The sequence below is a fragment of the Polyangium jinanense genome (assembly GCF_028435365.1).
On sequence record NZ_JAGTJJ010000067.1, the window covers coordinates 1 to 53,426 of the forward strand.

Below are 53,426 nucleotides of genomic sequence, written 5' to 3' on the forward strand. Positions count from 1 at the left end.
ACCATCAGCCGCGGGCTCGAACGACTGGCACCCGCAGCAGAGATGCTACGGGTGCTCAGGGAGAATGGGCTCGCGAGATGAGACCAATGCTCAGGGCACGGCCTGGACCGAGGGCCGAGAAACCGCGCATCGCGCGGTTTCTCGGACGGGCCCGTGGCAAGACCACGAGCGGCGTTGCCAGCGGAGACAGCAGCGCTGCCCTGCTTGCCAGGAGCGTTTTCCCTGTCGACAGCGCGCATCGCGCGCTGTCGCCCCGGGTCCAGCGCTTGCGCTGGTCCGGGTCCAGGGGTGGACAACCCCTGGTCGGGGTCCGGGGTGAAACCCCGGCGCAACGCTGCGGAACACCCTCTCACCGCCCCGCGATCCACCCGTCGAACATCCCCTCCCCGCCCGCGCTCCCGGCCTCGACCTTGATCCACAAATTGAGGAATGCCGTCCCGGCCGTCCGCTCGGGGTATTTCCGGTACGTCGCCGGCACCCGCGCCCCGAGCCCGTGGAACGTCACGATCCGCGTGCCCACGGGGGCCGCGTCGAGCGCCGCCTCCACCCGCGCCGTGTCCTCGCGAAAGCGATCCTCGGTCAGCGGAATGGCGTCGTCGAGCCGCCTGGCCTCGGGGAAGATGTTTTCCTCGAAAGGATTGCAGAAGTAATAGGCCCGATACGCATCCCAATCGATGTCGTCGAGCGTGCCTTGACGCACCTCGGCCCGGCCCACGAGCCCGAGCGCGTCGATGACCTCGTTCGCGGTCTCGACGAGGGCCGCGCGGTGCTCGATGCCATGGAACACCGCGTCGGTCGTGAGGGCGCCCGTGATACAGAGCTTGCCCACGCCGGCGCCGACGTCGAGCACGGGGCCGCCTTCCTCGGCGAGGAGGTGGCTCACCTTGCGGGCGACGACGAGGGGGGTCCAGAAGCGCGACGAGACGCGCCGGATGGGCTCGGGGAAGAGCTTATCGAACGTGCGATCGGAGACGGGTCGCCCCGCGCGGAGGTCGCCTATCGCCTTGCGGAGATCGGCGTCGAGTTGGGGGCGCGTCATGCGGGGATCAGTAGCCGGTGTAACGCAGGAACGTGTCCGGCTTCTTGCCGCCGTACGAGCCGTTCCAGTAGCCCTTCTTGTAGTTCGCCTCGGCCACACCCGTCGAGGTCTGCGAGCCGATGAACGTGCCCTGATCCGGATCGAGGACGATTCCGATGTGCCCGGGCCAGTGGACGAGGTCGCCGGCCTGGGGCTCGCTCACCTTTTGGAAGTAGGGTGAGCTCGAGAAGTCATTTGCCAGCATGTTCGGGAACTTCGGGTTCACCGCGGCCCGCAGCACGGCGACGACGAACTGGTTGCACTTCATCTCGGCGTAGGAAATCTCCCGGCCTTGCATCCGCTCGTAGTTCCGGGCCACCTGTGCGATTTCGTATCCCATGGAAGAGGCCTCCCGCTTTGCGAAGAATGACGAGAGTTTACACGCACATGGCGCCGATGAAAACCCCCTTTTGGTACGTCCTCAGGGCAAACGGGCGCGGAGCGCTGCGGCAAGCGCCGGCGCCGCGTCGGGCAAAGGGCCGCAACAATCACGACGCGCAGCGTCGAACAGGGCTTCGGGTCGCGATAACGCGGCGCGCGCTTCCGTCTCGTCGGTGAGCCGGACACCGAGGCCAAGCGTCTCGACGTCGTGGGCAAGGCGCACCGACTCGGGGCTCCCGAGCAGCGGGAAGACGGCGAGCGGCACGCCGGCAATGGCGGCCTCGGCGAGCGTCGAATAACCAGCCTTGGCGAGGACGAGGTCGCAGGCGCCGAAATAACTCTGCGGGTCGGGCGTGATGGCAGGGAAATGGACGAGCGGGCCGCTGCGCTGCGAATCCGGGGCGTGGGAGGGCGCGAGGAGCCGAACGCCGGAGGCAGGCGCGGAGGCGGAGAGGACGTCGTACAGGACGGCGTCGAGGCTGCCGCCGAGGCCAAGGCCGAGGAGAAGGTCGCCCTCGGAAACGCCGAGCTCACGGCGGATGTCCGCACGATCGCGGCGCGGGCGACGGGCAAGGACACCGCCCGTGTCTTCAATGGCGGAGAGGCCCGCGAGAGGCATGGCTCCGAGGCGGAGGCGATACCCAAGGCGCGCACGGGCATACGCATCGGCGAGGGTTTCGTCGACCTCGCTGCCGAATCGGCCGGCGTACATGTCGAGCCACGTGAAGTTCGAGCAAACGACGGCGGGAATGCCCGCGCGGTCGGCGGCGAGGATCGCAGCGGCGGGGGCGTCGGCGACGACGAGCGCGGCGCCGAGGGACACGAGGCGTTCGGCCTCGGTCGCGACGAGGCGAGGGAGATCGGCGCGCCACGCGGCGAGGGCCTCGCGGGAGCGGTCGAGGTCGAAGTCGAGGGCACCCGCGCGCGGGGCAAGGCCGGGGTCCAGCGAGGCCGCGGCGACGTCGACGTGCGCCGCGAGGAAGGGCAAGGCGGCGCGGATCATGGGCGCGGCAGCGCCGGCGCAGAGCGTGACGGGGACGCCGTCGTCAGCGAGGCGCGCCGCGAGCGCGAGCATGCGGGCGGCGTGGCCGAAGCCGTGATCGGAGGCGTAGACGACGATACGCGCAGGGTGCGCCGCGGGCATGGCCCCTCTGGTAGCGCAAAAGGGTCGGGCGTGGGCGGGCTTTGTGATAAGAGCAGAGCTCATGCGCCTCTTCGACGTGCTCCCCGTGCTGGAATCGATCGCCCCCCTCCGGCTCGCCGAGGGCTGGGACAACGTGGGCCTGCTCGTGGGCGATCCGGCAGCCGAGATTCGCGCGGCGCTGCTCTGCATCGATTACACGCCCGGCGTGGCCGCCGAGGCGCGCGAGAAGGGCGTGGACCTCGTGTATTCGTACCACCCGCCGATCTTCGAGGCGATGAAGCGGGTCGTTTCGCCGGGGTCGATCTTCGAGGCAATCCGGGACGGGATCGCCATTTATTCACCGCACACGGCGCTCGACGTGGCCGAGGGCGGGACGAACGATTTCCTGGCCGACATCCTCGGCCTCGGCCGCGGCCTGCCCGCGCGCCGTCCGATGCGCGCGCCAGGCGCAAAATTCGGTCCGGCGCCAGAGGGAGAATCACTCGGGCTCGGGCGTATCGGCGCACTGGAAGCGGAGGCGCCGCGAGAGGAGCTGCTCGAGCGAATCAAGCGAGGTCTCGGGATCGAGGCGCTGCTCGTGGCAGGTCCGACGACGGGAATGGTGCGAACGGTGGCGGCAAGCGCGGGGGCCGCGGGGGCGATGGTGGAGGATGCGCTCGGTCAGGGGGCAGAGCTCTACCTGACCGGCGAGATGAGGCACCACGACGCGCTGCGTGCGGCGAAGCTCGGCATGACGGTGGTGTGCGCGCTGCATTCGAACAGCGAGCGGGCGGTGCTGCCGCGCATCCGGGAGCGAATCGCCGGGGCGCTGCCAGGTCTCTCGGTGTTCGTGAGCGGGGCGGACCGGGATCCGTTCGTGGTGAGGTGACCCTGAGAAACGCAGCGCTCGGGTTCTCGTACTGAAGGCGGAAAGCGCCTTCCCCTCGTCGCCGAGGTGTGTTGTCCATAAACGGAACCACTCCTCTCCGCCCAGGCTTGCCCGTGCCTCCTACCTCGTCGCCGAACTTCGCCTTCCTCGCGCATCACGATCCGCTTCTGGCCATCCTCGGCACCCAGGCCGAGCGGTACTTCGCCGACGATCCCAACACCTGCCTTCTCAAGCTCCGGCAGTTCGGCGAGCGCCTCGCGAAGCACGCGGCCGCGCGCCTCGGGCTCTACACGTCGCCGCTCGAGGACAACCAGGCCGTCCTCATCAACCGGCTCCACGATCGCGGCGCGCTCGACGTCCGCACGAAGCAGATCTTCCACGACCTCCGCCTCACGGGGAACAAGGCCGCGCACGACGCGCATGGCACGCATCACGAGGCCCTGCACCAGCTCAAGATGGCACGCGAGCTCGGCATCTGGTTCCAGCGCTCGTTCGGCAACCATCGCAAGTTCGATCCTGGCCCGTTCGTCCCCCCACCCGGGCCGAAGGACGACGAGGAGCTCGCGAAGGAGCTCGCGGCGCTGCGCGCGGAGCTCGCGAAGAGCAAGGTCGACGTCGAGGCCATGCGCGCCGCGGCCGAGGAGGAAGCCAAGAAGCGGCTCACGGCGGAGCAGCTCGCGCAGAAGGAGGCCGACGAGCGGGCCCTCTGGGAGGCGCTCGCCACCGAGGAGGCCGAGCGGCGCGCGAAGGACATCGAGGCCGTCGCGAAGCAGAAGGCCGCGATCGAGGCCGAGCTCGCCGTGCTCCAGGCCAAGGCCGCCGCCGCTCCCGCCGAGACCCAGCAGTTCGTTGCTCGTGCCGCCGAGGCGTCACGCGACGTCTACCTCGACGAGGCCGCGACGCGCCGGCTCATCGACGAGCAGCTCCGCGCGGCGGGGTGGGAGGTCGATTCCGAGCGTCTCTCCTACAAGCGCGGCGCGCGCCCCGAGAAGGGGAAGAATCGCGCCATCGCCGAGTGGCCCACGAAGAATGGCCGGGCCGATTACGTGCTGTTCGTCGGCACCGTGGCCCTCGGCGTCGTCGAGGCCAAGCGGTTCCACAAGGACGTCGCCGGCAAGCTGGATCAATCGGCGCGGTACAGCGCCGGCCTCCTCGCGAAGGACGGCGTGGAGCTCGCCGGGGGGCCGTGGGGGAAGGTGAAGCACCGGGTGCCGTTCCTCTTCGCCACGAACGGCCGGCCCTACCTCGAACAGCTCCGGGAAAAGAGCGGCATCTGGTTCCGCGATGCGCGCCGGGACGAAAACGCGGGCAAGCCGCTCCAGGGCTGGTATTCGCCGGAGGGCCTCGAAGCCCTGATGAAGCAGGACATCGACGCGGCGCACGACAAGCTCCGCAGCGAGCCGACGGGCTACCTCGGCCTGCGCGAGTATCAGATCCGCGCCATCCAGGCCGTCGAGGCCGCGATCGAGACAGGAAAACCGAGCTGCCTCGTCGCCATGGCGACGGGGACGGGCAAGACGCGGACGGCGATCGGGCTCGTGTACCGGCTCCTCAAGGCGAAGCGCTTCCGCCGCGTGCTTTTCCTCGTCGATCGCAGCGCGCTCGGCGAGCAGGCCGGCAACGCGTTCAAGGAGACGCGGCTCGAGAACCTGCAGACGTTCGCGCAGATCTTCGACATGAAGGAGCTCGGGGACATCAAGCCCGAGGGCGATACGAAGCTCCACATCGCCACGGTGCAAAGCCTCGTGAAGCGGGTCCTCAACGCCGCGGATCCCGCGGACGTCCCGCCGGTCGATCAATACGATTGCCTCGTCGTCGACGAATGCCACCGCGGCTACACGCTCGATCGGGAGCTCTCCGAGACGGAACTCGGCTTCCGCGATTTCGACGACTACATTTCCAAGTATCGTCGCGTCCTCGACCACTTCGACGCGGTGAAGATCGGCCTCACGGCTACGCCCGCGCTGCATACGACCCAGATCTTCGGCGCTCCCGCGTTCCGCTACTCGTACCGCGATGCCGTGATCGACGGCATGCTCATCGATCACGAGCCGCCCATTCGTATCGTGACGGAGCTCGCGCAGAAGGGGATCCAATGGGCCAAGGGCGAGGACGTCAAGGTCTACGATCCGGGCAAGGCGCAGATCGATCTGATCCACCTCGAAGACGAGGTCACGATCGAGATCGACGGCTTCAACCGCGCCGTCATCACGGAGAACTTCAACCGCGCCGTTTGCGAGGCGCTCGCGAACCACATCGACCCGATGGGCGACGCGAAGACGCTGATCTTCGCGGTGAACGACGACCACGCCCAGCTCGTCGAGCGTCTGCTTCGGGAGGTCTTCACCGCGAAGTACGGCGCGATCGACAACGACGCGGTCAAGAAGATCACGGGCAGCAGCGACAAGCCTCTCCAGCGGATCCGCGAGTTCAAGAACGAGCGCCTGCCGAACGTGGCGATCACGGTCGATCTGCTCACGACGGGGATCGACGTACCGCGCATCGCGAACCTCGTCTTTCTCCGCCGCGTCAAGAGCCGCATTCTCTACGAGCAGATGCTCGGCCGCGCGACGCGGCTCTGCCCCGAGATTGGCAAGACGGTCTTCCGGATCTTCGACGCCGTGGAGCTTTACGACGCGCTCGAGCAATACACGGACATGAAGCCCGTCGCGCCCTCGCCGACGATCACGTTCGCGCAGCTCGTCGCGGAGCTCGGGCACGGGGATCCCGAGGCGCGCAAGCTCGCGCTCGATCAGCTCGTCGCCAAGCTCCGGCGCAAGGCGCCGTCTTTGAAGGGCGACGACCTCGTGCGCTTCGAGGGCATCGCCTCGATGCCCCCGCCGTCCCTCGCGGCGATGCTTCGCCGGCAGAGCCCCGAGGAGGCTGTCGCGTGGTTCGGGCAGCACGAATATCTCGTGCCGCTGCTCGACGGGCGGTTCGGCGAATCGCGGCCACTGCTCGTCTCCGACCACGTCGATCGGGTCGTGGCCGTCGAGGTCGGTTATGGCAAGGGGACGCGCCCCGAGGACTACCTCGACAGTTTTTCCGCGTTCCTGCGGGAGAACATGAACAAGATCCCGGCGCTCGTGGTCGTCACGCAGCGCCCGCGGGACCTCACGCGCGCGGCGCTGCGCGAGCTGCTCCTCGCGCTCGACGCGAAGGGGTACACGGAGGCGGCTTTGCAGACGGCGTGGCGCCAGGCCTCGAACGCCGATTTCGCGGCGTCGATCATCGGCTACATCCGCAAGGCCGCGCTCGGGGATCCGCTCGTCCCGTACGAGGAGCGCGTCGCGCGGGCGACGGCGAAGATCCTCGCGCGGCCGGGCTGGACGTCGATCCAGCGGCAATGGCTCCAGCGCATCGGCAAGCAGCTCGAACGCGAGCGGGTCGTGGATCGCGCCACCATCGACGAGAGCGAGGCCTTCAAGTCGAACGGCGGGTTCAAGCACCTCGACAAGGTGTTTTCCGGCAAGCTCGACGAGATCCTCGGGGATCTGCGCGAGGAGGTCTGGAAGGACGCGGGGTGAGCCTTTACCTCGGCGCCGGACTCGCGTAGTTCTTCCGCCGGAACCTCCCGCCCATGTCCACGACCGACATCGTCCAGAAGCTCTGGAACCTCTGCCACGTTCTCCGGGACGACGGCATCACCTACCACCAGTACGTCACCGAGCTGACCTACCTTCTCTTTCTCAAGATGATGAAAGAGACGGACCAGGAGAAGCACCTGCCGAAGGGGTATCGGTGGGGCGATCTCGAAACGAAGGACGGGGTCGAGCAGCTCAACTTTTATCGCGCGCTGCTTTTGCACCTCGGCACCGAGGGCTCGGGGCGTGTGCAGGCGATCTTCGCGAATGCGACGACGTCGCTCAAGGTGCCGCGGAACCTGAAGAAGCTCGTGGATGCGATCGACGAGCTCGACTGGTATTCGGCGCGGACCGAGGGTCTCGGGGATCTGTACGAGGGGCTGCTCGAAAAGAACGCGTCGGAGAAGAAGTCGGGAGCGGGGCAATACTTCACGCCGCGGCCGCTGATCGATTCGATGGTGAGCCTCGTGCAGCCGCAGCCGGGGGAGAAGGTGCAGGACCCGGCGGCGGGGACGGCTGGCTTTTTGATCGCGGCCGACCGGTACATCAAGGGCAAGACGGACCAGCTCTTCACGCTCGACGCGAAGGCGCAGGCGTTCCAGAAGAAGAAGGCGTTTTACGGCGTCGAGCTCGTGCCGGACGCGCATCGGCTCGCGCTGATGAACCTGATGCTCCACGACATCGAGGGCGAGCTTTTGCTCGGGGATACGCTCTCGTCGCAGGGGACTGAGCTCGACAAGGCGGACGTGATCCTGACGAACCCGCCGTTCGGCACGAAGAAGGGCGGCGGGCTGCCGACGCGGGACGATTTTACCTTCCCGACGTCGAACAAGCAGCTCGCGTTCTTGCAGCACATTTACCGGGGCCTCCGGCCGGGCGGTCGGGCGGCGGTGGTGCTGCCGGACAACGTGCTGTTCGAGGAGAACACGGGGACGGAGATCCGGCGGGACCTGATGGAGAAGTGCGACCTGCACACGATCCTGCGGCTGCCGACGGGGATCTTTTATGCGCAGGGGGTGAAGACGAACGTCTTGTTTTTCACGCGCGGGACGACGGACAAGGGCCACACGAAGGCGGTGTGGGTGTTCGACATGCGGGCGAACATGCCTTCGTTCGGGAAGCGGACGCCGCTCGGGCGGGATCATTTTGCGGAGTTCGAGGCGGCGTTCGGGAAGGATCCGCTCGGGAAGAGCAAACGGAAGGATCAGGGGGAGACGGGGCGGTTCCGGAAGTTCACCCGGGAGGAGATTCGGGGGCGGGGGGATAATCTCGATATTGCGTGGCTCAAGGATGAGAGTGTCCGCGGGGCGGATGATTTGCCGGAGCCCGAGGAGATTGCGGACGAGATTTTGGAGAAGTTGCGGATCGCGGTGATGGAGATTGAGGGGCTCAGGGCGGAGTTGGAGGTTCAATGATGCAGGAGCGGGACCTACCTCCGTCTTGGGCCTGGGCACGCTTCGGCGATGTCGCCAAGATCGAATCGAATCTGGTCGACCCTAGCGATCACCAGGACGCGCCTCATGTCGCGCCGAACCATATCGAGTCGGGAACGGGTGTACTGCTACCCTATACCACGATACGAAGCGACAAAGTCACAAGCCCCAAGCATACATTCAGACCTGGTCAAATTGTATACTCCAAGATCCGCCCCTACCTTGCGAAGGCAGTACTCGTGGATTTCGCCGGGCTATGCAGCGCCGACATGTACCCCGTATCGAGTCGAATTGATGCGTCATACCTTCACCGGTGGCTCATCAGCCCCGAGTTTACGGAGCTCGTGTCGGAGAACCAGGGTCGCACGCTGCTCCCAAAGGTGAACCAAGACGCGCTTGTTCAGTTACCGGTACCTGTCCCACCGCTGCGGGAACAACACCGAATCACAGCGAAACTCGAATCCCTCACCACCAGGAGCCGCCGCGCCAAGGAAGCCCTCGACGCCGTCCCCGATCTCCTCGAACAGTTCCGCCAATCCGTGCTCGCCGCCGCGTTCCGCGGGGATCTCACCGTCGCCTGGCGTGAGAAAACCCCCGACGTGGAGCCGGCCGAGGTGCTCCTCCAGCGCATCCGCGCCGAGCGGCGGCGGCGGTGGGAGGAAGCGGAGCTCGCGAAGATGCGGGCGAAGGGGAAGGTGCCGGGGGATCGGTGGAAGGCGAAGTACGAGGAGCCGGAGCCGGTCGACGTGAGTGAGCTGCCGGAGTTGCCGGAGGGGTGGGCGTGGGCAACGAGCGCGGAGTTGCTCAGCTTCGTAACCAGTGGGTCGCGTGGTTGGGCGGAGTTCTACAGCGACGCCGGGCCGCTGTTTATTCGGATTGGGAACCTTGAACATCATACCATCGAACTCGACCTCAGCGACAGGCAGTGCGTTACTCCGCCGCCTGGAGCTGAAGGCAGCCGTACCCGCGTTGAACCAGGCGATGTGCTCATATCAATTACGGCGGACGTTGGCATGGTGGGGATCGTCAGGGATGGCATTGGCGAAGCCTATGTCAACCAGCACATCGCTTTGGCTCGCCCCGTGTCGAGGGAGCTCTCCGAGTATCTGGCGCTGTTTTTGAGCACGCCGACCGGGGGCAAGCACCAGCTCGTCGGCGCCAATCGGGGAGTGACGAAAGCCGGGCTTGGTCTCCAGGATATAACCAGTGTCAAGGTGGCGGTTGCGCCGCTTCGCGAGCAGGCGGAGATCGTCGCGCAGCTTCAACGGTTCAGCGAGCGAATAAGGTTTCTATCAGAGGCGCGGTCCAAGGTTGAGAGTCAGCTCGGAGACCTTGACCGCTCCGTCCTCTCCAAAGCCTTCCGCGGCGAGCTCGTCCCCCAAGACCCCACCGACGAACCCGCCTCCCTCCTCCTCGACCGCCTCCGCGCCGAGGCCACCGATCCCACCGGCAAGAAGCCCAAACGCGGCAAGCGGCACGCCGCCGCTACAGCACACACTTCCGATTGACGCCCGCACGTCCCTGGACAGACCAGCGGACGTAGGACCTCCTCGCGCCCCGTCGATCCCTCCCCTCCCCGCGGTGACCGCGTGGCTGCACACGCAGGGTCCTACGGACATCGAGGCGTCCGTGCAGACCGAGTGGAAGACGCTGGACGGGCTCCTGAAAATGCTAGCGGAAGAAGAGGCGAGGGCCCAGCGCGCGCGGGATCCGAGGCACAACCCGTTCTTGCGTGCCTGGGGGCTGGTGAAGGACGAGGACGAGGGGTAGCGAGCGCGGCGGACCTATTCGTCGACGACCTGGATAGGGATCCAGTCGAATCCGGTGACGCCTGCGTCGCGGAAGATGCGCCAGACCTTGGGGGTGACGAGGAACAAGGGGGACGGGAAGAGGGCGTCGCTCACGTCGCCTTCAAAGTGGAAATCGCCGAACCATTCCCAGGTCACGTTGACGTCGCGAATGTCCACCAGGTCCGAGGCGCGGTAGACGAGGCGGAGAGGAACTTCCGCCTGTCCGAGGAAACCGCTCCGTCCGCAGGAGCAGAGTTCGTCACGCTCGATTCCTGTCGAACGTGGTGATAGCGGCGGCATCGTGTGCGTAGCGCAGATCTGCCGCCATGGGAGCTGAATGTGGCCTCTCTTTTCGAAGGCTGCGAAGACACCTCGGAACGAGATCCCGATCAGGCCGCTTTCCGCGAGCGTGCCGGCCAGCTTCTCGTCGACGAGCATGTCGTCGTAGCAAGTTGCTGCGGCGCGCCGGCCTTCGAGTCTATGAAGATACTCCCCGTCGATGATCATGGCGGACGTCTGCCGGGCCCCGGCGCCGCAACGATTGCACGCCTCGGACACGTCGTAGGTCGTGCCCACCCGCGGCCCTGCGAAGACCTCGGCATTGACGTCGTACCACATGACGAGCAGCCGCGTGGATTCGAGCTCCTCGTCGGTGAAGCAGTCGTAGCGCCGTTCGAGCCAGCTGATCCCGTGTGTCTTGAGGAGGTCCAAGAGCACCGACAGGCGTTTGTCGGTCTCGTCGAGCGTCAGGTTTACCCGGATCTGCCGTTTGCGTTGCAGCGTGAAGTCTTGCACTTCCGCGACATCCATCGGTATTCCCGCCGGTCCGAACACGGCCTCCAGTCCACCAGGGATGTGTTGCGCTGCGAAAAGAACCTTGACCTCGGTTTTCATATCCTCGTCTCGCGATATCTCATTTCCTGAAATAGGGCTTGATGGCCGCGAGCCAGTGCGGAACATCCTTATACACGTCCTCGTATGCCTGCCAGAGGCCTTTCTTGGTCTTCGGGAACCTCTCCCTGGCCTCGTCGAGCAACTTTGTGATCCTCTTGTGTTCTGCGCTCGTCAAGATCACCGATGGTATCTCGTCAAGCTCCTTCGTGAGTCCCCACCTGCTGGCCATCGCCTTCTCCAGGATGTGATGCGCCTGGTAGTCCCCCTCCAGGCCCCGCGTGAACTCGCGCATCACCTTGTATGGCCCGAGCGCGCCGTTCTGCTCCAGGGCATCCGCGATCGTCCTCCCGTACTGCGTCGCCAAGAGCTCAGCCGTCTCCTTGGACACCTTCTCGGCCCCCTCCAGGATGATCGGCGCCTTCTTCGCGCAAGCCTCCTCCAGCTTCTTCGCGAACTTCTCAGCCTGCCCGACGAGCACTGCCGACGCGACCTGCGTGATCGCCGCCGCGGCCTGGACGATGGCGTTGTCGACGCCGTCCTCGTTATCGCCGCCGATGATGCCGAACCGCTTGCCATCCTTGCGGGCGAGGTCGTGATTGAACTCGCCGTTCAGCATCGCGGAAGCGATCGTCAGCTCGCGGACCATCCGTTCGAGCGGCGTCAGGGGCTTCGCCTTGCCCTTCCCGTTCCCGTTGCACCCCTCCTTCGTCTGCTCACACGGGACCGCGCTCACGAGGGGACGCCCTTGCCGATGCTGAAGCTCCGGCAGCGCGCCGCCCCGATCCACCAGCGTGCAATGCTCGTCCACGCACTTGGGCGGGTGCACCTCGTCCTTCTTCGGCAAGGTCGACTCTGACGGCAAGAGCGGCTCGTTCGACAGCACGCCCTCGGGCGGAGGCGGCGAGGGCCGAGGCTCCTCCGGCGGGCGCTCCGGCATCATCTTCACGCCGGGCGGCACGACGTCGACTTGTTCGTCCTTCGCCGGCGGCGGCTTCGGCGTCTCCGAGGCCTCGGCAGACGTGGAAGCCCCCGCCTTGTCCTCCTCGGCCGAGGCCTTCGGCGCGTCCTTTGCCGGGGCCGGCATCGGGCGCGGCGGCGGCGTGGGGCAGGTCAGCTTGTTGTGCGGGATCGGTAGGAGTTTCGCGCTCGCGGGCGGCGCGTAGGGGTCGAATACGTAGGTTGTGAGCCCCTGGCTCTTCAGCGTGAACTTCGCGCGTCTCGTGGTCCACATAGCCTTCGCCCCCGGCGAATAGGCCCATTCGTTCACGTTCGGCGCGACGTCCGGCGGCCTGACGCAGACGCGGATCTCCGCGCGGGCGAGTGACGGCACGCACAGGACGAGAAGGACCGTGAGCAGGAAGAGGGCCGCATGGCGACGCATGCGAGTCAGGACACCGAAAACGTGTGCGCGGGGCAACTTTCCACCAAAACCACACCCCGACCCGTTTCGCGCCGATCTCGGAAGGTCGAACCGCCCGCCGACCCTTCCTCGCCGAAACAACGGTTCCGTTTTTTGTCGCCCGACCCTTCCTTTACAAAAAACGGAAGGCTCAGCGGCGCCGCGACCCTTCCTTTCCGGACCGCGCCTCTCCTCGACGCGCCGCGGACGGGTCAGAAGGAGATTTGGAAGACCATCGTTTCGCAGGCGACCCTTCCGCGGCAAATTTGGGAGAGGCCTTCCGCACAAAAGACGCGTCGCGAGGCGATTCAGGGAACCGTTTTTTCGTCGAGGAAGGGTCGAACGCCGGATCGGGAAACCGATATCGCGCGAAGACGGGTCGAAACGCTTGTTTTTAGCTGGTTGCGCCGCGCCGGGGCGCTGCCCCGGGCCCCGCGGGGGCTATCCGCCCCTCGACCCGGACCAGGGCAAGCCCTGGACTCGGGTTGGAAGAACCGCGCGATGCGCGGTTCTTCCACAGGCCGGTGGCAAGACCAGGGACGGTGTTGCCGGTCACAGCGGTCTTGGTTGGCAGGGTCTTGCCTCGATCTGTTCGATGAACTGCGCGATGCGCAGTTCATCGAACCCGGGTCCAGCGCTTGCGCTGGTCCGGGTCCAGGGGTGGACAACCCCTGGTCGGGTCCGGGGTGAAACCCCGGCGCAACGGCTGCCCGATGGGCTTCAGGGCTGCTTGGGCCAGGCGCGGACGAAGGTCGAGAAGAATGGCAAGCCATGCGCGGAGGGGTGGGGGTCGACCTGGGTGTCGACGCCGCTCCGCGTGCTGGAGAATTCTCCTTCCCACACGATGGCGCCTGAGGTCGTATCGACGATCGACACCTTCCCTGAAAGCGTGGATTCGACGGCGTTGCCGCCCATGCTCCCGGCGCCATGGACGACCTGCTCGTAATGCAGGCGTGCCAGGACGAAGTATCGCGCGTTGAGGGAGGTCTTGAGCTCGGCGAGCCGGCTCGGGTCGGTGCCTCCCTCCTCGTAGACACGCAGGTACTTGGCTTCTTCTTGGAGCGCCCCCTGAAGGGCCTGATCATGCTCGGCGTTGCTGACGATCGGGATGTCCTGCCGATTCTGCCGGGTCGCACGAATGAATTGCGCGACCACCAGCGAGCGCTCCCTGGGGCCCACGTGGGTGGTGTCGAACTTCACGGGCATGATCGCGATCCTGCCGGTGACGAGCTCCTTGGAGGTGAATGCGGGATCCACGCGGAGGTTCGTGGGCGTCCAGGCGCAGCCTGCAACGACGCCGAGCCCGAGCACGGGCATCGCGGCGATGAGCAACGTGGAGGCCGCGCGCTTGAGGCGGCCAAGGTATTTTGATGACTGCGAGGAGTGCATATCGTTCACGGAAACCCCCGCTCTGTGTGAGTCGAGACGTCCGAATCGTGTGTGTTCGTGCCAAACGACACTAACAGAAATGACAGAAGGGTGTCAAGCGGAGGTCGGAGAGGGAGGGGGCGGGCTGCGCACCAACCATTCATTTCGTCACGAACGAAAGCGTGGCGACAACCGGACGGTGATCGCTGCCGCCGTCGCCTGGGCCGATCCGCGCGTCGATCGTTTCGAGTGCGTTCGAGTGAAAGATGTAATCGATTCGCACGAGCCAGGTCGGCACGGGCACGCCGAGGAGGACCGGGCGTGAGCCGCCGCGCGCGGGCGTGGGTTCGCCCGGGAACGTGTGCCCGAAGCCCCACCCCGCCTCGCGCCAGGCATCACGCATCGCGCGGGTGACGATCGCATGTGCCGCGTTCTGATCGGTCGCGTTCAGATCACCCGCGAAGATCAAGGGGCCCGCGTGCGCGTCCGCGAAGTCGGCGAGGGCCCGCGCTTGCTCGTCGCGTACGCGCGCATTCGCAGGCCCGGCGACGGTGTGGAAATTGACGAAGGTCACGCGTTCTGTCCCGATATCGAGCTCCACGACCATCGGTGTACCTATCCACGCGATACGATCGAGGGGGCTCGCATCGACTTTGCGGAGCGGATGGCGGCTGAGAATGCCGCTGCCCGTCACGCCGGGTCTCGCATCGAGCAGGCGGTAGGGATACCTTTCGGAGAGCGCTTGCTCCAGTGCATCTGCATGCTCGGGCGTCATCTCCTGCAGCGCCACGATGTCGGCATTCACTTCGCGGATCACGCGTATCGTCGCGGCCGTGTTCGGATTGAAACCGAGCGTGTTGTAACTCATGATGCGGAGCTGGTTCTCGGTTGCCTGCGGGGTTTTACCGCACGGCACGAAAAGACCGCCCCAGAGCCACACGAAGAGGAGCGCCGAAAGGACGACGATGACAACCCCCTCACGCCGGCGACGAAGCGCTACCACGGCCAGAATCAAGGGCGCCGGCAAGAACGCGTAAAGAAGCAATGCGTTCGCCGCGAAGGACCACCATGTCCGATCCCCGAGCCCATAACGCGTGACCAGGACGGCGACGAGGACCAGGCCGTAGGACCAGACGAGGCCGTCGAGGAGCCGGTCGCGAAAGGACCGACGGTCGCTCGAACGAGGAGCTTCCTGGGTCGGTGCGTCGGCCGGGGTCATATCGAGAGGTCTAGCACTCGGAGACGCGAGGAACGAGCCGTTCGGCCGAGCGTGCGGAACCCATTGTGACGCTCTTGAGACACTTCAACGCGTGCCGCCGGTGCGGCGTGCTCGCTTTTCGGTCATCCTGACGCGCGTCATGCCCCGGAGACCACAAGACCCGGTTCCCCCGTTTCCCTACGACGAGCGCGACGTCTCCTACGAGGGAGCGTCTCCCGAAATCACACTCGCCGGCACCCTGACGCTGCCGCGGGCTGTGCCAAAGGCGCCAGCCGCGCTCTTCGTAACGGGTTCGGGACCGCAAGATCGGAATGAAGAAGTCGCGGGCCATCGCCCTTTCCTCGTCCTCGCGGATCACCTGACCCGGCGCGGATTCGCCACGCTGCGCGCGGACGATCGGGGCGTGGGCGGCTCCACGGGAGACGATACCCAGGCGACCCAGGAGGATCTCGCGCGGGACGTGGCCCGGGGCCTTGCATTCCTGCGGCAATACGAAGCGGTCGATCCGAGCCGGATCGGGCTCATCGGACACAGCGAGGGCGCCCTCGTGGCGGCGATGGCGGCGGCGCAGGACCCGGAGCTCGCGTTCCTCGTCATGCTGGCCGGCCCCGGTTTGCCCGGGATCGATGCAATCCACATGCAAAGCGCTCTCCTCGCCCGGAGCCGCGGCGCCGACGAGGCCGCCATCCTGCGCGAACGCCGCATGAACGAGCGAGTCTTCGCGGCCGTGCTCGCCGCGCCGAACACGGGCGCGGCTTTCGAGATGGGAAAACGTGTCCTCCTCGAAGAGCTCGCGGCGCTGCCCGAGGACGAGCGTCCGGCGGACGACGAAATCGAGCGAACCGCCGAAACCATGGTCACCATCGTGAGCGCTCCCTCGTTCACGAGTTTCCTGCGCGGAGGTCCGGCGCCCTTCCTGCGTGCCGTTCGCTGCCCCGTGCTCGCCCTCGGGGGCTCTTTGGATCTCCAGGCGCCAGCACGTGAGCACCTCGCGGGCATCACGGCCGCGCTCGAGGCCGGCGGCAATCCACGCGCGGAGGTGATCGAGCTGCCGGGGCTCAATCATCTGTTTCAGACCGCGGTCACCGGGGCCCTCGAGGAATACGAGCAGATCGAGGAGACGTTCGCCCCGGCGGCCATGCAACGGATCGCCGCGTGGCTCTCGGCATGGGAATGAAATGTCCCGCCTCCAGGCTCGGGAGGGTCACCTCGGTCGCGCAATCCCATACCGTTCAAGCCGGCGATAAAAGGTCGCGCGTGGAATGGCGAGCGATCGCGCCGCCTGCGCCGCATTCCAGCCATTCTCGGCGAGCGCACGGAGGATGGCCTCGCGCTCGGCATCCCCGCGAGGCCGCTCGACATGCCGCGACGGCAAAGGCCGCGCGTCCCGGAGGCCGAGGTCGCCGGGTCGGATCACGTCGCCCTCGGCGAGCACGATCGCCTTCATGAGCACGTTTTCGAGCTCGCGCACGTTGCCGGGCCAGGAATGGGAGAGCAGCACGCGCATGGCCGAGGGCGTGATCCGCGGCGCTGGCCTGGAAAGCTCACGGGCCGCGCGCGAGACGAGGTGCGCCGCGAGCTCTGGCAAGTCTTCGAGCCGGTCGCGGAGCGGGGGAAGCGTGACCTCCACGACGCCGACGCGGTAATAGAGATCCTCGCGAAAACGGCCGAAACGGACCTCGGTCCGGAGGGTCCGGTTCGTCGCGCAGACGAGCCGAAAATCGACGGGGACCGTGGTGTCGCTCCCGAGCGGGCGCACCACGCGCTCCTGCAGGACGCGGAGCAATTTGGCCTGAACTTCGAGCGGCATTTCGCCGAGCTCGTCGAGGAACAGCGTGCCGCCCGACGCCGCCACCATGAGGCCCCCGCGATCACGATCCGCGCCGGTGAAGGCGCCTCGCTTGTGGCCGAAAAGTTCCGCTTCGAGGAGGCTCGCGGGCAATGCGGCGCAATTGATCCCGACGAAGGGGCCCGCCCGGCGCGGGCTCCCGTCGTGCACGGCGCGCGCGACGAGCTCCTTGCCCGTGCCGCTCTCGCCGAGGACGAGCACCGGCAGCGGCGACGTGACGACGCGGTCGAGCGTCGCGAACACGCGGCGGAGGGCGGGGCTCCGGCCGATGATGCCCCGATCGTCGTGGCGATGGTCGAGCGCCTCTTGCTTCGCGCGCACCTCGTCGCCGAGGCGTACGATTTCGGCGGCCTGGAGCCGCGCGAGCTCCTCCACTTTGCTGCGCTCGGCTTCGAGCTCCTCGGTGCGGCGCCGGAGGTCCTCGATGAGGCGCGCGCGCCGGAGGACCAGCGCGACGTGATCGGCGAACCCGAGGACCAGGTCGATGTCGGCCTCACGAAATCGCGCCTCGGTGAATCGATTGTCGAGGTAAAGCGCGCCGATCACGCCGTCGGGGGACCGGATCGGGACGGCAATGACGGACCGGAGGCGCATGGCGTGCACGGAGGCATTTTCACGGAAACGTTCGTCCTCGCGCGCGTCGGCGGTGCAGACGGGCTGGGCCGTGCGCATCGCTTGCTCGGCGATCGAGCGGCTGAATTTGAGGTGACTTTTGCCGATCTGCTCGCGATCGACGTTCCGTGCGGCCGGCACGTGCAGCGCCCCCGAGCGCGGGTCCTCGAGCACAAGGAAGCCTCGTTCGGCGCCCGTGAGCTCGATCGCGGCGTCGAGCGCCATGACGAGGATGCCATTCGCCTCGTCGGTGCCATTGAGCTTCCGGTAGAGGTCGAGCAAGCGCGAGAGTTTTTCCATGCGTCCCTGGGGCGCGCCTCCGAGGTGGAGAGGGACAGGCGTCCGCAGGCGCCGTCGTGGATGGGCGAAAAACGCGCTCCGGAGCTCGGGCGCGAGGCCCGAAACGGCTTCCTCCCAGAGCGCGTCCGCGCGGGCGCGCAGCGGAATGGCGCGCGCCCGTTCGCCTGATGGGTCGAGCGCCGCGGCGAGCCGGCTCGCGCAAACTGCAATGAGGTCGGGCTGCCCTGCGCGTTCGGCAAAGGAGAGCGCTTCTTCGAGTCGCGAAAGCCCGCTGGCGGGCGCACCCCGCAATCGGTCGAGCTCCGCCCGCCCGAGCGCTTCCCGCGCCGCGACGTCGGGCGCCTCGCGCGCCTCGCCGGCCACTGCATCGAGTGCTCGCGCGGCGGCCGAGAGGTCCCCGGCCGCGAGGTCGATGTCGGCCCGTTCGAGCGCGACTTCGGCCGCCTCGCGCGCCATTCCGAGCCGATCGAAGGCCCCGCGGGCCCGCTCGGCGGCGTCGCGGGCAACGGCGAGGTCGCCGAGGCCAAACGCATTTTCACCGACCGCCGACGCCGCCGCCGCGGCAATGGCCACGAGCCCAGCGGCCGTGGCATCCGCCTCGGTGCGTGTCGCGGTGCGCAGGCCTCGCTCGAAGGCGCCGACATCGGCCCATAACTTCGCGAGGTTCGAGGCGAACAGGAGGCCGACGTCTTGTTGCCCGAGCGCGCGGCTGACCCGCGCGCCGCGCTCGTACGCCTCGAGTGCCTCGGCAAACTTGCCGAGCTGGTGGCATGCGGTGCCGAGGTTCAAGCACGTCCGCGCGATGGCGTCGCTCAAGCCGTGCTCCTCCGCGACCCAGAGCGCCTCGCGATGGCCCGCGAGCGCCGCGCGGACGTCGCCCGCGCGGTAATCGTGAATGGCGCGGTAGCTCCGCGCGCGGAGCAGGCGCCGCGGCGAGCGCGCGGTCGCGGCGGCCGAAAGCGAAAGGAACTTCCGCGCCGTGCGGAGATCGCCGAGGTGGGTCGCGGCGACGACGAGATCCTCGATGAGGTCGGCGCGCACGTCGTCGTCCGGCAACGCGGGCGCGGCCTCGAGCGCGGCCTCGGCGACCACGCGCGCCTCCGCGTGACGCCCGAGCCGCGTGAGTGCGCGTGCTTCGAGATCCGCGCGTCGCGCCCGGCCCACCTCGTCGAGAGGCTCGCGCGCGGCCTCCGCGAGGACCGTGAGCGCCCGCTGCGCCTCTCCCTGCTGGGCGAGGCAACTCGCGAGCGTGAGGAGCGCGCCGCCACGCGGAGCCCCGCTCGTGAGGCGTGGGAGCCTTCGTTCGATCGCCTCGCGCGCGCGCGCTGGATGGCCGCCGAGCTCGATGACACGCACGGCGAGCAGCCACACCTCGTCGTCGGCGTGCTCGGCGTCGACCACCGCTTCGGCTGCGCCCCGGAATGCGCGTGGTTGCCTTACCGCGTCGGCCCCGTGTTCGGCGAGCCGACGTGTTGCCTCGTTCGCCCGTCCCGCGAGCGCCCAGTGCCGTACGGCCTGCCCTGCCGCCTCCAAACGTTCTTCCGGCGACGTCGCGGGATCCACGGAGCGCGCGTCGAACGACGCCGCGATCGCCGCGTGTGCCGCACGGATCGCCTCGTCGCTCACGGCGAGCGTGGCCGCCTCCCGACGCGTGATCCGCAGGGCATCGGCATCCCGCCGCGCGAGGCCGCGGCCGACCAGCGTGGAGACGTTCACCTCATCGACCCCGAGGCTCGACAGCAGGCTGAGACGCGCGCGGCCGGAGAGCGCAACGAGCAGAGCCAGCGCGCGCTCCTCGGCCGGCGGAAAGGCGCTCGTGACGGCGGCTCGTGCACTCTTCGGGACGAGCCTCCCCATCGTGACTGCACGATCGAGCTCGCCCTCCGCCGCGCTGCCGGCTTGTAGCTCCGCGACGACCTCGGCGATTGCCGCGGGGTGCCCGCCCGTGGCGGCGAAGAGCTCGGCCTCGACGCCGGAGAGGCCGACGTCCAGCATCCACCGCTTCACCGCGTGCGCCGTGAGCGGCCTGAGCCCGATCCCCGTGGCCCCCGCGGATTCGCCGAGGAACACGCCCTTCGCGTGGTCGATCTCGGTGACGACGAGGAGCACGGGATCGGCTGGATCGAGCGACCGCGCGAGGGCCGAGAGCGCTTCGCGATCATCGTCGGGCAGGAGGTGGACGTCGTCCACGAGCAACGCCACCGGTGTGCCTCGACGAACCAGCCGATCCCGCGCTTCGAGCGCGGCGCGCAAGTTCCCTTCGGCCAGCGGCTCGGCGGCGGCGCGCTCCACGAGCGATCCAAATGGCCTTCGTGTCGTGGCGAGGGCTTCGACGGTCGCGACCCGCGTCTGCGCGATCCACTTGAGCTCGCGAAGCAGGCGGCTCCTCCCTGCCCCTTCCGGACCGCGGACGATCGCTACCCGCGGCCCGGCCCGCCCCGCTTCGAGGCCGTCGAGCAGCGCCACGAGAAGGCCGAGCTCCGCCTCCCGACCCACGAGCCGCGGCGCCTCCCGAGGCGGGACGTGAATCCACGACGCATGCCCGCCGAGCGCCTCGATGACCTCCTCCGCGGACGCGGGACGCGCGGCGGGATCCGGATCGGCGAGCCGGCGCGCGAGGCGCTCCACCAGAGGAGGCAGCCCATGCTCGCGCGCGAGATCGAGCAGCGTCACGCCGACAGCGAAGAGATCACTGCGCGCATCCGCGCGTTCTCCCCGTAAAACCTCGGGCGCGATGAACCGCGGCGTCCCGCTCGGCACCGCCACGCTCCCGAGGAGGCCCGCGCACGACAGATCGAGCAGCACACCACGACCACGCTCGTCGACCATCACGTTGGCGGGCTTGAAATCCCCGTGCCGGAGCCCGAGGCGATGCAGGAACGCGAGCGCGGACAGCGCATCGACGAGCGGCCCGCGGAGCGCCTCGAACGAAGGCGCCGCCCGATCGAGCTCACGCCCGGCGACGACTTCGGTCGCGAGGTAGTGCAGCGCCGCGTGTTCGCCGTCCCGCGGAAGGGAGCCGAAATCGAGCACGCGGACGAGGTGCGGGTGGACGAGGCCCGCCAGGTAACCGAGCTCCGCGCGGAGGGCCCATTCGTCCTCCGCGCGCCGTAGCACCTTCAGCGCGACGTCGGCCTCGAGGACGAGGTCCCGCGCGAGGAACGTCCGCGCGAGGCCGCCCTCGCCGAGCGTCGCGACGATCCGATACCGGTGGGCGAGGGTCTCTCCCGGGGCGACCAAGCTCGCCAAATGTCTCACATGTGTCTCACATGTCGCAACGAGACACTTCCTGCGGCTGAACCACGCGTTCCGCCGCGAGAATTCGCGCGTTCCGCCCGTGGGCGTCGCCTTGGTACGCCCCCTGCTAACGGCCCGCGCATGATTTCTGGTCGCGTGCTTCTTCGTTTGGTCGCCGCGTCGCTCGCGCTTGGGGCGTGCATCGTGAGCCCCCAGCCGACGCCCCCCGAAGAACCCACGCTCGACGCGGAGCTCATCTCGCCGGGCGGGCCCATGGACGTGTCCACCCACGTGCGTTTCCTGGGCGAGCCCGGCGCGGTCACGCCGCCCGAAGGCAACGTCGTGGTCACGAACCTGGACACGGCGGACGCGCCTCTCGCGGCGAAGGTCGCCGCGGATGGGAGCTTCGAAATCATCGTTCCCGGCATCTCGACGGACGAGTTCCGCGTCGAGATCGTGGGTCCGGGCGGGGGTCGCTCGAAGCCCGTCGATCTCGTCCTTTCCGCCGGCAGCGCCACGTTCGAGCCGGGTCCGCGGCCCCTCGCCGAGTGCCTCCTGCTCGAGCCTTCGCTCTCCGTCTCGTTCGACGGGGCGGGCGATACGAAAAACCTCGTCGTTCGAAACGAATGCCCGGACGAGCTCTCGTTCCTCGCGCCTCGCCTGCGCCGCGGAAACGCCGCATTCGGCTTCTCGAATGCGGCGCCTTTCCTCCTCGCGCCGGGCGGCGCCGCGACGATCACGGTCGACGTCGGCGCCCAGGCGGACGAGCAAGTCGACGTGCTCTTCGTCGAGACGACCGGCGCCATTCGTGATCGCCGCCCCCTGACGCTCTTCGTGATTCCCTGAAACCCAATCGATTCACCAGGAAAAAGGAGAACATCATGCTTCGATCGAACACGCTCACGCTCCTCGCGCTCGCGCTCCTCGTTTTGCCTGCTTGCGGCAGCACCGTCGACTCGGGCGGCGGCGAGCAAACGGGCTTCACCAAGGACGAGGCCCGGGCGATGAACGGTGTCACCAAGGAAGGCGCCGACGTGTGCGCCCTCGAAGGCTGGTACGACGACGGCACGTGCGACGACTTCTGTCCGGCGAGCGACGGCGATTGCTCCGTATCCTGCCCGAGCCCCGACGATTCTGCGGTCCACTACGTCTCGACGGACTTCAGCACGTGCTTGGCATCCTTCATCATGTGCCCCGAGGGGCAGGTGCTCTTTTCGAGCCCGGATTGCGGCTGCGCCTGCATCGAGAACGATGCCGGCGAGCTGTGCAGCGAGGAATCCGGCATGTTCTGCGAAGAGGGCTACTTCTGCGATGTTCCGATCGACACGATGTGCGGGGCGATCATCGATCAGGCCGGGACCTGCAAGCCCAAGCCCGAAGCGTGCGACCAGAACTACGACCCGGTCTGTGGATGCGACGGCCAGACGCACGCGAACGCGTGCACCGCCAACGCGGCCGGCACGGCCGTCGCGACGGCGGGAGCCTGCCCCTGATCACGCAGGGTCATTTGCGAAACTCGTCCGCCGAAAGCCCCGCGCGCCGGAGCAGCCTGTAAAAACTCTCCCGCTCGATCCCCGCGTGCTCCGCCGCGGCCGTCACGTCCCCGAAAAACCTCTTCAAGACCGCCTCCAGGTATCGGCGGCTCGCCTCGGCGCGTGATGCATCGACGGCCTCGCGATACGTGAGCTTCGCGAGCTCGGTATCACGCGCGCCCGTGGCCCCTGCCGCGCTCCCGCCCTGGATCTCCGGCGGCAATGAGCCCAGCGTGATCTCCCGCGTCGTCTCGATGATCGCCGCCCGCTCGACCGCGCTCCGGAGCTCCCGCACGTTCCCCGGCCAGCGATAAGCGTTGAGCGCAGAAAGCGCTGCATCGGAAAACCGCGTCGCGCTCGATCCCGCGTGCGGCGCTCGTTCCGCGAGGAAACGTTGCGCGAGCAGGGGAATGTCCTCCGCACGCTCGCGCAGCGGCGGAAGCTCGAGCACGCATACGTTGAGGCGGAACCAAAGATCCTCGCGGAACGATCCAGCCTTCACCATTCCGCGGACGTCCCGGTGTGTCGCAGCGATCACCCGGACATCCACCTTCCGCTCGCGCGGCTCGCCGATACGTCGAACGGAGCGCTCCTCGAGCACGCGCGTGAGCTTCGCCTGGATCGTCGGGCGGAGCTCGCCGATTTCGTCGAGGAACAACGTGCTCTCGTGGGCCTCCTCGAAGAGGCCGGCGCGGTCGGACGTCGCGCCCGTGAAGGAGCCGCGCGCGTGGCCGAAAAGCTCGCTCTCGATCAAGGACCGCGGAATGGCGGCGCAGTTGACGGCAACCAGGCGCGAGGGCGCCCGCGACGAGCGCTCGTGAATCGCGCGGGCCACGAGCTCCTTGCCGGTCCCCGTCTCGCCGAGGATCAAGACCGTCGCGTCGGTGGGCGCGACGCGCTCGATGAGCTGATAGACCCGGCGCATCGCGGGCGAACGCCCGATCATCGCGCCAAACCCGTCCACGTCACGCGGCTCGTGGCTCTCGTGGAGCACCGCCGCCTGCGCGAGCGCGCGCTCGACGAGGGCCTTGAGCGCGTCGGTCTCGAAGGGTTTCGTGACGTAATCGTACGCACCTTCGCGCATGGCCTGCACCGCCGTCGGGACCGTCGCATACGCCGTCATCAAAATGAACGGCACCCCCGGCCAGCGAGCGCGCACCGCGCGGAGCACCTCGAGCCCGTCGCCGTCGCTCATGCGCAGATCGCAGAGCACCACGGTGATCGGCTCTCTCTCCAGCGCCTCCAGCGCCGATCGCACGCCACGCGCGGTAACGACACGCCCGAGCTTGCCGAGCACCTTGGCGAGCATGGCGGTCATGTTCGGCTTGTCGTCGACCACCAGGATCGTCGGCTTCACGCGGCTTCTTCCTTTCCGGCGTCCACGATCACGCCCGGCAAATCCACGACGAACCGCGCGCCCCCGCCGGCCCGCGCTTCCGCCCGGATGCGCCCGCCATGCGCGGTGACGAGGCCATAACAGACCGCGAGGCCGAGGCCCGTTCCATCCCGCCGTGTCGTGAAAAAAGGCTCGAAGACGTGGTCGATCACGTCGGATGACAAACCCTCGCCGCGGTCGAGCACCTCGAAACGATACCCGTCACCCTCGCGATGCCCCTCGACGAGGACCGGCTCGTCGCTCGACATCGCCTCGCGCGCATTCGAGACGAGGTTCACGATCACCTGCCGGATCCGCAAGGAATCGACCCGGATCATCGCAGGCTCCGCGTCCACCACGACGGTCGGCGAGCCCGATGAAATGGGCCTTCGCGAGGGCACGCTTTCGGCGCGATCCGCCGCATCGCGCAGCAGATCGGCCGCGTCCACGGGGCGCGGCACGAGCGCGGGCGTACGTGCGTACACGAGCAGCTCCTCCGCGATGCGCTGGCAAAGCGCCGCCTCCTCGTCGAGGATCCGGAGCTCGTCGCGCATCGAATCGTTTTCGACCTCCTCGCGCATCGTGCTCAGGTAACCGCGGATGACGGTGACGGGATTGTTGATCTCGTGCGCCACGCCCGCCGCGACCCGCCCGATCGCCGCCAATCGCTCGGCGGCCACGAGATCCGCCTCCGCGCGCTTCAGCGTGTCGAGCATACGATTGATCGCGTCCGCCACGACCGCGAGCTCGACCGCGGGGACGGGCTCGACACGCGCCGTCCGATCCCCCTCGGCGACGCGCCGCGCGACACGCTCGAGCGAGCCGAGCGGCGTCGCGAACGACCTCCACAAATTGCGCCCGGCGACGAGGGCCACCGCGGCCGCGAGCAGGCCCGTGCCCACGGCGATCACGAGCGCGAGCCGCACGGCGCTCGCAGCCTCGCCTTCGGCTTTCAGGGCCTCGCCGTCGAAGTAGCCGGCGACCGCGTCGGCGTGCTCCGTCATCCTGTCGACCAGAGCGTTCGCCCGCTCGTGCGAGCGATGCACCTCCGCCCAGTCTTTGCGATCGATCGCCGGCAGGATCTCCTCCGTGAAGACGCAGCTCAAGTCGCAGCTCGCGTCGGCGATCGCGTCGAGGCGGCCTTCGCCCGCGTCGTCGACCATCGGCCGGAGCGCGCGGAGCTCGTCGTTCAGCTTGTCGACCCACTTGTCGTGATGCGCGATGTGGGAGGGGTCGCGCAGGATGATCGTGTGCGCCTCGTGGATGTATTGCTCGCGCGCCACCACGCTGAGCAGCGCCGCGCGGCGCGAGGCCACCTCCAGGTCGTGCGCCTTCAGGATGGCTCGACGCGACGCGAGCGCCGAAACCACGGCGCTCGCGCCGCTCGCGAGCACGAGGGCAACGAGAAGACTCACGGTCAGGAGCAGACGGCCGCGGAGGCGATACGCCTGCGGCGACGACGACACCGCCATGCCCCGCCTTTAGCAATGGGCATGACCCGAAGCCAGCGCGACGCGAGGCCGCTCGTGTCCGCGCGGGTCACGTGTTGTAACCGGCTCGGTCACTCCCCGTGCCCTACCCGCGCGTGATGCTCCGGGAAAACCGAGGGCTCTGCCCTGGCACGAAGCGTGCTGCGCCGCGCGGCGGCGTGGCGACGAGAGCCTCGGCGAACGACTGTAATCAACGGCTCCGTCCTGCGTCGGCAAGGGCGAGGGTTGCGCAGACGCGGATGCCGCGCGATGAACCGGAGCCGCCTGCCCGAATCCACCCCCCTCCCCGATCGTGATGCCGAATTCAGAAGGAACTTGGAGTCGACGCATGAAGACCACGCTGGGCCTGCTCGCCCTGCTCTTCGCATCCGCCTGCAGCGGGCCGGAGGTCCCTTCGGCCTTCCAGCCGGATTCTCCCGCATCTCCCGCGGCGTCCCCGGCGCCCCGTCCCCCCGTCGCGGCGGTGCTCGCGGCGTCGGATCCGCGGGATGCCAGCGTCTGCGTGCCCGAAAAGCCGTGCGTCCTTCCCGCCTCCGAGGACGAGGGCGGCTCCGGGCATCCACACGGCGGCCACGATCACGGAAACCACGGCGGCCACGGAATGAACCACGGAGATCACGGCGGCATGAACCACGGCGGCCACGATCACGGAAGCCACGGCGGAAAAACCCCCGCGCCGCCCGCCACGGGCCACGAAGGCCATCGCGGCCACAAACATTGACCGGATGGAATTTGCCATGACGACGAGGTCTCTCTTTTCATTCGGTGCGCTTTTGCTCGCCCTGGGCCTGTCCGCCGGCTGCGCGAGCGGGACGCTTCCCCAGCACGTGGGCGAGGTGAACGACATTTTCGCGGCGCGAAACCGGCCCGATCTCGCCGTGTCCGTGCCCGGAGAGGACGAAGATTGGGAGAAAACCGCGGCGGAGGTGCCGAAGCTCCTCTCGAAGCCACTCGACGCCGACGGGGCCGTACGCATCGCGCTCGCGCAGAACCGCGAATTGCGCGCGGCCTTTTACGAGATCGGCATCGCCCGCGGTCGGTTCGTCCAGGCGGGCCTGCCGCCGAACCCCGAGATCGATCTCGGCGTCCGGCGCCCGAACGATCCGGCGCAGCCGCTCCAGCTCGACATCGGGATCGAATACAACCTCACCGGGCTCCTGATGCTCCCGCTGCGCAAGGGCGTCGCCGAGGCCGAGCTCGCGGCGGAGCGGCTGCGCGTCGCGGGGCAGGTGCTCGACATGGCCTACGCCACGCGGACGGCGTTTTACGCGGTCCAGGCGCGGCAGCAGGAGCTCGACCTCCGCGTCCGCGCGCTGAAAGCGTTCCAGGCCGGCTTTTCCGCGGCCGAGGAGCTCCACCGGGTCGGCAATCTCCCCGAGATGGATCTCGCCACCCAAAGGGCCGCGGTGGAGTCGGCGCGCGTGGATGTCGCGGAGGCGGAAAACCGCCTGCTCGACGCACGCGAAAACCTGAACGTCGCGCTGGGTTTGTCCGGCGGACAGACGGACTGGACCGTCGAGGCAAAGCTCCCGGATCCGCCGGCCGAAGCACTCCCCACCGAGCGAATCGAGCAACGCGCCGTCGCGGCGAGCTTCGAGCTCCAGGAGCTCGAGGCGCGCATGCGTGTCGCCTCGAAACGCGCCGGGCTCGCGCAAACCGAGGGCACCCTCCCCCACATCTCCGGCGGGTTCCACGGCGAGCGGGATGAGCTTGCGTGGGAGATCGGCGGCCACGTCACGGTAGGTTTGCCCATCTTCGATCGCAACCAGGGCACGGTTTTGAGCGCTCGTTCCGAATTCGGCGCGCAGCGCGAGCGGTATCTGGCGACCGCCACGTCGCTCCGCGCGACAACACGCTCCGCGCTGAATCGCGTCGAATCCGCGGGCCGACGCGCGCGCCATTACCGCGAGGCCGTCCTGCCGGCGCGCGAAAAGGCCCTCGCGGAGACGCTGCTCCAGTACAACGCCATGCAGGTCAGCGTCTTTCAGGTCCTCGAGAGCCAGCGCCAGGTCACGCAGTCGGGCCTCACCTACGTCGAGACGCTGCTCGATTACTGGAATGCGCGCGCGGCCCTCGATCAAATCCTCGCCGGCCGCCACCGCGGCCTCGCGCTTGGCCCCGCCGGCGCGTCGCGAACGAACCTCCCCTCCGGAAGCGACAGCGCTGCCGCCGGACACTGATTGCAAGGAAGAAACACCATGGATCGCCGCAAATTCGTCCAGTTCGGGGTCGCCGCCGGCAGCGCCTTGCTCGCCTCCCAAGCGTTTGGGCAGGACAAACCCGGCGCCGCGCCTCCGCGTCCCGCGCCGAAACGCGCCGTCTTCCCCGGCGGACAGGTCGCCGTCACCACGCCGAACGGCGTGACGTTGCCCCTCAAGGAAAAGGACGGCGTGAAGATCGGCCACCTCGTCGCCATGCCCGTGAAGCACACGTTCGCGCCGGGGCTCGAGGGCGATTGCTGGGGCTACAACGGCCGGACGATCGGTCCCACGATCGAGGTCGTCGAGGGCGATCGGGTGCGGTTTTACGTGACGAACAAGCTGCCCGAGCCGACCACGGTGCACTGGCACGGCGTGATCCTGCCGAACGGGATGGACGGCGTGTCGGGCTTGAACCAGCGCCCCATCAAGCCCGGGGAGACGTTCGTCTACGAGTTCACGTTCCGGCACGCCGGGACGTACATGTATCACCCCCATTACGACGAGATGACCCAGATGGCGCTCGGGATGATGGGGATGATCGTGGTGCACCCGAAGCGGCCGAAAGGCCCGCCGGTCGATCGGGATTTCGTGCTCATGACGCACGAGTGGAAGATCACGCCGGGCTCGCGCCGGCCGGATCCCAACGAGATGAATGATTTCAACGTGCTCACGTTCAATTCGAAAGCCTTCCCCGGGACCGAGCCGCTGCTCGTGGGCCGCGGCGAGCGCGTGCGCATCCGGTTCGGCAATCTCTCGGCGATGGATCACCACCCGATCCATTTCCACGGCCTGACCTTCGAGACCACCTGGACCGACGGCGGCGAAATCCCGGCCGCCGCGCGTCATCCAGAGACGACCGTGCTCGTGCCCGTCGGCAGCACGCGCGTCATCGAGTTCGTTCCCAACGAGCTCGGCGACTGGGCCTTCCATTGCCACATGACCCACCACGTGATGAACCAGATGGGCCACGGGATGCCCGTCATGGTCGGGGCCGACGCGCGGAAGATCGACCCCAAGGTGCAGAGCCTTTTGCCCGGTTACATGACGATGGGACAAACCGGCATGGGCGAAATGGCCGAGATGGGCATGCCCGTGCCGAAAAACTCGATCCCCATGGGCGGCGGGCCCGGTCCGTTCAGCTCGATCGACATGGGCGGCATGTTCACGATCCTGAAGGTCCGCGACAACCCCGAGACGGCCGATCCGAAAGGCTGGTACCAGCACCCCAAGGGCACCGTGGCCGATCGCGCGGAGGATGCGCAGTTGAAGGCGGATGGGATCGATCCGGATGTGAAGTTCGGCTGACCGCGCGAAGCCGCGCCCCCTTGCCGCTCCCGTCCCCTCGCGTGCGCCTCCCGCCGTCCGCGCTACGCTCGCCCCGCGATGATTGGCTCTGCGGTCACGGCCGTGCTCGGCCCGACGAACACCGGCAAGACGCACCGGGCCGTCGAGCGCATGCTGGAGCACGAGTCCGGGATGATCGGGCTGCCGCTCCGGCTGCTCGCGCGCGAGGTCTACGACCGCATCACGGCGCGCCTCGGGGAGGAGCGCGTCGCGCTCGTGACGGGCGAGGAAAAACGCATCCCGCGCCGGCCGCAATACTGGGTCTGCACGGTCGAGGCGATGCCGCGGAACCTCGAGGTCGAGTTCGTCGCGGTCGACGAGATCCAGCTCGCCTCGCATCCGCAGCGCGGGCACGTGTTCACCGAACGCCTGCTCGATGCCCGCGGCACGAAGGAGACCTGGTTCATGGGGGCCGCGTCGATGCAGCCGATCATCGCCGAGCTCCTGCCCGCGGCGCGGATCCAATCGTTCCCGCGCCTCAGCCGGCTCGCCTTCGCCGGGGCCGAGAAGCTCGCGCGGCTGCCGCAAAGGAGCGCGATCGTCGCGTTTTCCATGCAGGAGGTCTACGAGGTCGCCGAGCGGCTGCGGGCCACGCGCGGGGGCGCGGCCGTGGTGCTCGGGGCGCTCTCGCCGCGCACGCGCAATGCGCAGGTCGCGATGTTCCAGTCGGGCGAGGTCGAGTACATCGTCGCGACCGACGCCATCGGGATGGGGCTGAACCTCGACGTGAAACACGTGGCGTTCGCGGCGCTGCGCAAGTTCGACGGCCGCGACGTGCGCGACCTCGAAGCCGCGGAGATCGGGCAGATCGCCGGGCGCGCCGGGCGCTACACGAGTGATGGATCGTTCGGCACGCTCGCGCCGCTGACGCTGCCGCAGGGCCTCGCGAACGCCGTGGAGGCGCACAGGTTCCCTGCGGTGCGGCGGCTCGTCTGGCGAAACGCGGATCTCGACACGGGCTCGATCGATGGCCTGCTCGCCTCGCTCAAGCGCTCGCCGGGGCGACGCTCGCTCGTGCTGCAGGAGAGCGCCGAGGACGCGGCGGCGCTCGCGCGGCTGGCCCAGGATCCAGCGATCCGGGCGCGGGCGCAGGGCCCTGAGGCAGTGGAGCTGCTCTGGGAGGTTTGTCGGATCCCCGATTATCGCAAGCTGCTCTTCGAATCCCACGTCGCGCTGCTCGCCGAGATTTTCGCCCACCTCGCGGGGCCACGGGCGTGGATCGACGAGACGTGGATGGATGAGCGCGTGCGGGAGATCGATGATCCGGCCGGGGACATCGATACGCTCATCGCGCGGATCTCGGCGATCCGGACGTGGACGTACGTGTCGCATCAAGGCCGCTGGGTGAAGGATCCGGCGGCGTGGCAGGAGCGAACCGCGGCGATCGAGGATCGGCTGAGCGACGCGCTGCACGAGCGGCTGGTGCAGCGGTTCGTCGAGAAAAGCGGCGGCGGGAACAAGGCGCGAGCGGTACAGAGCCCCACGCGAAAAGCGGCGCCCACGCGGGCAGAGCTGCGGGCGATGGACAAGGCGAATCCGTTCGGCAAGCTCGCGGCGCTCAAAGCGCCGCAGGCGCGCGAGGCGGGCGGGGCTTCGACCGATGAGGCGCGCTGGGTGGAGTCCGTCGTCGCGGCGCGGCATGCGGCGATCGCGGTGGATGAATCGGGGCGGGTCACGTTCGAGGATGGGCGCGAGCTCGGGCGGCTCGTGCGGGGATCGAGCTTGCTCCTGCCGGACGTGAAGCTCGCGGCGTTGCCGGAGCTCGGCGCGGGGGCGCGGGCGCGGATCACGCGGCGGCTCGTGGCGTTCGCGCGCGACCTCGTGGAGGAGCTCTGCGCGCCCTTGCGAGCGCACGCGCCGCGCGGGCTCGGGGCCGCGGCGCGCGGGATCCTTTATCAGCTCGAACAGGGGCTCGGGACGGCGAGGGCCGAGGATGCGGCCGCGCAGATCGCCGAACTCGCGCTGGAAGACCGGGACAAACTCGCCGCGGCGGGCATCGTGGTGGGCGCGCGGGTGCTCTACGTGCCGGCGATGCTCAAGGGGCCAGCCCTGTCGCGGCGGAGCGCGCTCGTCTGCGCGTTCGCGGGGGCGAAGGCGCCGCGGGCGCCGGGGCCGAGCGTGGTGTCGATGCCGATCACGCGGCTCGCGGAGATGTCGCTCCACACGGCCGTGGGATATCCGGTCTTCGGGCCTCGCGCGGTGCGCGCGGACGTGGTCGAGAAAGTATTCGCGGCGATCGAGGCGGACGGGGGCCTGCCTCCGGCGGGAAAGCTCGCGGGATGGCTCGGGTGTCCGGCGAAAGAAGCGGCGAAGGTCGGCGCGGCGATCCTGGGCGAGGCGCGCGGTGAGGCGGAATCCCCGGAGCCCGACCGCGCCGCGAAAGCGTAAGATTTGCTCGAAAACGTGCGTTGGATCCGCGAGCCGCCTTGTGGCGCGGGGCGCCGGCATTTATAGTCAGGTGCCTACTTTTTTTCCTTAGCGGAGGTCCGTCTCATGCGTGACGCGTGGATGCGTGCGGGTTTGCTTTTGTGTGGCGTCGTGGGGATGACTGCGGGCTGTTTCCAGGTCCCGGCGGACGCGAGCGCGCCCGACAGGAACGAGTCCAGCGGCACCGGGGGCACGGGCGGCAGCGGCGGCGGGGGCGGCGATGGAACCTTCAGCTCCGGCGGCGCAGGCGGCTCGATGAGCGGCGGCGGCGACGACGACTGCGCGATCGGGCAATACCCCACGGTCGGCGAGATCCCCGCGGGCGCCACGGTGCGGTACGTGTCGTCGATCTGCACCGCGAAGCCCGGAGAGGGTGACGGCACGCGGGACAAACCCTTCGCGAGCCTGCAGGAGGCGGTGAAGGGCAGCGCGCCGGGTGACTACCTCGTGCTGATGAACAAGTCGATCTTCCCCGAAAACGTGGTGATCGACAAGCCGCTGACCATCCTCGGCACCGATCCCGAGACGCCCGCCGAGGAGGCCTCGATCATCGTGCAGGCGCCCGCCCCGAACGCGATCATCGTGCAATCGAAAGACGTCACGCTGCGCGGGCTCATCGTGCAGAACCCCCAGGGCGCCGGGATCTGGGTGCAAGGCGGCGCCGCGACGATCGACGCGTCGAAGGTGACGAAGGCCGAGAAGAGCGGCGGAACCGAGCTCGAGCGGGGGAACGGGATCCTCGCGACCGACGACGCGAGCATCATCGTGCAGCGCACGATCATCGTGCAATCGGACAACACGGGCGTGCTCATGCAGGGCTCGCGCGGCACGATCACGGGCAGCACGATCTCGGAGAACAAGGGCGTCGCCGGGATCTGGGTGCAGCGTTCGAGCGGGTTCGTGACGCTCTCGGGCAACATGATCGCGGCGAACGCGGGGACCGGCGTCTCGGTGCTGAGCTCGCGGGCGATCATCGTGCAGAACACGATCGGAGAGACCGCCGTCGGCGGAAACGGCGACGACCGCGCCGACGGGATCGTCGTGGCCGAGCATTTCGTGAATGGCGTGTCGGAGGGCTTCGCCGAGGCTTCGCTGCAAGGCAACGAGATCAGTGGCAATGCGCGGCTCGGCGTCCTGTTCTCGGGCGACGCGCGGGGCATCATCGTGCAGAACACCGTGAAGGGCAACGGCGCCGCGGACACGGCGAAGCGCGGCGCGGGCATCTGGGTGCAATCGGGCGCCGGCGCGCTCGCGCCGATCACGATCGAGCAGAACGTCGCCTCGGGCAATGGCTTCGCGAACATCGGCGTGGGCGGCAATTCTCGGGCGATCATCGTGCAGAACCCGTCGATCGGGAGCGCCATCGCAAAACCGTGGACGGCGAACGGCGTGACGGCGAACGCGGGCGAGGGCATCGTGGTGTTCGGCGGCGGTCACGCGTCGATCAAGAACAACGTGCTCGCGGCGAACGGGCGTTCGGCCGTTTTGCTAGAGGGCTCGGCGAGCGGCACGACGGTCCAGGGGAACACCATTTCGGGCAGTGAATACGCGATCATCGTGCAAAACACGCCCGAGATGCCCTTCCTCGAAATGAATACCCTCCTCGACAACGGGAAGATCGACATCGTCGCGGCCGGACAGGCCGGTCACCCCGTGCCCCACGAAACCTTCGATACGCCGTGAAAGGAAGGACGACCATGACGAACCGATTGCATTTCGTACGTCTGGCTGCACTGCTCGCCGCGCTGCCGATCGGGGGCTGCGGGGCTGACAATTCGCTGGCGACGCCCGCCTGCGGCACGTACGCCGACGCGCCCAAGAACGCGAGCAGCGTGGTGTACGTGTCCGCGACCTGCGGCGCGCGGGACGGAGACGGCTCGGAGGAGCGGCCATTCGCGAGCATTCAGCAGGGGATTGACGCGTCGGCCCAAGGCGGCGCGGTGCTCGTCGACGCCGGGACGTATGCCGAGAACCTGAGCATCACGAAGACCGTGGAGGTGCTCGGCGCGAACACGCGCGGCGAGCCGGAGAATGCGAGCATCATCGTGCAAGCGCCCTCGCCGTACGCGATCACGGTGGAGGGCTCGACCGTGGTCCTGCGCGGGATCATCGTGCAAAAGCCCCAGGGCGCCGGGATCTGGGTGCAGAAGAACGGCAACGCAGTGCTCCAGGACTCACGAATCGAGGGCACGGTCGCGGTGAACGAGGACGGCCACGGCGTGATGGCCACGGACAGCGGCAGCATCATCGTAGAGCGGTCGATCATCGTGCAATCCGAGGGCGCGGGCGTGTACGCCAACGCTGCCGCGGCGGCGAAGGTCGAGCGCAGCATCATCGTGCAAAACGGCGGCTTCGCGGGGATCTGGGTGCAGAGCACGCTCGGCGAGGTTTCGCTCGTGGGGAACGAGATTACCGAGAATGCCGAGGGCGGCATCACGATCCTCGGCACGCGCGCGATCATCGTGCAGAACCAGGTGAAGAACACGAAGAGCCGCATGTCCGGAGAGCTGGCGGACGGCATCCGGGTGATCGGCGACAGCTTGGTCGGCGAGGCCTACGTGGAGATCGGCGGCGAGAAGCCCGAGAGCAAGAACGTGATCGAGGGCAACGACCGCGTCGGGATTCTCTTCTCGGGCGAGAAGGCGCGCGGGATCATCGTGCAAAACGAGGTGGTCGCCAACGCCGACGACACCAAGCGCGGCGCCGGGATCTGGGTGCAATCGAGCGCCGGCACCGCCCCGAACGAGGACCAGAGCGTGGGCATTCGAATCGCGCAGAACCGCGTCGAGGGGAACCATTACGTCGGGATCGGCGTGACCAACAATGCCCGGGCGATCATCGTGCAGAATCCCAGCATCAGCGGGACGATCGCAGGGGAAATCATGGCGAACGGGATTCCCACGAAGATCGGCGACGGGCTCGGCGTGTACGCGGGCGCAAGCGCGCACGTCGACAAGAACACGATCAGCTCGAACGCGCGCGTGGGCGCATTGTTCTTCGGGGCGGCGAATATGTGCGTCATGACGAACAACACGTTCGAGAAGAACAACGAGGGGTCGATCATCGTCCAGAACACGGACGGTCTCGCCCTCGATACGAACGAGACCGACGTCCCGCCGGTCGCGCCCGCCTTCCCGGTCGGCGTCGACACGTCCGATCTGTGATCCCACCCCGGCGGGCGCCGCCCTCGGCGCGCGCCCGCCTCCCCTTCTCTCAGCCCGATAACGACGCCGCGAGCGCCCTCGTCTCCTCGGCGAGCTTGCCCATGTTCGCCGATTCGAAGATCGAAATGCTCTCGTCGAGGAAACGGCTCGCCTCGGCGAGCGCCGATCCGTCGCCCTTCGCGCGCGCGTGGAGCACGCGCGCCATGGTGCGGCGCGCCGTGCCCCGCATGTAAGGTGAGCTCACGCGGTCCGCGAGCTCGATACAGCGCTCGGCATGCCCCTTCGCCGCGTCGAGCTCACCCGTGACGAGGTGGCATTCGGCGAGCGCGCGTTGCGCCTCGGCGAGGCCACGCAAAGAGCCGAGCCGCTGGTGCAGGACCTCGGCCCGCGAGAGCGTGCGAATGGCCGCGCGGGCGTCGCCGCGGGCGAGCTCGAGCTCGCCGACGTTGCTCAGGATGACCGAGCGGTGCTGGACGAGGTCCCAGCGCTCGGTCTGTTCGAGCGCCGCCCGCCAGGTGGATTCGGCCAGATCGAGGCGGCCGCGGAAGTAATGGAGCGCGGCGAGCCCGTTGTAAGCGTCGACGGCCTCGACGGGCGCGTTCGCCGCGATGGCGCGATCGATGGCCCGCTGGTAGGTCGGCTCGCCCTCGTCGTACCGGCCGGTGTGCAGATAGCCGTTCCCGAGGACGCGGTAGGCCGACGAGAGCGCCCGCTCCCACTCCTGTGTGCGCGCGGCGGCGTCGCCTTTTTCGTGCGATTCGAGGACGCGGCGAAGGCGCTCGGCGCAATCGCGGTGATCCCCGAGGTGCACGCTCGCCCCCATCGCGCCCGTGAGCGCTCTGAGCGCGAGCAGGCTCTCGTCCTCGCCGAGCCATTGTTCTGCTCGGACAAACGATTCTCGTGCATCCGCATAACGCCCGCGGTGTTCGAGCGCCCAGCCTTTTTCGATGGCCACGCGAGCCTTTTCGTCGGCGAAATCGTCGCGGTCACCGGCGCGGGCGAGCGCGTCGTCGGCGACCTCGATGGCGCGCGCGAGGCTGCCCGCGAGCACGAGCTCGTGCGCGAGGCTGCCCGCGAGCGAGAGGAGCTCGCCGAGCCGCGTGGCCTCGTCCATGGCCGAGGCGGGCATTTCGAGGAGGATCTCGCGCGCCGCTTCGAGCATCCTGACGGCCTCCTCGATGGCGTGGGTGCGAATGGCGCGCTCCGCGGCGCGGCGCTTGTACGGCAAGGCGAGGGCGAGCTCGCCGGCCTCGCGGAAATGGTGGCCGATGAGGTCGTCGTGCGGGCCGGGAGAGCCGCCCGTGGCGCGCTCGAGCCAGAGCGCCGCGGCCCGGTGGAGCGCGCGCCTTCGCGCCTTGGGCACGCGCCGCTGCGCGACCTCCTGCAAGGCCGCCTGCGTGAACGCATAATCGAGCTCGCCGGCCAGCATCGCGTCGCGTCGCTGTGCGAAGATGCCGCGGCGCACGAGCTCGGCGAGCGAGCGCGGCTCGAAGCGCCCTTCCAGGAGCTCGCCGAGCAGCGACGGCCAGAACCTCCGGCCCGCCACGGCCGCGGCCTCCACGGCCTCGCTGAGGCGCGGTTCGAGCCGATCGAGACGGCCAAGGAGGAGCTGCTCCAGCGTCTCGGGCAGGCGCACGCTCGCCGCCCGCGACGAGGAGAGCCGCCACGTGCCCTCGCCGACGACGAGCACGCCCTCGTCGACGAGCTGGTGCACGGTCTCCTCGACGATCAGCGGCACGCCGCCCGCGAGCGCCGCGATCTGCCGCACGAGCCCCGCGGGGACGTCGATGAGCGCGCGGAGGACGTGCCGGATGAGCGCCTCGCACGCGTCGTCTTCGAGCGGCTCGACCGGGATCGTGACGGTGCCCGCGGCATCGCGGAGGAACGAGAGATCCGGCGCGGCGGCGCCCTCGGCGCGGCTCACCAGGACAAACAGCGCGGGGCAACCCGCGAGGCGCTCGATCACGTGGCCGAGCAGCGCCTTCGTGGTCGCCGTGGCCCACGCGAAGTCTTCGAGCAAAAAGAGCAGCGGCGTGCGGGTCGCGAGCCTGCGGTAGGCCTCGGCCACGGCGTCGAAGAGGACCTTTTTCTGCGCCTCGTCGCCGGCCACGACATCGCGATCGGCGGTCGCGTCGCCGCTCGTGCCCACGCCGAGCAGCGCGCCGATCCTCCGGCCGAGCTCGACCTCGGCCTCGCCGAGCGTCGTGGGATCGACGGCGCAGTAGCGGCGAATGTAGTGATCGAGCTTGGCGCGGACCTGCTCGGGGCCGTCGTCGTCGACGACCCGCGCGCGGTGGCGGATGGCCTGGAGAAACGGCTCGTACGGGACGCCTTGCCCCGCCGGGGTCGAGCGGCCCATCTCGAAGTAGTAACTCTCGCCCTCGCGCTCTTCGAGCTCCTCGACGAGCGCCATGCCGAGCCGGCTCTTGCCGACGCCCGCGGGCCCGGTGACGACGACGACCTCGGGCTTCTGCTCCATGCGGGCCCGCGCGAGGACGGCGCGCAGGACGGAGAGCTCTTCGTCGCGCCCGATGAGCGAGATGCGGACGCCGTGGATCTCGTTCGTCCCGAGGTACGCGGTGGATTTTTTCGACACGACGCGGCGGCCGGGGACGTCGGCGCCCGCGCTCGTGGTCTCGTAGAGGCCGCGGACGCGGCGGAGGACGGCGTGCGTCGCGACAATCTCGCCGGAGGAAGCCGCGCGCGCAAGACCGCGGGCCTCGAAGACGGGCGCGCCCGAGACGAAGGGGACGCCGCCGCCACGCGGCTGGGTGGAGACGACGCGGCCGGCATCGATGCCGAGGCGCACGCCAAGCTTGAACGAGGGCGGGAACGTGGGGTCGGAGGAGAGCGCGCCGAGCGCGGCGCGGAGCGAGAGGGCGGCGTCGAGGGCGCGCTCGGCGTCGTTCTCGGCAGCGCCCTCGGGCCCGAAGAGGCAAAGCGCACGATCGGTGAAGGGCCCGATGGTCTCGCCGCCATGACGCGCGAGGACCTGCTCGAGGCGCGCGCCGACGACGGCGAGGCAGTCGAGGTGCTCTTCCAGATCGACCGAAGCGTCGAGCGCGGCGAGCGTGAGGTCGACGTAGAGGACCGTGGCGCTGCGGACCGAGCGCGCGTCCTTGGCCTCCCGGGGCGCCCACGCGCCCGAGCCGACGGCCGTGGGGAAAGGTCGCGACGCGCCTTCGAGGAGCGAGGTCACGCCGGGCAAAGGCCCGAGGGTGCCGTCGGCGCCCACGACGATGGTCTCGGAGAGCTCGATCGGCGCGGGAGAAGACGGGCTCGGGGGGCGATCGGCGACGGCGCCCGCGGCCGCGTCGAGGGATCGGAGCTCGCGCAAAAGCTCGTGCGTGAAGTGCTCGACGGTCTGGTAGCGGTCACCGGGGTTTGTCCGGAGCGCTCGGCCGATGACGGCGTCGATGCCCGCGGAGATGCCGAGGTCCGGGCGGAGGCGCGAGGGCAAGGTCAGGGTGCCTTCGAGGCGCACGGCGAAGAGGCGCGCGAGGCCGCCGGACTCGTCGAAAGGCCGCGCCCCCGTGAGGAGTTCGCAGGCCATAATCCCGAGCGCGTAGATGTCCGCACGCCCGTCGACGTCGTTCGCCTCGATCTGCTCGGGCGCCATGTACGCGGGTGTGCCGCTCACCTGGCCGTCGACGGCGAGCTCGGGGCCGCCGCCATCGAGGCCAAACGCCTTGGCCACGCCGAAGTCGACGACCTTCACGAAACACGCGTCGCCCGCGAGGGTCGTGAGCAGCACGTTGCCGGGCTTCAGGTCGCGATGGACGATCCCGCTCCGGTGGGCCTCTGCGACGGCGCTGCCGACCTGGGCCATCACGTGGCCGACGAGCGCGGGCTCGAGCCGGCCCACGCGGCGCAGGCGTTCGTCGAGCGACTCGCCGCGCACGTACTCCATCACGATGTAGTGCAGCTCGGTCGAGGCGCTGCCGAAGGCGTGGACGACGACCACGTTCGGGTGGCTTAGGCGGGCGAGCAGGCGCGCTTCGCGGCGGAAACGCGCGTCGGTCTCGAGGAGCGTGGACAGCTCGGGGCGCAGGATCTTGATCGCGACGAATCGATCGAGGGCGAGATCACTCGCGAGCAGCACCTCGCCCATCCCACCGGCGCCGAGGCGCTTGATGATCTGGTACTTCTGCCCGAGGACCGTTCCGGGGGTGAGTTTTGCCGTGTCGATGACGCCCCTCGTGGGCCCCGAAAGACCTCCCCCGATCCCCGTGGGCCGTGTTCGCCCGTCGTACCATACCGGCGAGCACCGCGTCACGAGGGTCGCGCGGGGCTACTGAAACAGGAACGAATGCCAGTACGCGAGGACCTCGCGGACGATGAACCACGGCTCCTTCAAGAGCCGCCGGCTCATGCGCGCGGGCACCGTGTACACGGCCACGCCGGCGCGCTCGAAGAGCATCTTCACCCGCGGCTCGTGATAATAATGCGTCACCGCGATCGCTCGCGAAAACCCGTGGCGACGCATCAAGAGCGCGCCGTTGCGCGCCGTCCACGAGGACGTGATGCCCGCCTCGTCGAGGATCACCGCGTCCTTGGGCACACCCGCCGCGACCGCGCGCGCCCGCATCACCTCGGGCTCCGAAAAACCATTGTGGTCGTCGACGGCGCCGCTCATCACGAGCGCCCCGACGAGCCCCTGCTGGTAGAGGCGAATCGCCTCGTCCACGCGATCCGAGAGCGCGAGCGAGGGCGTGCCGTCGTCCCAGACACGCGCCCCGAACACAATCGCGCAGTCCGCACGGCGCTCGTACCGCGTCGGGCCGAGCGTGACCATGAGGAGAAGCGGCATGGCCACGAAGCTCGCCGCCGTCACGGCCCCGCACGCGGCCGCTCGCGCGAGCGTCCATCGAGGGCGATCCGCGCGATCCGTCGCGATGCTCGCCGCGAGCGCGGAGAGACAAACCAGGACGACCAGGGAAGCCGGTACAAACGCCGGGCCGTGGATCGCCCCGCTCGCGAGGACGCCGTAAAACGTGGCGACGTCGCGCACGGCGAGCGCGGCCCCGATCCCGACCACGATCGCCCCGCCAAGGCGCGCCCACGCCGGGCGGAGCGGCCGCACTGCGTGCCACAGAAGGACAACGGCGGAGGCGAGCTCGAGGGCGCGGAAGATCGGCCGCGGCAGATCCGCGTCGCCGAGCCAGGTGTGTGTCGAATCGAAGGGAGGCCGCACGACCTCGCCCGCGAGGTTCACGAGGGCGAGCAGGCCGACCGCGAGGCCCACGCCGCGCAAGGCGAAGGCGGCGTGGGAGCGAAGACGAGAGGCGCGCGAGATCAGGTGATCGTCGGCGGGTTCGAGATGCGGGGCAGGCGCGTGCTCGGCGACGCGCCGCTCTTCGAAGACGGCGCCGCCTGCGAGTTCGCGCCGCCGTAGAGGGCCTGGATCGAGGCCGGCATGCGCGAGCCGGGCGGCATCGACGGGCGGCCCATCGGCGGGCGGTACGAGGGACGCTTGACCGCGGGCATGCGATGCGCGCTGCCGCGGCGCGAGAGCGGCGTGCGGAGCGAGAGCGGCGCGACCTCGTTCGCCGCGTCCTTCATGACCTTCGCGAGCACGCCGTACACCGTGGCCCACGCTTCGTGGACCTCGGGCGTGAACGCCTCGCCGAGGCCCTTTTCCAGCGTCCAGAGGAGCGCCGCGCCGACCGTATCGTAGTGATCGTCGCGCACACCGTAGGCCAGGTGGCGGCGACCGAGCGCCTGGACGGTCGGGATCAGCGCATCGAGGCGATCGAGCGCCTGGACCGCCACCTTCAGCGTGGACATGAGCTTCTTGCCCTGGTCCTTCATGTCGCCCCGGAAGAGGGGCTTGAGAGACGGATCGACCTCGAAGAGCCGGCCGTAAAATAGTCCGGCGGCCACGTCCGCAATCGGCGCGACCATCTCGAAGGTCTTCTGGACCAGAAGCTTCTGCTCGTTGTTCATCGTTTCCTCGCGGTCAGCCCTGTTGTCCGGGCGGAGAGATGCTTCGGCGACCACCAGCGCAAAGACCTCTATCCAAGATCTGCGCCGACGTTTCACCCTAGCATGGGTCGGGCAGGCACCGACAGTATTTGTTGCGAGGACGCCAAGCACATCGTGTCCACCGCGCATCCTCCGCGCCCCGACGGGAAGCCCGCAACCTTTGCGTCCCAACGACATGGATGTCGCGCCGAACGGCAAAACGTGCGGGCTCGCGGGGCACGAAGGTCAGACGGGAATGATGCCGCGCTTCTTGAAGGGCCGCTCGATGCGCTTGTGCCGCGCGAGCTCGAGGCCCCAGGCCACGGCGCGCCGCGTGTCACGCGGATCGATGACGTCGTCGATGAGGCCCCAGCCGGCGACCTTCATGATGTCGATGTTCTTCTGGAGCATGTCGACCATCTGCTGCTTGACCTCCGGCGGCGGCGGGGCGTCGCCGAAGAGCTTGCGCGCGGCGATGCCAAGCATGCCCTCGGGGCCCATGACGCTGATCTCGCCGGTCGGCCACCCGACGATGAGGTCCGGCTCGTAGGCACGGCCGCACATCACGTAATAGCCGGCGCCATAAGCCTTGCGCACGACGACCGTGACCTTGGGGACGGTCGCGGCGCTCATGACGTGCAGCATCTTGGCCCCGTGCCGGATGATGCCCTCGTGCTCGACCTTCGAGCCGATCATGAACCCAGGTACGTCCTGGAGGAACACGAGCGGGATGTTGAAGGCGTCGCAGATCTGCATGAACCGCGCGGCCTTGTCGGACGAGTCGACGTCGAGCACGCCGCCCATGTGGTTCGGCTGGTTCGCCACGATGCCGACACTCTGGCCGCCGATGCGCGCGAGACACGTGATGATCTGGCGCGCGAAGCGGGGCTTGATGTCGAAATACTCGCCGTGATCCACGATCGCCGCGATGAGCTTGTACATGTCGTACGCTTTGCGCGGGTTCTCGGGGAGCAGGTCGAGCAGCGACTCCTCGCGGCGATCCGTGGGGTCGGTCGCGGCGAGGCGCGGCGGCTCCTCCTCGCAATGCGACGGGAAAAACGAGAGGTATTTCTTGATCGCCGCGATGCATTCGGCGTCGTTCTTGAATTCGCCGTCGCCGACGCCGCTCTTCGTGGAATGGACCTTCGAGCCGCCGAGGTCCTGCTCGGAGATGTCCTCGCCGGTCATGGCCTTGACGAGCGGCGGGCCGCCGAGGGCCATCGAGCCGATGTCCTTCACCATCGGAACGAAATCGGCGAGGCCCGGAATGTAGGCCGTGCCCGCGGCGCCGGGGCCGACCATCGCCGCGACCTGCGGGACGACGCCGCTCATCACGACCTGCTCGCGGAAGAGGTGGCCGCTGCCCGCGAAGAGCGAGATCGTGTCGGGGTGGCTCGATCCCGGGTCGATACGCGCGCCGGCCGAATCGATGAACCACACCATGGGCCAGCGGCCGCGCAGGGCCATCTGGCGCAGGCGCGTGACCTTTTCCTCGCCGGTATGGCCGATGCTGCCGCCCTTGACCGTGAAATCATAGGCGGCGGCGCAGACCATACGGCCGTCGACCTTGCCGAAGGCGCAGACGACGGCGTCGGCCGGCGTGCGATCCTTGCCGTCGCCCGCGGCGAGGCCCATCTGCGTGCCATGCATGCCGACCTCGAAATGGACGCCGTCGTCGAAGAACGCGGCGAGCCTCTCGCGGGCGGTCATCTTGCCGCGCGAATGTTGCTTCGCGACCTTGTCCTCGCCGCCCATCTTGCGCACCTCGGCGCGCCGGGCCTCGAGGTCCTTCAAGAGCTCACGCATGTCCATGGGTCATTTACCCGTCCATTTGGGGGTGCGTTTTTCCAGGAACGCCATCAGGCCTTCCCGCGCGTCGTCCGTCGAGAGCACGGCCCCGAGGCGCTCGCGCAAGAGAGGCAATGCGTTTTCGAGTGCAAGATCGGCCTGCGCGGCGAAGGCCTCGAGGCCGAGTTTGACCGTGATCGGGCTCTTGCTCGCGATCTGGGCCGTGATCCGCGCGACTTCGACGTCGAGCCCATCCGCGTCGACGGCCTTTCCGACGAGCCCGATCGCCGCCGCCTCGTCGGCCTCGAGTTTGTCGCCGAAGAGCATCATCTCCAGCAAGCGCCGCTGCGGTACGACGCGCGCGAGCACGGCCATGATCATCATCGGGAAGAGGCCCCGGTTGATCTCGGGCGTGCCGAGCTTGATCCCGCGCGCGGCGACCGCGAAATGGCAAGCCGCCACGAGCCCGACCCCGCCGCCCATCGCGACCCCGTTCACCCGCGCGACGAGCGGCTTCGGCGAACGCGTGAGCGCGAGCAGGAGATCGGCGTAATCCCCCTTCGGTGGCAATTCCGCCGAGGGACCGGACGAGCTCATCTGCGTGAAATCACCACCGGCGCAAAACGCGTCGCCCGCGCCCGTCAGGACGATCGAACGCACGGAATCGTCGTTCGCCGCATCTTCGAGCGCCCAAAGCAGCTCGTTCACCATCGCGGGGCCGATGGCGTTTTTCTTGGGCGGGTTTTTCAGGGTGATCCAGAGGGCGCCGTTCTCCTTCGCGGCGACCTCCAAAAACCCATAAGCGCGCGCCGTCGTCATCGCGGCGCTCCGAGCGAGAGGATCTCCCGCGCCTCCTCGACCGTCGCCGGCCGCCGGCCCACGTCGCGCACGAGCCGCACCGCGGTCTCCACGAGCTCGCCGTTCGATTTCGCCATCTCGCCGTTCGGCAGATAGAAGTGGTCTTCGAGTCCACAGCGGACGTTGCCGCCGAGCACGAGCGCCGTGGCGATCATGCGCCAGGCGCCGTGGCTGATCCCGATGACCTCCCACTCCGATCCGGCGGGCATGATCTTCGTCTGGAGCTGGAGCGACTCGACATGCGCCGGAATGCCGCCGAGCACGTTCACGATGAACGAGAACTGGAGCGGCGGCCGGAGCACGCCCATGTCGAGCAGCGGCGCCACCCCGTGCGTGTGCCCCGTGTCGAAGCACTCGAGCTCGGGCTTCACGCCCGCCTCGTTCATCACCTCGAGCAGCTTGATGATCTTCGAATAGGTGTTCGGAAACACCATATCGAAATCGAATTGCTTGCGCTTGGGCGAATACTTTGCGTAGTTCATCGTGCCCATGTTGAGGGCAGCGATTTCCGGTTTGCTCTCGCGCACGTACGTGCATTGATCGGACACGTCTTCGAGGATCGTGCCCGTCGAGAAATTGAGGATGATCGGACAGCGGGCGCGGACCTCCTCCTTGATGCGGGCGAAGACGGCCGGCGAGAAGGTCGGGCCGCCGTCGTCGTTTCGGGCGTGGATGTGCACGACCGAGGCGCCGGCGTCATAGGCGCGCTTGCATTCGTCGGCGATCTCCGCCGGCGTGTACGGAATGCCCGGGTTTTGCCTGCGATTGGCGAGGACGCCCGTGACGGCGCAGGTGACGACGCAGATATCGGGATCACGCACGCCGGGCTTCTTGGCTTCGCCCGTGAACGACGGCTTCTCCTTCATGGCTTCTCCTCTTCTTCCCCTGCGCGGGGTGCGCCCTCGACCTCGGATACGCGGCCCTCGACGTGCGAGACGACGCGCTTTTGCAGCTTGGTCAAGACCCGGAGCAAATGTTCGAGATCACTCTGCGACAAATCCGTGAGCGCGCTCCGGAAGATCTCCATGGGCTCGACCTGGATCTCCCGCGCGAGCTTCTGGCCCTTTTCGCTGAGCCGGATGTAAACGACACGCCGATCCGTGGTCGAGCGCTCACGCTTGACGAGCCCCTCGCGCTCCATGCGGTCGATGATCCCGGTCACCGTGCTGTTCTGGGCGCGGATGCGCTCGGACAGCGACGAGAGCGACAGGTCCCCGAGCTCCTGCAAGAGCTTGATGACGGTGAGCTGCGGGCCCGTGAGCCCGAACTGCGCCGCCAGGCCCTTCGTCAGGCGACGCGACTCGGTATAGAGGTAGATCATCGTCTCGACGATCGCATCCACCTCGGGCTTGGTATCGGGAGGGAGAGAGGCTGCCACGGATGTTTCGTGTACGAAATATCCGGGCCGGAACCAAATGTCAAGGAGGGAGTTTAAGCAAGCAAGCTCACGGCCTGAACGGCCGGAACCCCATCGCCCGCGTCCGGGCGAGCCGTTCGAGGAACTGCTTGCGGGTGAGGACGATGGCGCCGAGCGCCTTCATGTGCGGCGTCATCACCTGGATGTCGATCCAATCGCAGCCCGCCTTGCCGAGGTGATCCACGAGATACAAAAGCGCGATCTTCGACGCATTCGGCTCGAGGTGGAACATGCTCTCCGCCGAGAAATAGCCCTCGACGCAGACGCCATAAATGCCGCCCACGAGCGCGCCCGCCTCGTCCCATACCTCGACGCTGTGCGCGAAGCCGAGCCGGTGCATCTCCTTGTAGGCGTCCATCAGCTCCGGCGTGATCCACGTGCCGTCCTGCCCGGGCCGCGGGACCTCGGCGCAGCGCTCGATGACCGCGTCAAAGCCTTGGTCCACCGTGCAGCGGAGCGGGGTCTTCCGGAGCTCGCGGCGGAGGCTGCGCGAGAGATGGATCCGCGAGAAATCGAGGATCGCCCGTTCTTTCGGGCAAAACCAGGGCAGGACATCGAGCCCGTCGATCGGCCAGGGAAAAACCCCGCGCCGGTACGCCTCGACGAGGACACGCGGCTCCAGGCTGCCGCCCACGGCCACGATGTCGTCGGCGTCGATGCTCATGCTGGGTCTTCCGGAACGCCGGCCATACAAGCGCCAAACCCCCCCCAGGTCAAGCCTTGGAGCACGGCCGAATCCGGCTTATAGGCCAGGAGCGTGCCCGTCTTCGAGAAACGTACCCGGATCCAAGCCCCGCCCGAGGTGGTCTTCGCCTTCCACGAGCGTCCGGACGCGCTGAACCTGCTGCTGCCGCCGTGGGAACATGCCCGCGTCCTCGAACGCAGCGGTGGCCTGGAGAAGGGCGCGCGGACCGTGATCGAGACGTACATCGGTCCGGTGAAACAACGCCTCGTGGCCGTGCACACGGCATACGAAAAAGGGCGGATGTTCCAGGATACGGTGATCGAAGGGCCGTTCGCCCGATGGGTCCACACGCACACGATGGAGCCGGACGGCGAAGGCGGGACCTTCCTCGTCGACCACATCGATTACGCGCTGCCGCTCGGCCCGCTCGGCGCGCTGTTCGGGGGAGCGTTCGCGCGGCGGAAGCTCGAAAAAATGTTCGCGTTCCGGCACACGGTGACGAAAAAAGCGTGCGAGGGCTAAGGCTGTTGACGTTGGGGGCTCCGCTCCGCAAGCGGAGCTGTGCCCCCAAACCCCCCGTCAGCGTTTGTCCGGCGAACCTGTCCCGCTGCCTTTCTCGATCGCCGAGAGCTCGAGGAGCACGGCCTTGACGCGCGGATCCTCGGGATCGAGGGCCTGCGCTTTCTCGTACGCCTCGCGCGCTTCCTGCAACTTGCGCTGCTTGGCGAGGGCGTTGCCGAGGTTCACCCACGCGCTCACGAGCGCCGGATCGAGCGCGAGCGCCTCGCGGTAGACGACCTTCGCGCGTTCGAGGTCGCCCTTCTGCGCGATCGCATAACCGAGGTTCGAGCGGTACGTGGCGCGGCGTGGATCCCGCGCGACGGCGGTCTCCAGGCATCGAATCGCGCGATCCGTGTCGTTCAGCGTGAGCAGCGCGGTGCCGAGGTCGTTCTGGACGCGGGCGTCGTTCGGGGCGAGGCGCGCGGCACGCTCGTAGGCGCGGACGGCCTGCTCCCGCCGGCCGAGCGCGAGCAGCGCCGTGCCGAGGTTCGTCTGCCGCTCGGCCACGCCGGGCTCGATCTCGGCGGCGCGTTCGAGCTCGCGGACCGCCGGTTCGAGTTGCCCCGTGGCGACGAGCCCGACCCCGAGCGCGGAGTGCGCCTCGGCGTCGTTCGGCGAAAGCTCGGTGGCCTTGCGCAAGGCGGCGAGCGCGGCGTCGGCGCGGCCGAGGACGAGGAGCGCGCGGCCGAGCTCGAGGTGCGCCGGCGCATAGGCAGGCTCTTTTTGCAGGATCGCTTCGAGATCCTTCACCGCCTGGAGCAGCCCGGGGTGCGTGGGCGCGGCGCCGTAATCGACGGGCGCATCCTCGGCGGACAGGCGCGTCCGCACGAGGCCCACGACCGGCGCGGGATCCTTCGGCGCGAGCGTCTTCGCCTTCTTGTACGCCTTCTCTGCCGCCGGAAAATCCCCCTTCGCGAGCGCCTCGTCCCCGTCGGCGAGCGCCTTGTCCGCGGGCGTCCCCGTGCCGCGGGCGAGCTTCGACGGCGGCGGCTGCGCGGCCTCCTCGGTGGACACGGGCGCGTCGAGCGGGACCCCGGAGCCCGGGGGCGGCGCCGCGGGCGCGGGCGCGGAAGCGGAGGCCGGCGCGGGCGCAGGTGCGGAAGTCGTTGCGGAAGCGGTTACGGAACCACTTCCGTAAGTGGTAGGCGGCAGCGGTTGGGGAGGCGAAGGCGGGGGCTGCGTGGCGGGGCCGCAGGCGGCGAGGATCACGAGCGTGATCACGCCGCCGCGGCTTCGTCGGTTCTTCATCACAGCTTGTACGGGGTCATCGAATGCTCTTTGCCGTCGTAACGCAGGAGCACGGGCTTGTTGTCGAGCCGCGTCGCCACGGCCACGGGCCGTTTCCAGCAGCGGACGAGCGAGACGAGCGTCTCGCGCGCGTAATCGGCCCGAAGGTCCACGCCGCCGTGCTGGTGCTCGAGCAAGAGCTCGCCGCGATTCTGATGATTCGCGTCGACCACGCGGATGTACGGATCGCCGAAGTTCGTGAGCGAGAAGAGCAGCTTCTCCTTCACGTCGCGGAACTGACGGCTCTCGATCTCGAAACGATCGTTTCGCCCCGAAAAACCGAACGTGTAGAGCTTCTGCTCCAGCACGAATTCGGGGGTCAAGAACTCGTCGATGAACGTGACGTCGTTGTAGAGCGCGCGGACCTGGAAGATCTTCTGCCGGCCGAGCCCGAGGCGCATGTCCCAGCTCCGCTTCGCGTCGAGGTCGTTGCACTCCTCCCATTCGCGGCCGAAGCGCCCCTTGTTCCAGCGCTCTTCGATGTACCGGAAGAGCTCGACGCCGAGCTTGTACGGGTTCAGCCGACCCGGCGCCGTGGCCATGACGCCCGCGTTGTTGTCGGCGTAATCGATGATCTCCGAGGCATCGAGGATCTTCTCCGTGAGAATCTTCGAATGCCAGTACGCCGCCCAGCCCTCGTTCATGATCTTGGTCTGGCGCTGCGGCACGAAATAGAGGGCCTCGTCGCGGATGACCTCCAGAATGTCGCGCTCCCAGCGCTCGAGCGGCGCATGCGCGAGCAAGAAGCCGAGCACGTCGCGCTCGGGCCGCTCGGGGACCTTGCGCTCGGGTTTGTCCTTCGCGAGCTGCTTCTTCTTGGCCTCGATGTACTCCTCCGGGTTGATGAAGGATTCCATGTACTCCTTCGCCCGGAGCCGCGGCACCTCGATCGGCGTCTCGTCCTCCTCCTCGTCGCTCTTCTTCGCGGCGCCGCGGCCCGAGAACGGCTGCCAGGGATCGATGAGGTTTTCGAGGGACAGGCATCGATCGATGAAATCCTCGACCTTGTTGATGCCGTGCCGCTCGATGTGCCGCGCGACGCGCGAGCCGTGGTTCGCCATCTTGTCGATCCAGCGCCGATCGGGGTCGTACGGCGTCGTCTTGCGGACCGGATCGATGATGTTCCCCTTCTGATCGAGGTCGGTCGAGCGGAAGCAGAAGTTGTTCTTGAAGAAGTCCACGTGCGCATACACGTGGGCCATCACGAGCTTCTGATCCGTGAGCGAGTTCCCTTCGAGCAAATAGGCGTACGAAGGGTTGTTGTTGATGACCATCTCGTAGATCTTCGAGAGGCCATATTCGTAGCTCTTCGAGAGCTGCTCGTACTCCATGCCGTACCGCCAGTGCGGATATCGGCTCGGGAAACCGCCGTACGCGGCGATTTCGTTCATCTGGTCGTACGTCAGGATCTCGAAGATCACGGGGAAGAAGTCGAGGCCATAGTCGCGCGCCACGGCCTCGACGCGCTCCTGCGTCGCCCGCAAGTAGCGGGGGAGCGCGGTGTTCAGGGCAAACTTGCTCATCTCGCCTCTACGCCCCCTCTCTCACTTCCCCTTGCCCAGGAAATCCTTGATGCTCCCCACGATCCCGTCCTTGTCGCGGATCTCGCTCGTCACGACGCGCTCGTCGCGGCCAAAATGCTCGCGCAGGTCCTTGATGAACTGGCCCGAGCCGTACGGGCTCTCGACCTGGCCGTACGCGAACATGTTCGCCCGCGGCAAGACCCGGTGTTTCAGGACGTCCACGCACGAGAGCGTGTCGTCCATCGACCAGTTGTCCCCGTCCGAGAAATGGAACGGGTAGATGTTCCACTCGTCCGCCGGATAATCGGCGTCCATGATCTGCGCGCAGAGCTTGTACGCACTCGAGATCATCGTGCCGCCCGACTCGCGCGTGTGGAAGAACGTCTCCCGATCGACCTCGCGCGCCACCGCGTCGTGAATGATGAACCGCGATTCGAGGCCCTTGTATTGCTTCGTCAGCCAGGCGTCGATCCAGAAAGACTCGATTCGGACGATCTCCTTCTGCTCGTCGCCCATCGAGCCCGAGACGTCCATCATATAAATGATCACGGCGTTCGCGACGGGCTCGGTGACCGTCTTCCACGATCGATATCGCTTGTCGTCCGGGACGGGCACCACGACGGGCTTGTCGTGCTGGAACGTGCCGCTCGCGATCATGCGCTTCAGCGCCTCGCGGTACGTGCGCTTGAAATGGCGCAAGGACTCGGGGCCGACGCGCCGGATCCCCGAATACCGATCGTGCGCATTCGAGATCTTGTTCTTGCCCTTGTCCTGGATGTCCGGCAGCTCGAGCTCTTCGCCCAGGATGGCCGCCAGTTCGTCGAGCGTGACGTCGACCTCGAGGATGTGATCACCCGCGTCGCTGCCGGCCTGCCCTTGCCCGGGCTGCTTCTCGTCCCCGCCGTGGATCGGGTCGCCAGGGTTGCCATCCCCCTGCCCCACGCCCCCACGCTGCTTGTCCCCGTATCGGAACCGCGGGATGTCGATATGCGGGATGGGGATCGATACGAGATCCTTTCCCTTCCGCCCGACGAGCTCGCCTTGCGAAATGTACTTGCGCAGGTTCTGCCGGATCCTCCCGCGGACGATCTGGCGAAAACGGCCGTGGTCCTGGTCGATCTTCAGCGACACCTCGGAAGTGTAGCAGATCCGATCCAAGGGAGGCTCTTTCTGCCCGACGAACTGCGCGGCCGCCAAGCACGTTCCCCGCACGTCCAGCCTGGTCCACGCACGCGTCGCGTGCCCCGTCGCCCGCGCTCTCGATCGTCGGGTCGCTCACGCGGGCGCGGCCGTTCAGCGCGCGGAGCAGGCGTTCCGTGATCCACGCGATCGCACGGTGAATTGGGCGTCCAGGACAGGGCCTGTGATACGCTCCCAGGTGATGTCGCGGGGCACTTATTCCATAAGGATGCTTTGGTTCTTGCTGTCCTTCGTGGCCCTCGGATGCGGGGGTCGGGCGGAGCTGCTCGGGCCAGGACAAGGCGAAGGCGGCCAGGGCGGCCAGGGCGGCCAAGGCGGCCAAGGCGGCCAGGGCGGAGGCAATCCCTGCCAAGAGGACGGCACCCCCTGCCAGGACGGGAGCGCCTGTTGCAGTGGCACCTGCGAAAACGGGGCGTGTGGCCCAACCGCGTGTCTTCCCGACCAGGCGCCGTGCACGGACGCAAGCGAGTGCTGCGCGAAGATCTGCCAGAACGACCGCTGCGGCTTCAACCAGTGTACCCCCGACGGGTTCGGCTGCGAGACGAACGCCGATTGCTGTAGCTCGAACTGCATCGACAACACCTGCGGGGGTGGCGAGTGCGTCCCCGACGGCTTTTCCTGCGGCGAGCTCCTCAAGTGCTGTAACGGCCCCTGCCAGAACAACATCTGCGGGTTCAGCCAGTGCCAGCCCGACGGCGCCGCGTGCATGGTGGGCGCCGACTGCTGCTCGGGCTCCTGCCTCAACGGGAAATGCGCCATCGGGCAGTGCACCGCGAACGGCCTCATGTGCAGCTCGCCCGACGAGTGCTGCTCGGGCCTCTGCTCGAACGGCGTTTGCCTCGGCAAGCCGTGCACGCACGACGTCTGCGTGGTCGGCCCCGCGCTCGATCCTGGCTGCGGACCGTGCATCGAGTCGATCTGCAAGCTCGACGCGTTCTGCTGCACCACGAACTGGGACGGGCTCTGCGTGAACGCCGTGGACTCGGTCTGCGGGCTGAATTGCGGCGAGTGCACGGAGGATGGTCTGCCGTGCATGTCGGGGGATCAGTGCTGCTCGCAGCTCTGCAACGCGAACGGGACGTGCGGCCCGCTCGTCTGCGCGCCCGACGGCAAGCTCTGCCAGACCGCCTCCGATTGCTGCTCGAAGCAGTGCTCGAACGGCGTCTGCGGTCCGCCGCAGTGCAAGGCCGACGGCGCGATGTGCGCGAGCGCCGGCGAGTGCTGCACGGGACAGTGCTCGGACGGCGTTTGCGGTCCGCCCAAGTGCAAGGCCGACGGCGCGATGTGCGCGAGCGGCGGCGAGTGCTGCACGGGGCAGTGCTCGAACGGCGTCTGCGGCCCGCCGCAGTGCCAGCCCGACGGCAAGGCGTGCATGACGGCCGGCGATTGCTGCATGGGCGCGTGCACGAACGGCGTCTGCGGCAAACCCGTCTGCCAGCCCGACGGCGTTCTCTGCAACGTGTCGAGCGAGTGCTGCTCCGGGGTCTGCTCGGGCAACGTCTGCGGTCCGCCGCAGTGCCAGCCCGACGGCGAGATGTGCGCGAGCGCCGCCGACTGCTGCAACGGGCAGTGCACGAACGGGATCTGCGGCGCCTCGGCGTGCCCCTCGGACGGCAGCGTGTGCGGCGACTGCGTGGCCCAGAGCTGCTGCAACCAGTTCCAGAACTGCCTGAACAGCCCGACCTGCCAGAACAACGTGCAGTGCTTCCTCACGTGCGTGGCCGGCGGCTCGAGCCCGGGCCCGTGCTTCTTCCAGTGCGTGAACAGCCCGCAGGCCGTGCAGCTCCTCGTCTGCCTCGGGTCGAACTGCGGCCAGGGCGTCTGCTTCTAGTCGTGCCCGTCTCGCCCCTCCGGATCGCCACGGCGTTTTCCCTGCTCGTCTCGCTCCTCATCCCGGAAAACGCCGCGGCCGAGCCGCCCACACCCGCCGAGTCCGCGCTCCTCCACGACCTCGATAAGATCGTCGAATCGAAGGCGAACTCAGGCTGGAAGATCGATCGGTACGAGCTCGAAACGATGATGCCGGACGCGCTGCAGAGCCTCTGCAACACGCCGGAGACGGCGCGGCTCGACGCGCTCACGAGGCAAGCGCGCGAGGTGGAGTCGCTCGGCGGGCCTGTCGCCGAGGCCTATCGCAAGAACGGCGGGAAGCTCAGCGGGCTGTCGGATCTGCTCGCCGCGACGCGGGTGCACGATCTGCTCACCGAAGCCTTGAAGCGCGCGCCCGCCGAGTGTCCGTTCTGGATCACGCCGAGCCCCGCGTTCCGTGGTCTGCAGACGGACGCGCATCGCTTCACGCTGAACCTGGAGACCGACGGGCTCTTTCTGCTGCGACGAAGGGAGGGGACGTTCCTTCCAGGCGCGGGCGGGCTCGGTCGGCTGCTCCTCGGGCGCGGGCTGTCGGAGCGGTGGACGATGCTGTTCGGCCTGGAGTTCGGCGGCTGGGCGCTGATCGAGCAGAACGAGGGCGAGACGAACTTCCCGCTGGAGTTCATCGGCGCCACGCCGTTCGTGGTGCGTCACGTGCGAACGACGTGGCAGTTCGATCTCGAGCTCGCGCCCGTCGTGTTCCTGACGCAGTCAGATCTAAGGCCGAGCGCAGGCGGCCGCGTGGGCGTGGCGGTGGGCGTATCGACGCTGCGAATCCGCGGCATCATGCCGTGGGCCGGCGTGCAGCTCTCGACCGAGTTTTTCCCAGAGAACGGAGTGCGCGGATCCGTGATGGTGCTGAAGGGCGGCGCGCGCGTGGGCTTCGACTGGGACTTTTAACCCCCGCCAAACGAACGGGAGAACGCGAGGCCCCACCAGGCAATGACGCGCGGCGAGCCGCCCTGATCAAAGATCACAGGGCCGATGCCGATGCCAGGCGCGACAGAGCGGAGCTCGTCGCGGAGCGCTCGCACGGGCCAGCCATGTCCCTGCGCAGGATCGTCGTACCGGAACACGAGCGTGGGCCCGCCATCGAGCGACGAGTCCGCGCGCTCGATACGGAACGGCGCGACGCGGCGGCCCCCCTTGAGGAGGTTCCACCCGATCTCGCCCTCGATGGCCTTGCCCTCCCAGGGCAAGAGGTCCGTCGCAAGGAGGCGAACGAGGCTCCGAACCGCGAGGAACGCGCCAGGCGCAGCAACGAGCGCAAGGACGCGCCCCCGGCCTTCACCGATCGAAGAGGGATCGAGGGAGCTCCCAGCCGCATAGATGCGGCGGAGCGACTCAGGATGCCCGCCAACGAGCTCGTCGAGCGACCGAACCTGCGAGACGACACGACCGGGCTGCACTGCCTGCATGAGCCGGCAAGTCGCACGGTTTGGGACGCGCAGCAACGCGGAAGCTCTCTTGGCGACGCCGCGCCGGGGCGCTGCCCCGGGCCCCGCGGGGGCTATTCGCCCCTCGACCCGAACCAGGGCAAGCCCTGGACTCGAGTTGGAAGAACTGCGCGATGCGCAGTTCTTCC

Annotated in this window: 39 protein-coding genes; 17 read left to right on the plus strand and 22 right to left on the minus strand. The window is 68.2% G+C overall.

From position 1 onward, the window contains the following. Nucleotides 1-349: 349 nt before the first annotated feature. The 3 genes from KEG57_RS47430 to KEG57_RS47440 form a co-directional block, all read right to left on the minus strand. Entirely contained in the window at nucleotides 350-1,039 is a 690-nt protein-coding gene (locus KEG57_RS47430; protein WP_272459746.1) for a class I SAM-dependent methyltransferase, read from the minus strand. A 7-nt stretch (nucleotides 1,040-1,046) separates the two neighbouring features. Further along, a complete protein-coding gene (locus KEG57_RS47435; protein WP_272422703.1) occupies nucleotides 1,047-1,418 on the minus strand; it encodes an NlpC/P60 family protein in 372 nt (123 codons plus the stop codon). Between the two features lie 81 nt (nucleotides 1,419-1,499). Beyond that, entirely contained in the window at nucleotides 1,500-2,603 is a 1,104-nt protein-coding gene (locus tag KEG57_RS47440; protein WP_272459747.1) for a glycosyltransferase family protein, read from the minus strand. Nucleotides 2,604-2,664: 61 nt separating this feature from the next. Here KEG57_RS47440 and KEG57_RS47445 point away from each other — a divergent pair, with 61 nt between their 5' ends. From KEG57_RS47445 to KEG57_RS47465, 5 genes are all read left to right on the plus strand, one after another. Continuing rightward, nucleotides 2,665-3,471: a Nif3-like dinuclear metal center hexameric protein gene (locus tag KEG57_RS47445; protein ID WP_272459748.1), complete on the plus strand. Its 807-nt coding sequence runs from the start codon at nucleotides 2,665-2,667 to the stop codon at nucleotides 3,469-3,471. A gap of 113 nt (nucleotides 3,472-3,584) precedes the next feature. After that, entirely contained in the window at nucleotides 3,585-6,998 is a 3,414-nt protein-coding gene (hsdR, locus tag KEG57_RS47450; RefSeq protein WP_272459749.1) for a type I restriction-modification system endonuclease, read from the plus strand. Nucleotides 6,999-7,051: 53 nt separating this feature from the next. Beyond that, nucleotides 7,052-8,470: a class I SAM-dependent DNA methyltransferase gene (locus KEG57_RS47455; RefSeq protein WP_272459750.1), complete on the plus strand. Its 1,419-nt coding sequence runs from the start codon at nucleotides 7,052-7,054 to the stop codon at nucleotides 8,468-8,470. Next, nucleotides 8,467-9,996, plus strand: coding sequence for a restriction endonuclease subunit S (locus KEG57_RS47460; RefSeq protein ID WP_272459751.1), 1,530 nt, complete (start codon nucleotides 8,467-8,469; stop codon nucleotides 9,994-9,996). Before KEG57_RS47455 ends, KEG57_RS47460 begins: the two co-directional genes overlap by 4 nt. Nucleotides 9,997-10,069: 73 nt before the next feature. Beyond that, a complete protein-coding gene (locus KEG57_RS47465) occupies nucleotides 10,070-10,258 on the plus strand; it encodes a hypothetical protein (protein WP_272459752.1) in 189 nt (62 codons plus the stop codon). Between the two features lie 14 nt (nucleotides 10,259-10,272). Here the strand turns inward: KEG57_RS47465 and KEG57_RS47470 are convergent, their stop codons facing one another. The 4 genes from KEG57_RS47470 to KEG57_RS47485 form a co-directional block, all read right to left on the minus strand. Next, nucleotides 10,273-11,172 carry a hypothetical protein gene (locus tag KEG57_RS47470; protein WP_272459753.1) on the minus strand — a complete coding sequence of 300 codons (900 nt, stop codon included), beginning with the start codon at nucleotides 11,170-11,172 and terminating at the stop codon, nucleotides 10,273-10,275. Nucleotides 11,173-11,191: 19 nt separating this feature from the next. Beyond that, nucleotides 11,192-12,553: a hypothetical protein gene (locus KEG57_RS47475; protein ID WP_272459754.1), complete on the minus strand. Its 1,362-nt coding sequence runs from the start codon at nucleotides 12,551-12,553 to the stop codon at nucleotides 11,192-11,194. A gap of 738 nt (nucleotides 12,554-13,291) precedes the next feature. After that, nucleotides 13,292-13,969, minus strand: a complete 678-nt coding sequence (locus tag KEG57_RS47480; protein ID WP_272422693.1) for a hypothetical protein — start codon at nucleotides 13,967-13,969, stop codon at nucleotides 13,292-13,294. Between the two features lie 130 nt (nucleotides 13,970-14,099). Then, on the minus strand, nucleotides 14,100-15,158 hold the full coding sequence (locus KEG57_RS47485) for an endonuclease/exonuclease/phosphatase family protein (protein ID WP_272422692.1): 1,059 nt from the start codon (nucleotides 15,156-15,158) through the stop codon (nucleotides 14,100-14,102). Between the two features lie 139 nt (nucleotides 15,159-15,297). On the opposite strand from KEG57_RS47485, the gene KEG57_RS47490 reads away from it, so the two are divergent. Then, on the plus strand, nucleotides 15,298-16,335 hold the full coding sequence (locus KEG57_RS47490; protein WP_272459755.1) for an alpha/beta hydrolase family protein: 1,038 nt from the start codon (nucleotides 15,298-15,300) through the stop codon (nucleotides 16,333-16,335). Nucleotides 16,336-16,362: 27 nt separating this feature from the next. Here KEG57_RS47490 and KEG57_RS47495 read toward each other — a convergent pair whose 3' ends face one another. Continuing rightward, the gene (locus KEG57_RS47495) at nucleotides 16,363-21,159 is read right to left on the minus strand and encodes a sigma 54-interacting transcriptional regulator (RefSeq protein ID WP_272459756.1); all 4,797 of its coding nucleotides are present in this window, start codon (nucleotides 21,157-21,159) and stop codon (nucleotides 16,363-16,365) included. Nucleotides 21,160-21,297: 138 nt separating this feature from the next. Between KEG57_RS47495 and KEG57_RS47500 the strand changes: the two genes are divergently transcribed. Both KEG57_RS47500 and KEG57_RS47505 read left to right on the plus strand, forming a co-directional pair. Further along, nucleotides 21,298-22,002 (plus strand): hypothetical protein, encoded by a 705-nt coding sequence (locus tag KEG57_RS47500; protein WP_272422688.1) that lies wholly within the window; start codon nucleotides 21,298-21,300, stop codon nucleotides 22,000-22,002. Between the two features lie 35 nt (nucleotides 22,003-22,037). Then, on the plus strand, nucleotides 22,038-22,649 hold the full coding sequence (locus KEG57_RS47505) for a Kazal-type serine protease inhibitor family protein (RefSeq protein WP_272422687.1): 612 nt from the start codon (nucleotides 22,038-22,040) through the stop codon (nucleotides 22,647-22,649). 10 nt (nucleotides 22,650-22,659) lie between these two features. On the opposite strand, the gene KEG57_RS47510 is transcribed toward KEG57_RS47505, so the two are convergent. Both KEG57_RS47510 and KEG57_RS47515 read right to left on the minus strand, forming a co-directional pair. Continuing rightward, on the minus strand, nucleotides 22,660-24,045 hold the full coding sequence (locus KEG57_RS47510) for a sigma-54-dependent transcriptional regulator (RefSeq protein WP_272422686.1): 1,386 nt from the start codon (nucleotides 24,043-24,045) through the stop codon (nucleotides 22,660-22,662). Beyond that, nucleotides 24,042-25,535, minus strand: coding sequence for a sensor histidine kinase (locus KEG57_RS47515; RefSeq protein WP_272422685.1), 1,494 nt, complete (start codon nucleotides 25,533-25,535; stop codon nucleotides 24,042-24,044). Before KEG57_RS47515 ends, KEG57_RS47510 begins: the two co-directional genes overlap by 4 nt. Before the next feature lie 346 nt (nucleotides 25,536-25,881). Here KEG57_RS47515 and KEG57_RS47520 point away from each other — a divergent pair, with 346 nt between their 5' ends. From KEG57_RS47520 to KEG57_RS47545, 6 genes are all read left to right on the plus strand, one after another. Next, nucleotides 25,882-26,274, plus strand: coding sequence for a hypothetical protein (locus tag KEG57_RS47520; protein WP_272422684.1), 393 nt, complete (start codon nucleotides 25,882-25,884; stop codon nucleotides 26,272-26,274). Nucleotides 26,275-26,290: 16 nt separating this feature from the next. Then, nucleotides 26,291-27,733 (plus strand): TolC family protein, encoded by a 1,443-nt coding sequence (locus KEG57_RS47525; RefSeq protein WP_272422683.1) that lies wholly within the window; start codon nucleotides 26,291-26,293, stop codon nucleotides 27,731-27,733. 18 nt (nucleotides 27,734-27,751) lie between these two features. Continuing rightward, on the plus strand, nucleotides 27,752-29,059 hold the full coding sequence (locus KEG57_RS47530; RefSeq protein WP_272422682.1) for a multicopper oxidase family protein: 1,308 nt from the start codon (nucleotides 27,752-27,754) through the stop codon (nucleotides 29,057-29,059). A gap of 78 nt (nucleotides 29,060-29,137) precedes the next feature. After that, complete coding sequence (locus tag KEG57_RS47535) at nucleotides 29,138-31,486, plus strand: helicase-related protein (RefSeq protein ID WP_272422681.1); 2,349 nt, start codon at nucleotides 29,138-29,140, stop codon at nucleotides 31,484-31,486. A gap of 105 nt (nucleotides 31,487-31,591) precedes the next feature. Next, nucleotides 31,592-33,208: a right-handed parallel beta-helix repeat-containing protein gene (locus KEG57_RS47540; RefSeq protein ID WP_272422680.1), complete on the plus strand. Its 1,617-nt coding sequence runs from the start codon at nucleotides 31,592-31,594 to the stop codon at nucleotides 33,206-33,208. A gap of 14 nt (nucleotides 33,209-33,222) precedes the next feature. Next, a complete protein-coding gene (locus tag KEG57_RS47545) occupies nucleotides 33,223-34,689 on the plus strand; it encodes a right-handed parallel beta-helix repeat-containing protein (protein ID WP_272422679.1) in 1,467 nt (488 codons plus the stop codon). 49 nt (nucleotides 34,690-34,738) lie between these two features. On the opposite strand, the gene KEG57_RS55970 is transcribed toward KEG57_RS47545, so the two are convergent. From KEG57_RS55970 to aat, 8 genes are all read right to left on the minus strand, one after another. Further along, nucleotides 34,739-38,965, minus strand: coding sequence for a serine/threonine-protein kinase (locus tag KEG57_RS55970; RefSeq protein ID WP_272422678.1), 4,227 nt, complete (start codon nucleotides 38,963-38,965; stop codon nucleotides 34,739-34,741). A 15-nt stretch (nucleotides 38,966-38,980) separates the two neighbouring features. After that, nucleotides 38,981-39,934: a YdcF family protein gene (locus KEG57_RS47555; RefSeq protein WP_272422843.1), complete on the minus strand. Its 954-nt coding sequence runs from the start codon at nucleotides 39,932-39,934 to the stop codon at nucleotides 38,981-38,983. Nucleotides 39,935-39,984: 50 nt separating this feature from the next. Further along, the gene (locus KEG57_RS47560; RefSeq protein WP_272422677.1) at nucleotides 39,985-40,635 is read right to left on the minus strand and encodes a globin family protein; all 651 of its coding nucleotides are present in this window, start codon (nucleotides 40,633-40,635) and stop codon (nucleotides 39,985-39,987) included. A 264-nt stretch (nucleotides 40,636-40,899) separates the two neighbouring features. Continuing rightward, a complete protein-coding gene (locus KEG57_RS47565; RefSeq protein WP_272459757.1) occupies nucleotides 40,900-42,459 on the minus strand; it encodes an acyl-CoA carboxylase subunit beta in 1,560 nt (519 codons plus the stop codon). A 9-nt stretch (nucleotides 42,460-42,468) separates the two neighbouring features. Next, nucleotides 42,469-43,260, minus strand: coding sequence for an enoyl-CoA hydratase/isomerase family protein (locus tag KEG57_RS47570; RefSeq protein WP_272422675.1), 792 nt, complete (start codon nucleotides 43,258-43,260; stop codon nucleotides 42,469-42,471). Continuing rightward, complete coding sequence (locus KEG57_RS47575) at nucleotides 43,257-44,165, minus strand: beta-keto acid cleavage family enzyme (protein ID WP_272422674.1); 909 nt, start codon at nucleotides 44,163-44,165, stop codon at nucleotides 43,257-43,259. The genes KEG57_RS47570 and KEG57_RS47575 overlap by 4 nt, the downstream gene beginning before the upstream one ends. Beyond that, a complete protein-coding gene (locus KEG57_RS47580; protein WP_272422673.1) occupies nucleotides 44,162-44,677 on the minus strand; it encodes a MarR family winged helix-turn-helix transcriptional regulator in 516 nt (171 codons plus the stop codon). The genes KEG57_RS47575 and KEG57_RS47580 overlap by 4 nt, the downstream gene beginning before the upstream one ends. A gap of 67 nt (nucleotides 44,678-44,744) precedes the next feature. Then, complete coding sequence (gene aat, locus KEG57_RS47585) at nucleotides 44,745-45,380, minus strand: leucyl/phenylalanyl-tRNA--protein transferase (protein WP_272422672.1); 636 nt, start codon at nucleotides 45,378-45,380, stop codon at nucleotides 44,745-44,747. Between the two features lie 93 nt (nucleotides 45,381-45,473). Here aat and KEG57_RS47590 point away from each other — a divergent pair, with 93 nt between their 5' ends. Continuing rightward, nucleotides 45,474-45,923, plus strand: a complete 450-nt coding sequence (locus KEG57_RS47590) for an SRPBCC family protein (protein WP_272422671.1) — start codon at nucleotides 45,474-45,476, stop codon at nucleotides 45,921-45,923. 57 nt (nucleotides 45,924-45,980) lie between these two features. Here the strand turns inward: KEG57_RS47590 and KEG57_RS47595 are convergent, their stop codons facing one another. The 3 genes from KEG57_RS47595 to KEG57_RS47605 are packed head-to-tail and all read right to left on the minus strand — an operon-like array spanning nucleotide 45,981 to nucleotide 49,903. Beyond that, nucleotides 45,981-47,210, minus strand: a complete 1,230-nt coding sequence (locus KEG57_RS47595; RefSeq protein WP_272422670.1) for a tetratricopeptide repeat protein — start codon at nucleotides 47,208-47,210, stop codon at nucleotides 45,981-45,983. Continuing rightward, on the minus strand, nucleotides 47,210-48,772 hold the full coding sequence (locus KEG57_RS47600; RefSeq protein WP_272422669.1) for a SpoVR family protein: 1,563 nt from the start codon (nucleotides 48,770-48,772) through the stop codon (nucleotides 47,210-47,212). Before KEG57_RS47600 ends, KEG57_RS47595 begins: the two co-directional genes overlap by 1 nt. A gap of 21 nt (nucleotides 48,773-48,793) precedes the next feature. After that, nucleotides 48,794-49,903 (minus strand): DUF444 family protein, encoded by a 1,110-nt coding sequence (locus KEG57_RS47605; RefSeq protein WP_272422668.1) that lies wholly within the window; start codon nucleotides 49,901-49,903, stop codon nucleotides 48,794-48,796. A gap of 289 nt (nucleotides 49,904-50,192) precedes the next feature. On the opposite strand from KEG57_RS47605, the gene KEG57_RS47610 reads away from it, so the two are divergent. Further along, complete coding sequence (locus KEG57_RS47610) at nucleotides 50,193-51,803, plus strand: hypothetical protein (protein WP_272459758.1); 1,611 nt, start codon at nucleotides 50,193-50,195, stop codon at nucleotides 51,801-51,803. A gap of 2 nt (nucleotides 51,804-51,805) precedes the next feature. Next, nucleotides 51,806-52,741: a hypothetical protein gene (locus KEG57_RS47615; RefSeq protein WP_272459759.1), complete on the plus strand. Its 936-nt coding sequence runs from the start codon at nucleotides 51,806-51,808 to the stop codon at nucleotides 52,739-52,741. Here KEG57_RS47615 and KEG57_RS47620 read toward each other — a convergent pair. Continuing rightward, nucleotides 52,738-53,259 (minus strand): hypothetical protein, encoded by a 522-nt coding sequence (locus KEG57_RS47620; protein WP_272422665.1) that lies wholly within the window; start codon nucleotides 53,257-53,259, stop codon nucleotides 52,738-52,740. The genes KEG57_RS47615 and KEG57_RS47620 overlap by 4 nt on opposite strands. Between the last annotated feature and the right edge of the window lie 167 nt (nucleotides 53,260-53,426).

Bases quoted from the DNA above. Each gene is read 5' to 3' on its own strand.
- KEG57_RS47430 (WP_272459746.1), bottom strand. From the start codon at position 1,039: ATGACGCGCCCCCAACTCGACGCCGATCTCCGCAAGGCGATAGGCGAC.
- KEG57_RS47435 (WP_272422703.1), bottom strand. From the start codon at position 1,418: ATGGGATACGAAATCGCACAGGTGGCCCGGAACTACGAGCGGATGCAA.
- KEG57_RS47440 (WP_272459747.1), bottom strand. From the start codon at position 2,603: ATGCCCGCGGCGCACCCTGCGCGTATCGTCGTCTACGCCTCCGATCAC.
- KEG57_RS47445 (WP_272459748.1), top strand. From the start codon at position 2,665: ATGCGCCTCTTCGACGTGCTCCCCGTGCTGGAATCGATCGCCCCCCTC.
- KEG57_RS47455 (WP_272459750.1), top strand. From the start codon at position 7,052: ATGTCCACGACCGACATCGTCCAGAAGCTCTGGAACCTCTGCCACGTT.
- KEG57_RS47460 (WP_272459751.1), top strand. From the start codon at position 8,467: ATGATGCAGGAGCGGGACCTACCTCCGTCTTGGGCCTGGGCACGCTTC.
- KEG57_RS47470 (WP_272459753.1), bottom strand. From the start codon at position 11,172: ATGAAAACCGAGGTCAAGGTTCTTTTCGCAGCGCAACACATCCCTGGT.
- KEG57_RS47475 (WP_272459754.1), bottom strand. From the start codon at position 12,553: ATGCGTCGCCATGCGGCCCTCTTCCTGCTCACGGTCCTTCTCGTCCTG.
- KEG57_RS47485 (WP_272422692.1), bottom strand. From the start codon at position 15,158: ATGACCCCGGCCGACGCACCGACCCAGGAAGCTCCTCGTTCGAGCGAC.
- KEG57_RS47490 (WP_272459755.1), top strand. From the start codon at position 15,298: ATGCCCCGGAGACCACAAGACCCGGTTCCCCCGTTTCCCTACGACGAG.
- KEG57_RS47500 (WP_272422688.1), top strand. From the start codon at position 21,298: ATGATTTCTGGTCGCGTGCTTCTTCGTTTGGTCGCCGCGTCGCTCGCG.
- KEG57_RS47505 (WP_272422687.1), top strand. From the start codon at position 22,038: ATGCTTCGATCGAACACGCTCACGCTCCTCGCGCTCGCGCTCCTCGTT.
- KEG57_RS47515 (WP_272422685.1), bottom strand. From the start codon at position 25,535: ATGGCGGTGTCGTCGTCGCCGCAGGCGTATCGCCTCCGCGGCCGTCTG.
- KEG57_RS47520 (WP_272422684.1), top strand. From the start codon at position 25,882: ATGAAGACCACGCTGGGCCTGCTCGCCCTGCTCTTCGCATCCGCCTGC.
- KEG57_RS47525 (WP_272422683.1), top strand. From the start codon at position 26,291: ATGACGACGAGGTCTCTCTTTTCATTCGGTGCGCTTTTGCTCGCCCTG.
- KEG57_RS47530 (WP_272422682.1), top strand. From the start codon at position 27,752: ATGGATCGCCGCAAATTCGTCCAGTTCGGGGTCGCCGCCGGCAGCGCC.
- KEG57_RS47535 (WP_272422681.1), top strand. From the start codon at position 29,138: ATGATTGGCTCTGCGGTCACGGCCGTGCTCGGCCCGACGAACACCGGC.
- KEG57_RS47540 (WP_272422680.1), top strand. From the start codon at position 31,592: ATGCGTGACGCGTGGATGCGTGCGGGTTTGCTTTTGTGTGGCGTCGTG.
- KEG57_RS47545 (WP_272422679.1), top strand. From the start codon at position 33,223: ATGACGAACCGATTGCATTTCGTACGTCTGGCTGCACTGCTCGCCGCG.
- KEG57_RS47560 (WP_272422677.1), bottom strand. From the start codon at position 40,635: ATGAACAACGAGCAGAAGCTTCTGGTCCAGAAGACCTTCGAGATGGTC.
- KEG57_RS47565 (WP_272459757.1), bottom strand. From the start codon at position 42,459: ATGCGTGAGCTCTTGAAGGACCTCGAGGCCCGGCGCGCCGAGGTGCGC.
- KEG57_RS47570 (WP_272422675.1), bottom strand. From the start codon at position 43,260: ATGACGACGGCGCGCGCTTATGGGTTTTTGGAGGTCGCCGCGAAGGAG.
- KEG57_RS47575 (WP_272422674.1), bottom strand. From the start codon at position 44,165: ATGAAGGAGAAGCCGTCGTTCACGGGCGAAGCCAAGAAGCCCGGCGTG.
- aat (WP_272422672.1), bottom strand. From the start codon at position 45,380: ATGAGCATCGACGCCGACGACATCGTGGCCGTGGGCGGCAGCCTGGAG.
- KEG57_RS47595 (WP_272422670.1), bottom strand. From the start codon at position 47,210: ATGAAGAACCGACGAAGCCGCGGCGGCGTGATCACGCTCGTGATCCTC.
- KEG57_RS47600 (WP_272422669.1), bottom strand. From the start codon at position 48,772: ATGAGCAAGTTTGCCCTGAACACCGCGCTCCCCCGCTACTTGCGGGCG.
- KEG57_RS47620 (WP_272422665.1), bottom strand. From the start codon at position 53,259: ATGCAGGCAGTGCAGCCCGGTCGTGTCGTCTCGCAGGTTCGGTCGCTC.